At 59.5% G+C, this 57,671-nt stretch carries 41 protein-coding genes (2 of these 41 cut by a window edge); 29 read left to right on the top strand and 12 right to left on the bottom strand.

The window, feature by feature from the left end:
• The 5 genes from CKW38_RS16640 to CKW38_RS16620 form a co-directional block, all read right to left on the bottom strand.
• Positions 1 to 1,647 carry the 5' portion of a dipeptidase gene (locus tag CKW38_RS16640; protein ID WP_095113294.1) on the bottom strand. Its footprint begins 93 nt before the window's first position, so 1,647 of the gene's 1,740 nt are visible here — the first part of the coding sequence; the start codon lies at positions 1,645 to 1,647; its stop codon lies beyond the left edge, outside the window.
• Positions 1,648 to 1,889: 242 nt separating this feature from the next.
• Entirely contained in the window at positions 1,890 to 2,405 is a 516-nt protein-coding gene (locus tag CKW38_RS16635) for a hypothetical protein (RefSeq protein WP_007914927.1), read from the bottom strand.
• On the bottom strand, positions 2,402 to 3,136 hold the full coding sequence (locus tag CKW38_RS16630; RefSeq protein WP_007914925.1) for a hypothetical protein: 735 nt from the start codon (positions 3,134 to 3,136) through the stop codon (positions 2,402 to 2,404). The genes CKW38_RS16635 and CKW38_RS16630 overlap by 4 nt, the downstream gene beginning before the upstream one ends.
• Before the next feature lie 4 nt (positions 3,137 to 3,140).
• Positions 3,141 to 3,638 (bottom strand): PAAR domain-containing protein, encoded by a 498-nt coding sequence (locus CKW38_RS16625; RefSeq protein ID WP_007914923.1) that lies wholly within the window; start codon positions 3,636 to 3,638, stop codon positions 3,141 to 3,143.
• A 338-nt stretch (positions 3,639 to 3,976) separates the two neighbouring features.
• The gene (locus CKW38_RS16620; RefSeq protein ID WP_007914920.1) at positions 3,977 to 4,891 is read right to left on the bottom strand and encodes a LysR family transcriptional regulator; all 915 of its coding nucleotides are present in this window, start codon (positions 4,889 to 4,891) and stop codon (positions 3,977 to 3,979) included.
• Positions 4,892 to 5,160: 269 nt separating this feature from the next.
• Here CKW38_RS16620 and CKW38_RS16615 point away from each other — a divergent pair, with 269 nt between their 5' ends.
• The 4 genes from CKW38_RS16615 (at position 5,161) to pgm (ending at position 11,378) form a co-directional block, all read left to right on the top strand.
• A complete protein-coding gene (locus CKW38_RS16615) occupies positions 5,161 to 6,183 on the top strand; it encodes a zinc-dependent alcohol dehydrogenase family protein (RefSeq protein WP_007914918.1) in 1,023 nt (340 codons plus the stop codon).
• Positions 6,184 to 6,730: 547 nt separating this feature from the next.
• Positions 6,731 to 8,182, top strand: a complete 1,452-nt coding sequence (locus CKW38_RS16610; protein ID WP_007914915.1) for a hypothetical protein — start codon at positions 6,731 to 6,733, stop codon at positions 8,180 to 8,182.
• A gap of 49 nt (positions 8,183 to 8,231) precedes the next feature.
• On the top strand, positions 8,232 to 9,629 hold the full coding sequence (locus CKW38_RS16605) for a PLP-dependent aminotransferase family protein (protein WP_042704921.1): 1,398 nt from the start codon (positions 8,232 to 8,234) through the stop codon (positions 9,627 to 9,629).
• A gap of 105 nt (positions 9,630 to 9,734) precedes the next feature.
• Entirely contained in the window at positions 9,735 to 11,378 is a 1,644-nt protein-coding gene (gene pgm, locus CKW38_RS16600) for a phosphoglucomutase (alpha-D-glucose-1,6-bisphosphate-dependent) (RefSeq protein ID WP_007914911.1), read from the top strand.
• 72 nt (positions 11,379 to 11,450) lie between these two features.
• On the opposite strand, the gene CKW38_RS16595 is transcribed toward pgm, so the two are convergent.
• A complete protein-coding gene (locus CKW38_RS16595; protein ID WP_007914909.1) occupies positions 11,451 to 12,146 on the bottom strand; it encodes a pirin family protein in 696 nt (231 codons plus the stop codon).
• A gap of 279 nt (positions 12,147 to 12,425) precedes the next feature.
• Between CKW38_RS16595 and CKW38_RS16590 the strand changes: the two genes are divergently transcribed.
• A complete protein-coding gene (locus tag CKW38_RS16590; RefSeq protein ID WP_095113293.1) occupies positions 12,426 to 14,900 on the top strand; it encodes a UvrD-helicase domain-containing protein in 2,475 nt (824 codons plus the stop codon).
• A gap of 49 nt (positions 14,901 to 14,949) precedes the next feature.
• On the opposite strand, the gene CKW38_RS16585 is transcribed toward CKW38_RS16590, so the two are convergent.
• The gene (locus CKW38_RS16585; protein WP_038367758.1) at positions 14,950 to 15,222 is read right to left on the bottom strand and encodes a DUF1652 domain-containing protein; all 273 of its coding nucleotides are present in this window, start codon (positions 15,220 to 15,222) and stop codon (positions 14,950 to 14,952) included.
• A 263-nt stretch (positions 15,223 to 15,485) separates the two neighbouring features.
• Here CKW38_RS16585 and CKW38_RS16580 point away from each other — a divergent pair, with 263 nt between their 5' ends.
• From CKW38_RS16580 to CKW38_RS16515, 14 genes are all read left to right on the top strand, one after another.
• Entirely contained in the window at positions 15,486 to 16,301 is an 816-nt protein-coding gene (locus CKW38_RS16580) for an AraC family transcriptional regulator (protein ID WP_095113292.1), read from the top strand.
• A 52-nt stretch (positions 16,302 to 16,353) separates the two neighbouring features.
• Positions 16,354 to 17,760, top strand: coding sequence for an FAD-binding oxidoreductase (locus tag CKW38_RS16575; RefSeq protein WP_095113291.1), 1,407 nt, complete (start codon positions 16,354 to 16,356; stop codon positions 17,758 to 17,760).
• Between the two features lie 41 nt (positions 17,761 to 17,801).
• Entirely contained in the window at positions 17,802 to 18,146 is a 345-nt protein-coding gene (locus tag CKW38_RS16570) for a cupin domain-containing protein (RefSeq protein ID WP_038367864.1), read from the top strand.
• 58 nt (positions 18,147 to 18,204) lie between these two features.
• Positions 18,205 to 19,290, top strand: coding sequence for a polyamine ABC transporter substrate-binding protein (locus tag CKW38_RS16565; protein ID WP_095113290.1), 1,086 nt, complete (start codon positions 18,205 to 18,207; stop codon positions 19,288 to 19,290).
• Between the two features lie 456 nt (positions 19,291 to 19,746).
• Positions 19,747 to 21,192 carry a serralysin family metalloprotease gene (locus CKW38_RS16560; protein ID WP_095113289.1) on the top strand — a complete coding sequence of 482 codons (1,446 nt, stop codon included), beginning with the start codon at positions 19,747 to 19,749 and terminating at the stop codon, positions 21,190 to 21,192.
• Positions 21,193 to 21,285: 93 nt separating this feature from the next.
• Positions 21,286 to 21,708, top strand: coding sequence for an AprI/Inh family metalloprotease inhibitor (locus CKW38_RS16555; protein ID WP_176472339.1), 423 nt, complete (start codon positions 21,286 to 21,288; stop codon positions 21,706 to 21,708).
• Positions 21,709 to 21,917: 209 nt separating this feature from the next.
• A complete protein-coding gene (locus CKW38_RS16550) occupies positions 21,918 to 23,693 on the top strand; it encodes a type I secretion system permease/ATPase (protein ID WP_007914893.1) in 1,776 nt (591 codons plus the stop codon).
• The gene (locus tag CKW38_RS16545) at positions 23,690 to 25,039 is read left to right on the top strand and encodes an HlyD family type I secretion periplasmic adaptor subunit (RefSeq protein ID WP_007914892.1); all 1,350 of its coding nucleotides are present in this window, start codon (positions 23,690 to 23,692) and stop codon (positions 25,037 to 25,039) included. Before CKW38_RS16550 ends, CKW38_RS16545 begins: the two co-directional genes overlap by 4 nt.
• A 2-nt stretch (positions 25,040 to 25,041) precedes the next feature.
• On the top strand, positions 25,042 to 26,412 hold the full coding sequence (locus tag CKW38_RS16540) for a TolC family outer membrane protein (protein WP_007914891.1): 1,371 nt from the start codon (positions 25,042 to 25,044) through the stop codon (positions 26,410 to 26,412).
• A 318-nt stretch (positions 26,413 to 26,730) separates the two neighbouring features.
• The gene (locus tag CKW38_RS16535) at positions 26,731 to 29,691 is read left to right on the top strand and encodes an autotransporter domain-containing protein (RefSeq protein ID WP_371857967.1); all 2,961 of its coding nucleotides are present in this window, start codon (positions 26,731 to 26,733) and stop codon (positions 29,689 to 29,691) included.
• Between the two features lie 88 nt (positions 29,692 to 29,779).
• The gene (locus tag CKW38_RS16530) at positions 29,780 to 32,857 is read left to right on the top strand and encodes an autotransporter serine protease (protein WP_095113288.1); all 3,078 of its coding nucleotides are present in this window, start codon (positions 29,780 to 29,782) and stop codon (positions 32,855 to 32,857) included.
• 57 nt (positions 32,858 to 32,914) lie between these two features.
• Positions 32,915 to 34,603, top strand: coding sequence for a polyurethanase (locus tag CKW38_RS16525; protein ID WP_095113287.1), 1,689 nt, complete (start codon positions 32,915 to 32,917; stop codon positions 34,601 to 34,603).
• A 208-nt stretch (positions 34,604 to 34,811) separates the two neighbouring features.
• Complete coding sequence (locus CKW38_RS16520; protein WP_095113286.1) at positions 34,812 to 36,665, top strand: polyurethanase; 1,854 nt, start codon at positions 34,812 to 34,814, stop codon at positions 36,663 to 36,665.
• A 241-nt stretch (positions 36,666 to 36,906) separates the two neighbouring features.
• Complete coding sequence (locus tag CKW38_RS16515) at positions 36,907 to 37,281, top strand: hypothetical protein (protein ID WP_095113285.1); 375 nt, start codon at positions 36,907 to 36,909, stop codon at positions 37,279 to 37,281.
• Between the two features lie 133 nt (positions 37,282 to 37,414).
• Here CKW38_RS16515 and CKW38_RS16510 read toward each other — a convergent pair whose 3' ends face one another.
• A complete protein-coding gene (locus CKW38_RS16510) occupies positions 37,415 to 37,639 on the bottom strand; it encodes a YgdI/YgdR family lipoprotein (protein WP_042705060.1) in 225 nt (74 codons plus the stop codon).
• Between the two features lie 194 nt (positions 37,640 to 37,833).
• On the opposite strand from CKW38_RS16510, the gene CKW38_RS16505 reads away from it, so the two are divergent.
• The 4 genes from CKW38_RS16505 to CKW38_RS16490 are packed head-to-tail and all read left to right on the top strand — an operon-like array spanning position 37,834 to position 44,340.
• A complete protein-coding gene (locus tag CKW38_RS16505) occupies positions 37,834 to 39,486 on the top strand; it encodes a VRR-NUC domain-containing protein (RefSeq protein ID WP_095113284.1) in 1,653 nt (550 codons plus the stop codon).
• Positions 39,483 to 41,801: an ATP-dependent DNA helicase gene (locus CKW38_RS16500; RefSeq protein ID WP_095113283.1), complete on the top strand. Its 2,319-nt coding sequence runs from the start codon at positions 39,483 to 39,485 to the stop codon at positions 41,799 to 41,801. The genes CKW38_RS16505 and CKW38_RS16500 overlap by 4 nt, the downstream gene beginning before the upstream one ends.
• Positions 41,802 to 41,806: 5 nt before the next feature.
• A complete protein-coding gene (locus CKW38_RS16495) occupies positions 41,807 to 43,747 on the top strand; it encodes a PAS domain-containing sensor histidine kinase (RefSeq protein WP_095113282.1) in 1,941 nt (646 codons plus the stop codon).
• A 56-nt stretch (positions 43,748 to 43,803) separates the two neighbouring features.
• The gene (locus CKW38_RS16490) at positions 43,804 to 44,340 is read left to right on the top strand and encodes a hypothetical protein (RefSeq protein ID WP_007914867.1); all 537 of its coding nucleotides are present in this window, start codon (positions 43,804 to 43,806) and stop codon (positions 44,338 to 44,340) included.
• A gap of 421 nt (positions 44,341 to 44,761) precedes the next feature.
• Here the strand turns inward: CKW38_RS16490 and CKW38_RS16485 are convergent, their stop codons facing one another.
• The 4 genes from CKW38_RS16485 to CKW38_RS16470 all read right to left on the bottom strand — a co-directional run bounded on the left by CKW38_RS16485 (position 44,762) and on the right by CKW38_RS16470 (position 48,969).
• On the bottom strand, positions 44,762 to 45,058 hold the full coding sequence (locus tag CKW38_RS16485; RefSeq protein WP_095113281.1) for a hypothetical protein: 297 nt from the start codon (positions 45,056 to 45,058) through the stop codon (positions 44,762 to 44,764).
• Positions 45,059 to 45,245: 187 nt separating this feature from the next.
• Positions 45,246 to 46,589, bottom strand: coding sequence for a sodium:proton antiporter (locus CKW38_RS16480; protein WP_095113280.1), 1,344 nt, complete (start codon positions 46,587 to 46,589; stop codon positions 45,246 to 45,248).
• A gap of 160 nt (positions 46,590 to 46,749) precedes the next feature.
• Positions 46,750 to 47,607, bottom strand: coding sequence for a glucose 1-dehydrogenase (locus CKW38_RS16475; RefSeq protein ID WP_095113279.1), 858 nt, complete (start codon positions 47,605 to 47,607; stop codon positions 46,750 to 46,752).
• Between the two features lie 207 nt (positions 47,608 to 47,814).
• On the bottom strand, positions 47,815 to 48,969 hold the full coding sequence (locus CKW38_RS16470) for a MalY/PatB family protein (protein WP_095113278.1): 1,155 nt from the start codon (positions 48,967 to 48,969) through the stop codon (positions 47,815 to 47,817).
• Between the two features lie 334 nt (positions 48,970 to 49,303).
• Here CKW38_RS16470 and fdnG point away from each other — a divergent pair, with 334 nt between their 5' ends.
• The 6 genes in view from fdnG to selB are tightly spaced (at most 45 nt apart) and all read left to right on the top strand, a layout consistent with a single transcriptional unit that may run on beyond the window.
• Positions 49,304 to 52,369: a formate dehydrogenase-N subunit alpha gene (fdnG, locus tag CKW38_RS16460; RefSeq protein ID WP_141232669.1), complete on the top strand. Its 3,066-nt coding sequence runs from the start codon at positions 49,304 to 49,306 to the stop codon at positions 52,367 to 52,369.
• Between the two features lie 14 nt (positions 52,370 to 52,383).
• Positions 52,384 to 53,319 carry a formate dehydrogenase subunit beta gene (fdxH, locus tag CKW38_RS16455; RefSeq protein ID WP_008082738.1) on the top strand — a complete coding sequence of 312 codons (936 nt, stop codon included), beginning with the start codon at positions 52,384 to 52,386 and terminating at the stop codon, positions 53,317 to 53,319.
• Entirely contained in the window at positions 53,316 to 53,981 is a 666-nt protein-coding gene (locus CKW38_RS16450; protein ID WP_007914853.1) for a formate dehydrogenase subunit gamma, read from the top strand. Before fdxH ends, CKW38_RS16450 begins: the two co-directional genes overlap by 4 nt.
• A 3-nt stretch (positions 53,982 to 53,984) precedes the next feature.
• Complete coding sequence (gene fdhE, locus CKW38_RS16445) at positions 53,985 to 54,911, top strand: formate dehydrogenase accessory protein FdhE (protein ID WP_095113276.1); 927 nt, start codon at positions 53,985 to 53,987, stop codon at positions 54,909 to 54,911.
• A gap of 45 nt (positions 54,912 to 54,956) precedes the next feature.
• Positions 54,957 to 56,360, top strand: a complete 1,404-nt coding sequence (gene selA / locus CKW38_RS16440; RefSeq protein WP_176472344.1) for an L-seryl-tRNA(Sec) selenium transferase — start codon at positions 54,957 to 54,959, stop codon at positions 56,358 to 56,360.
• Positions 56,357 to 57,671: the 5' portion of a selenocysteine-specific translation elongation factor gene (gene selB / locus CKW38_RS16435; protein WP_095113274.1), read on the top strand. Its footprint extends 602 nt past the window's final position; 1,315 of the gene's 1,917 nt are visible here — the first part of the coding sequence; the start codon lies at positions 56,357 to 56,359; its stop codon lies beyond the right edge, outside the window. The genes selA and selB overlap by 4 nt, the downstream gene beginning before the upstream one ends.

Below are 57,671 nucleotides of genomic sequence, written 5' to 3'. Positions count from 1 at the left end.
AGTGTGACCGGTGTACTTCACATTTGGCATGGCCAAACCGAATTGCACGCCATTCGGCAGTTCATGCACCGAAGTGGCGCCGGCGGAAGTGCCGAACTCGTGTTTCATGCCGAGGTTTTCTGTCGAAACCGCCAACAGTGCCTTGACCCATTCGCCCTCAGGATTGCGGTACATCGGCTCGGCAATCGAGTAGTCGAACGCAACCGCTACGTGGGATTTCTTGCTCCACGCCGCCAGTTTCTCAGCGATTTCAGCCTTGAGCTTCTCCGGCGACTTGCCCTTCGGAACGCGCAGGTTGACCGCGAGTTTGAAGGCTTTGTCATCCATTCCGACGTAGGTCAACGACGTTGTCAGCGGCCCCATGAAAGCATCGGAGAAACCGACCCCCAGCTTGTTACCGAGGTAATCCAGACCCCAGTTGTCGGCGGCGTAACGCGCGGCATCGGTGATGTGGTTGTGCTTGAACGCGACTTTGCCATCAAGGCTATTGATAAAGACCAGCATCCGTGCGACCGGGTTGACCCCGGACTCTGGCTCGGAGGAGTGCGCAGATACGCCAGTCACGGTCAGCTTGACGTCTTTGCCATCAACCTTGGCATTCACCTGGAAATCGCCGCCATTACGCTTGGCAAACTCGTCACCGGCCTTCTGCAGACTGGCGGCCAGCTCCGCAGGCTTATCGGTGACCAGGGTGACGACAGACGCTGATGGAATCTGGTTGGTCGCCAGGCCACCGGTCATCGAGATGATTTCCGCACCTTTGCCTTCACCTTTGCGCTTGGCAAAGTTGGCCATGACGGTGCCGTAGCCTTTCTCGGCAATCACCACCGGGTAACCGCCGTCCAGCGCCAAGTTGTAGTTCGGTGTCGGATTGCGTTCGAAGTAGTAGGGAATCGCGTCACCCGTGGTTTCTTCAGTGGTGTCGACCAACAGCTTGAAGTTGCGCACCAGCGGCAGCTTTTCTTCCTTGATGACTTTCATGGCATAGAGCGTGACCACGATGCCGTTCTTGTCATCCTCGGTGCCACGACCGTACATGCGATCGCCGATCAGGGTGATCTTGAACGGGTCGAGGCGGGTGCCATCCTTGAGCACCCAGTTTTCCGGCGTCACCGGCACCACATCGGCGTGCGCATGAATGCCGACGACTTCATCGCCCGTACCGTCGAGGGAGATCTCGTAGACACGATTGTCGATGTTGCGGAATTTCAGATTGAACGACTCGGCAAGGCTCTGAATCTTCGCCGCGATCTTAGTGAATTCCGGGTTGTCGTGCTGTTCGACGCCGTCCTTGCGATAAGTCGGGATCTCGACCAGTTCGCGCAGGGTTTCGGTGGCGGCGGCGCTGTATTTCGCGCGCGTGTAGATACCCAGCAGACGATAGATTTCGTTCTGCTGCTCGGCGGTCAGGGTCTTGTTATCAAGGTACGCGCCAATCGCCGAGCCAATGTCGGCGGTTTTCGCCAGATCGCTCTTGCCCAGGCTGCCGAGGAACTGACGGAAGTCTGTGGCTTTGTCTGCACTGTAGGTCTTGAGGATTTCAGCGCTCTGTTGCGGGGTGATATTGGCTTGCGCGGGCGCAGTGAACACGGCAAGGCCGGCCAACATCAACGTGGTGGCAGCCAGTTTTTTGAAAGGGACATTCATTACGAAGGGCATTCCTTTGCAGGGCAGTGAGTTAGGCGTGTCTCAAGGTTGAGACACATACGCTTACAACCTAACACCGTGTCAGAGCCTTGCGGGAGTCCTGAAAGGGGATGTGTCGCACAAAAATGCAAAAGAGACGCACAAATGAAAAAGCCCGGGGAAGGTTTCCGGGCTTTTTTATGGGTGCTCGCCTGACAACCAGTGCTTCTCCAAATCCTTGCGCCAGGTTCAGCAAAGCGCGGCTATCTGAAGATCTGTTCAATCATGATCCTGGAGGGGATGAATAACGTATTAGTGTAATAGGCCTCATACCCATAGGCGGTTATGCGAACTTTGCACGGGATGGAAGTTTGCGACGTCAGCAACGGTTTGATGGCGTCGTAGTCATTCAAGTCGCGTTGCGTACCATCCGGATTGGTGTAGTAGAAGATCAGGTCGGAGGAAAACTTGTAATTGGGCCTGGCTTGACCGCTTGCGTTCACTCGCCCTTCGGCTTTTACCGCGATTGAATGCTCGGATGAGAACTCCATGTCGCGATTGAGAGAGCAGATCAGGGTAGGGTTGAGCTGGTTGGAGTTTTCGTAATCATTGAAAGCGTTCTGCAAATCCACAGTGGAGTTGAAGTGGGCCGTGAACAGATTGGCGGGGCCGAGCTCAAACGACGATAGCGTGAGGTCGGCGGGGGGAATGCTCGCCGTTTTTACGCAGCCGGTGAAGAGTAGAACGCCCAGGTATATGACCGCGCGGAAGCTGTTCATTGGCCGAAAATACCGTTGATTGAGTCAAAAATCAGATCGCAGGCGGACTTCGTCCCTTGCACAGGTTCTATAAACATCCAGTCAGCAGATGCATGGTGCCTATCAATGGTCTTGTTGATGGTCGGACCAGACTCGATCATCCAACGCTCCCCGAATTCTGCGACACCGTCAGATTGGTCAGGTGTACTGGCGTTGGCCCGGATGTTGATCCATGTTTCAGCGACAGGCGTTGGCTCCGAAAAATAGATATCGGAACCCAGCCATACCAGGAATCCTTCACCCACTGGATCGAGTGTCACCAGATATTTGATGGTGTAACCGGCTTCGGAAAGGATCTGTGACAGATGTGCGCCGTTCCATCCGCCGAGGCTGTGGCCGACGATGTAAACCGGGCAGGATTTGCTGGGAATGTTGTCGATGAAGTGAGTCTGGATATCGCCGGAACCCCTTGCATCCTTATAACTTTTAGGGAACCCCGTGTATTTCGCCGGCAGCTTGGCGCTGCCGGCAATTTTGCCGTCGAGCTGTTTTTTTGCGTCGTCGATATTGTGGAACGCGCCTTGAAAATAATATTTCTCTTGGTCGGCAGCCCCACCAATGAAAAAAACGATCGCCTTCTTTACGGGAACGGGAGCCGTCTTTACCGACTGATCCTTCACGAGTGTTAACGTCGGCGTGACGGCCAGACTCGCGGTATTTCCATTGGGAAGCTGGATTTGCTCTGCCGGCATGTTTTCAATCTTCCAGAAATAGTTTGAAGGTTTCTGCCACGTGTGAACTCACGACATGCGTGAACCCCAGCGAATCACTGGTGCCGTACTCGAAACTGCCGTCCGCGCGCTGAATCGCGTAGGCATGATTAGGCATGGGCTCACCCGTGCTTTCGTCGATCAATTTGATCTTGTCGCTGAAGTGCACCGGCATCGGCAGCAGACCGCTGAAAGGTGCCGAGACGAAGGTGTCGCCGATGATGACTGTTCCGGAACCGCCCACAACGATGTTGCCGTGTCCGCCCGTGCTGTCGATCGTCGCAGCATTCAAACCATTGATGAAAACGGTCGAGCTGACGCCTCCCGTGATCGGACTGCCACAAGCGGATTTGTCGGTCATCCGGGCGGCAGCAAGCCCGTCAAAGTTCACATTGGGCGAGCCACTGGCAATGGGATTCGTGCCATGTCCCGGAAGAGGGCAGCTAGTGGGGTCCGTGAGGCGTGCAGCAGGTTTTCCGCTCATGCGAAGTTCCGTTTCAAGAGGTCAGATCGGGCAGCCGTGATGAATAGCCGTATCGTAGAACAGCCAGGGCTGTTCGCTGGATCGACAGCCTTGGTGGTCGTAGTAATCGGGAATGGTGAGGATGTGGTGTCAGCTCTGCGAGACATTGACCCCATGTGCATCCGGACGGATGCGAGTGTTCGCCTTCAATCACACCGGTGGTGTTTGAAGAGGCGAGGGGCACAAGCGCTTGCATACGTGAAGTACGCATCAAATTTTACCGTCCCTGGAAATTTCGTTGCGAAGAATGCCGCAAGCTACGCTTGCGTTCAATAATATTCAGAACTGCCAGCGCTGATTCAGAGACTATCCGGATCCCCAAAAAACATCTGAATCCGCGACCGCAACCAACGCTCACCCGGATCATTATCCTGCGATCCACGCCAAGCCATATGCAGCTCAAACGTACGCGTCGGCAACGGCGGGTCCTCCGCGCGAACACCGCCGGCAGCCGTCAATGCTTCCGCGGTGTAATCGGGCACGGTCGCGACGATGTCAGTGCCCGCCAACAACGTACTCAACCCATTGAACTGCGGAACAGCCAGCACCACATGGCGCTTGCGTCCGAGCTTCTCCAGCTCTTCATCAATAAAGCCACTGAGGTCACCGGCAAACGACACCAGCGCATGCGGACGCGCGCAATAGTCGTCCAGGCTCAACGGCCCCGGCACAGTATCGGCACGCAGCAATTTTGGCGCGCTGCGACGCAGGACCTTGCGCTTGGCGTTGGCCGGCAGGTCCGTGGTGTAGCTGACGCCAATGGATATCTCGCCGGAAGCCAGCAGGCCCGGCATCAATATGTAATTGACGCGACGAATCACCAACACGATTCCCGGGGATTCGGCGCGCAGGCGTTTGAGCAGCATTGGCAGCAGGGCGAATTCGACGTCGTCGGACAAACCGATCCGAAATACCGACGTGCTGGTCGCCGGGTCGAATTCGGCCGCACGGCTGACGGCGGTCGAAATCGAATCGAGGGCCGGTGAGAGCAGGGCGAAGATTTCCACCGCACGGGCGGACGGTTCCATGCTGCGCCCGGTGCGTACAAACAGCGGGTCATCGAACAGGCTGCGCAGGCGCGAGAGCGCCGCACTGATCGCCGGTTGACCGAGAAAGAGCTTTTCTGCCGCCCGGGTCACACTGCGTTCGTGCATCAATGTTTCGAATACGATCAACAGGTTCAGGTCGACACGACGCAGGTCATTACGATTCATCTGGAGTCCTGGCAGAGTCATCAAGCTTGACGAGAGCGGCCATATGAGAACAATGGCCGGCATGAATCTTACGGGGAAAGGCTGGTACTCTGCACCGGAAAATTCAGCTTGAATGAGACGGTGGCAGCAGTTTTTCATGGATTTTGCCACTGCCGCCCCTGTTGCGGAATCAATGACAGGCATGTCGACTATTAATAGCCACTGATAGTCTTGGGTCAAAAGCCCAGATAGAGTTCATGGCATTAGAGGTTACTTTGACGAGGTTTGCGATGTCCCGCACGATCCGTTTTCACAAGTTTGGTCCGGCCGAGGTGCTCAAATGCGAAGAGCATGCGGCCGCTCAGCCAGGTCCTGGCGAAGTGCAGGTGCGTGTCGAGGCAATCGGCATCAGTTGGTACGACACCCTGTGGCGTCAGAACCTGGCATCGTCCCAGGCACGTTTGCCATCGGGTCTTGGCCATGAAATGGCCGGCGTGGTCACTGCAGTCGGTGCCGATGTCGAGGACCTGTCCGTCGGTGACAAGGTCGCGAGTTTTCCGGCTGAAAGCCCGAACGACTATCCGGTCTACGGCGAGTCGATCGTACTGCCGCGTACTGCGCTGACCCGTTATCCGGATGTGCTCAGTCCGATCGAAGCCAGCGTGCATTACACGCCACTGCTGATCGCCTACTTTGCCTACGCCGATCTGGCGCGGGTCAAGCCGGGGCAATTCGCTCTGGTCACGGACGCCAGCCATTGTGCCGGTCCCTCGTTTGTCCAGTTGGGCAAGGCGATGGGCGTGCGGGTGATCGCTGCGACCAAAGAAGCCGAAGAGCGCGAGTACCTGCTGTCCCTCGGTGCAGAAAAGGTCATCGTCACGGAAGAGGAAGACCTGTTGATGCGAATCAACAAGATCACCGACAACCGTGGTGTCGATGTGGTGTTCGATGGTCTCGGCGGCCCACAGATGTCGCTGCTTGGCGATGTGCTGGCGCCGCGTGGCAGCCTGGTGCTGTACGGTTTGCAGGGCGGCAACCAGACGCCGTTCCCGGCCTGTGCAGCGTTCCAGAAGAACATCCAGTTTTTCGTGCACTGCATCGGCAACTTCACCGGCAAGCCGGAACTGGGCATCACTCAGGACCACGTCGCTCTGCAACGTGCCTTGCGTGACATCAACCAGTTGACCGCTGATCGTGTGTTGCTGCCGCTGAAAACGCGGGTTTTCCCGTTCAACGAATTCGTCGAAGCGCATCGCTACATGGACGAATGCCCATGCCGCGAACGGGTTGCCCTGCAAGTCGAACCGGCGTAAGCCTTGTCATCAGAGTCCGTGGCCCCACGGACTCTTGTGCGTTTACCTCCCTCCTGAAAAACACAGCGCTCTGGTGCAGCCCCCGGGACCGTTCAGCAACTGAACTGGTTTTTGCTCCCTATCTGTATCTTCTAATCACAATGTAAGCCCTGATAATTGAATGATTACTTTCATCTCAAGGAATGAGCCATGGCTGTGCATTCAATTTGTCCTGCGCGATATCAAACGAATAAATCGATTGATCAAGCCAACTTTTGTTTAATTGTTGTAGGGCTATTCGGAAACTGCTTCTCTTTTTCTTGTACTCACTTGTCGTGGGACATTGTGGGAAGTTTCCTAGGACTGCGTCCGGAAAAAAATATCCCTGCAATTACAGCGGCTTGAGGCTATTGGTCGGTCGCTGAAGGGGTTTTTGCAGCTCAAGTGTTTCAAATAACTACAAACTTGTAAGTGTTAGCATTCGAACGTCTATTACTTATTGATGAATTGTCGCCAGACTGATTTTCAGTCCGCGCGGCATGAAACTTTCGATACCGGGTAAATACCGATGAGCACGATCCATGATCAGGCAATGAACTATGTCTACCAGCAAGTATTGCAACGTTTGCTGAGTTTCTTCTCTCGCGCGGAACGCACGGCGTTGCAGTTGCTGATCCAGCGACTGGCAGTGGCCGCCGGCGGTATGGAGAACATCGGTCATTTCAAGGTTCTGGTGAACCAGTCAGGGTCGCGCGACAGTTGTTATACGCTGGCCCTTTTACGGGCCGCACAACTGACCATTGCTGGCCGATCGCCCGCGACCTTTCAGCTGCGGGTCGCCAACCTGCGTTGGAACGGCAGCAGCCCGGCGTCCCTGCAAAACATGCACCGCAGCTACAGCGCGCTGTTTCTGTATGACGATCCACGAGTCGAACTGGTGATGGTGGATCACCGCGAGGTCCTGCCGTTTGATCATCAGGCACCCATTGGCGAGGCGGGGCGTGAAGCCAACCGCATCAATCTGTTGCTGATCGGCCATCGTCGAACCTGGAACGAAACGCTTGAACTGTGGGATGACGCTTATCTGGCCACTGCCGAGTTCTACGGGCAGGTTGCCCGCTGGAACAATGGCGTCGATGCGATGATCGGCAGTGAATCCGTGCGCCGTCAGGGGCACTTCCTTGAGGGATTGGGGCGCGCCGCGCAGAAAGCCGCGATTGCCGGGCCGCAGGTGAGTTCTCTCGGCTTTGACATGCTGTTCCCGCTTCTCGATGGACTGGGTGGCGATTATTACCGCGAGTTTTATCCCGAAGAAGAGCGGGTAGCGTGGCGTCCCGAGGGTCAATTCGAGGCCTGTCGGCGCACCAGTTTCATCAGTATCAACGACATGATTGTCGGCAAGCTCGAAGAACGCTGGCCCTTGCTGAGTGATTTTCTGGGTTTCCAGGCTGATGACCTGACGCTGTATCAAGGTGATAACGAACATGTGGAACCTCTGGTAGCTGCGCATCTGCAGGGCTTGCAGGCGCACTTCATCGAGGGACGGACCTACGAGGCTGGCGTCAGCGATTACCTGAAAAACAGCCTGATATCCATGCGACAAAAACAGGTTCCCGAACCTGTTTGCGAACAGTTGCTGGCGAGTTTCGGCAATCTGCAGGCACTCGAGTCTCTGCGTAAGCAGGCAGAAAGCGCTCTGCAGGCCAATTTCGAACTGAATGAAATCCAGCTGACGTGCTTGCTGTTTTCACCGTTCATCAATGCTGGCGCCGGGCTCGAGCGGTTCTTGCGCAATTGTCACCCCGGCATGTTGGTGGCGTTGCCGGATCTGCACCGGGCGATGCAGGGCCTGCATGCGCCGGAACAGGTCATGAAATGGATGACGGATGTCAGTGGGCTGCCGGTCAGGCTGATTGTGCGCCTGTATGCAATGGGGCCTGTTCATATGCCTGCTGCCGGTGAAAAAGCCTCGCAGGACCCGGTCGTTGAACCGGCAGCTGATCGATCAGCGGAGGGGTGAGCGTGAGCCTCGTGCAGGGAGATGGAGCCATGCCAACGGACGCGAGCTTGTGAAAGCGGCGAGGCAGAATGACTTTGTTTATCAGGCGGTATATCGATACCTCACGCTGCTGATAGACGAGGCGGGTAGTGGCTCGGCGGTGCGCTTGCCTTCACTGCGACAACTGGCGGATCGGCTCAATGTGTCGATCTCGACGGTCCAGTACGCCTATTCGCTGCTGGAAAAGGAAGGCAGGGTCTATTCAATCGCCAAATCCGGATACTACGCGCAAGCGCTACACGTATCGGACTCGCCCGATAGCGGCAGTGATTTGCTGGAAACCGTTTACGTCAATGCCAGGCGCCCGGGCATGTGTGTGCTGAGCGCCGATGAGCCGGCCTCTCTGCAACCGCTCGACAGTCCGTTACTGATGCTGGAGCGCGAACTGCTGCGTCAATATCCGCGCCAGCCGCAAGCGCTCGTGCAACCTTGCGGAGAGCTTGAACTACGCACGGTAATGGCCGCGCGTTATACCTCGTCTACCGCCAATTACTGGCGTGCGGATGACGTCTACATTGGTGCTGATCTGCGCGGTGTCCTGGACATTCTGATTTCCGTGCTTGAGTTGCGTCGCGCCACCGTGGTCGTCGAGTCGCCCTGTGACTGGGTGATCTTGCGTCTGCTGGAAGCCGCCGAGGTGCGTGTTATCGAACTGCCATTTGCCGGTGGCGTGATTGATCTGCAGCGCCTGGAGTCGGTGCTCAAGAGTGAGTCGGTGCGTTTGATCCTGTTGTCTTCGGCGTTGAGCATGCCGCGGGGCAGCCTGATACCGCTGAGCAACCAACAGGCAGTCGCGCATTTGCTCGGGCGCCATGGCACTTGGGTGCTGGAAAACGATTGTTACAGCGAACTCCACGAAGGAGGGGGCACCCAACGATTGCGTGATTGGCTGGACCCTGATCGTCTGCTGGTGTTTTCCACGTTCGAAAAATTCATTGGTGCCGAGGCACCTTTCGGCATATTGCTCTCACGGCAGTGGCGCAACGAGTTGCAGAGGCATTTTCTGTTGCGCGCGTTTCGCTTGTCGCCGATCCGTCAGAAGGCCGTTGCCAGGCTGTTGGCGGGTGGTCGGCTGGATCAGCATTTGTTGATACTGCGACGAATGCTCAAGGAGCGTCGCACGCAATTGATTGAGCTGTTGCGTGAGCGTCTGGGCGATGCGTTGCAGGTTGTCGAACCCCAAGGTGGCGCGACCGTGTGGGTGCGTTCTCTGCGGCCGGTCAACATGGCACAGGTGTTCCAGCGCCTGCTGAGGCAGCAGATCATTATTGCGCCGGGCGAGCTGTTCAGCCTGCAAGGCCTGCATGCGCAGCATGTGCGGTTGAGTCCGCTGAGCCACGGTGAGCATGACTTGGCCCGCGTGGTCGGCCTGCTCGGTGACGCCTTGCGCCTGGCACCCGGTGAATAACGTTAAAAAACATCGGGAGCGTCCCGGATAGATCCCATCGCACTGCGGTCAAACTGCCAGTAAACTGCGCTCTATTCCTGAATCACTCTATTTCAGAGGTTTTGCATGACACTCAGTCCTTTTGCGGGCAAACCGGCACCGGCAGAATTGTTGGTCGATATCCCGCGACTGGTAACGGCTTACTACACCGGACAGCCTGACGCCTCGATTTCCACTCAGCGTGTGGCGTTCGGAACATCCGGGCACCGGGGCAGCTCGTTCGATTTGAGTTTCAACGAGTGGCACGTTCTGGCCATCAGCCAGGCGATCTGTCTGTATCGCGAAGCCCAAGGGATCACCGGGCCGTTGTTTGTCGGCATCGACACCCACGCCCTGTCGACTCCGGCCGGAGCCAGCGCGCTGGAAGTACTGGCCGCCAACGGTGTCACCGTGATGATCGCCGAAGGTGATGAATACACGCCGACGCCGGCCATTTCCCACGCCATTCTCTGCTACAACCGTGGCCGCACCTCGGGCCTGGCGGACGGAATCGTCATCACGCCGTCGCACAATCCGCCACAAAGTGGTGGTTACAAATACAACCCAACCAACGGCGGGCCGGCCGACACCCACATCACCAAATGGATCGAAGCCAAGGCCAATGAACTGTTGGCCGCCAAACTGGCCGGTGTGAAGCGCATCAGTTACGAGCAGGCGCTCAAGGCCAGCACGACGCATCGTCACGACTACGTGAACACTTATGTGGCCGACCTGATAAACGTGATCGACTTCGACGCCATTCGTGACGCCAAACTGCGCCTGGGTGTTGATCCGCTGGGCGGAGCAGGGGTGCGCTACTGGTCGGCGATTGCCGAGCATTACCGCCTCGATCTGCAAGTGGTCAACAAGGAAGTCGACGCGACGTTCCGTTTCATGACCGTTGACTGGGATGGCCAGATTCGTATGGACCCGTCGTCCAGCCACGCGATGCAAGGCCTGATCGGTCTGAAAGAGCGTTTCGACGTCGCTTTTGCCTGCGACCCCGATCACGACCGTCACGGCATCGTGACGCCGTCCGGTGGTTTGCTCGCGCCGAACAACTATCTCGCTGTTTCGATCGATTACCTGTTCCAGAACCGCCCGCAGTGGCGTGCGGATGCTGGCGTCGGTAAAACCGTGGTCAGCAGCGGTCTGATCGATCGCGTGGCCAAGCGCTTGGGGCGTCGTCTGTACGAAGTTCCGGTCGGTTTCAAATGGTTCGCCGACGGCCTGTTCGATGGCTCGCTCGGCTTCGGTGGCGAAGAGAGCGCGGGCGCATCGTTCCTGCGCAAGGACGGTGGCGTGTGGAGCACCGATAAGGATGGCCTGATCCCGGCATTGCTCGCCGCTGAAATGACCGCGCGCACCGGTCGCGATCCGAGCCAGGCCTACAAGGCATTAACCGATGAGCTGGGCGAACCGTTCTCGGTGCGCGTCGATGCCAAGGCCAATCCGGAGCAGAAAGCGTTGCTGAGCAAGCTGTCGCCTGCGCAGGTCACCTCGACAGAACTGGCCGGCGAGAAAATCCAGAGCATTCTCAGCCATGCACCGGGCAACGATCAGGCGATTGGCGGTCTGAAAGTGATGACTGAAAACGGCTGGTTCGCCGCGCGTCCGTCGGGCACCGAAGACATCTACAAGATCTACGCCGAAAGCTTCATCAGTGACGACCACCTCAAGCAATTGGTCGTTGAAGCGCAGACGCTGGTAGATGGCGCCATTTCCGGCTGATGAAGGCGGCAAGCGCATGAAAAAAGGGGCAACCGTCTGGTTGCCCCTTTTTTTTGCCTGCCATTCGAGCGATCAGGCCAGATCCACCAGGACAATTTCACTGTCCTCAATGGCCGTGACGCTGAGCACTCGTTCCTGCGCCACCGCCACACCGTCTCGAGCTTGTGCACGCAAGCCGTTGACCTCAATCACGCCAGTGGCCGGCACCAGATACGCACGACGACCTTCATCCAGCTGATATTCGGCAGTTTCCCCGGCTTTGAGATTGGCCGCGACCAATCTTGCATCAGCGCGAATCCGCAAGCTCTGGTCATCACCTTCCTTGCCGCTGGCCAGCGTGACAAAGCCTTCGCGCTGGCCTTTCGGGAATGGTTTGGCGCCCCACGAGGGCGGCGCGCCGGTTTCCGTTGGCAGGATCCAGATCTGGAAGATCTTGGTGTCCTTGGCTTCCAGGTTGTATTCGCTATGCGCGATGCCGGTGCCGGCGCTCATCACCTGAACGTCGCCAGCCTCGGTGCGACCCTTGTTGCCGAGATTGTCCTGGTGAGTAATCGCACCTTCACGGACATACGTGATGATTTCCATGTCGCGATGCGGATGTTGTGGGAAGCCAGTACCTGCGGCGATCACGTCATCGTTCCACACCCGCAGGTTGCCCCAGCTCATGCGCTGCGGATCGTAGTACTCGGCGAACGAAAAGTGGTGATGGGCATCCAACCAGCCGTGGTGGGCGCCGCCCAGCGAGCTGAAGGGTCTGAGTTCAAGCATGATCGTCTCCTCAAAAGGTTCGTCATGGGGTGTGAATGGTTGACACCCGACGCGACACCGGTGGTTTATGACGGCCATCATCTATCAGTCAATGATCGATAAAAAGCGTAAAAAGTGCGGCGTTATTATCGAATTGATCGATTGGAAACAAGCTCGAAAGGGTCTCATCTCACCTTCAGTTCATCGCCTAAACCAATGACCTGTAAGCATTTCGCTAGAACTGAACGGCAAATACAGACACCATAGCCGCAACAGCCTCACACACTGGAGTCCGTCAGCGTGGCGCAACACACCCCCGATCTTCCTCCCGAACTTCGCCCCCTGGCCGAGATGCCATGGTTCAAACGTCTGGCTGCGCGCTTTTTCGGCCATGGTTTGACCCGGCTGCGCGCTCAACACCGAGCATCGTGGTTGCACGGTCAGGCCGATGGCTTTCGCAGCGGGCATACCGCCGGCGTCGAATATGGCTTTAAGGAAGGCAAGCTTGAGGGGCTGGAAGAAGGCCGTCAGGTGCTGCTGATCCGTGACAGTCGCAATACTGAGCATCGACCGCCCAGCGTCGATAACCATCTGTTTGACGATTGGCGCCTGCCGCTGACGGCCGAGTTGAAAAAGCGCATGAAGGCCGATGTCGCCCGTTTGCTGCCTGAGCACGCTCAACCGAGCGTCGCGCAGTGGAAGATGATTTTCAGCGAAACCCCGTCAACCTCAGTGGTAGCTGGCGCTGGCGCGGGCAAGTCCACCACGCTGGTGCTGCGCATTCTGTTGCTTAACCACTATCTGGGTTTTGAGCTGGACTCGATGACCGTGGTGACCTTCACCCGCGAGTCGCGCAAGGATTTCATCAATAAACTGATTGAGTTGTTCGCGCTCTGGGGGCAGGCGCTGAACCTGCGCCAGGCACGCGATCTGGTGCGTACTTTCCACTCGCGAATTCTGCCGATGGTGCGCAGCTTGCCGGGTTTCGAACGTCTGCAGGCCTTTGAAAACCTCAGCCACCGCGCACAAGGTGATGAGCAGGAGGTCGACAGTAACCCCTTCGACCTGCGCATTAACGATGCACAACGCCAGCAACTCAACGCCTGTTATCAGCGCTTGTTTAATGAAGACGAGCGTTTCCGCCAGTTGATTCAGCCGCTGTCCCGAGCTGGTTTGCAGCTCAAGGAGCTGGAACGCGATCATCCGGACGTGCAAAAACGCGTAGCGGTGACGCAGTTAGCCTCCCAGCGCGATGAAGAACTGTGCGATGCCATTGAAGATCTGTGGTTCCGCGCTGGCGCCTGGCCGATCAAGGGCATTGAGCCGAACCGGCAGAGTTTCGATATCAACGGCGCGAAATTTCACTGTCATGGCTACATTCCGAGCCTGGATGCCTGGGTGGTGCTCGGCTTCGATCCGCGGGAAAACCCGCAGGTCAGTCGGCCAAACGCCAAGCTCAGCGTGCGCGCCGAGTGGGCAGTCAAGCGCACCCTGTTTCAAGCTTTCTGTCGTAAGCCTCTGATTTGGCTAGATAGTTACGAATCGTCAAGGCGTGTTCTGGCCACGTTGGCGGGTGATGCCAGCGCCGGGCCGGGCTTTGAGTACAAGGTCAAGGGCGAGCTGGCCTCCGCGCCATTGCTCGACTGTTTTGTCGCGGCGGCCGGTTTCATCGAAAACCTCGGCCTGGACGTGCCAGACGCGGTCGGTCGCATGAGCTTTGCCAAGGACGACCCAGACCGGTTTTTCTTTGAGGCACTCAGCCTGTTCTGGCGGGCCTTTGAAGATCATCTGCTCGACCAGAAGCCGCCGATCATGACCTACAACCGGATGTTCGCGCTGTTCAGCGAGCACTCACCGGAAAACCTCAAGCTGTTGAGCGATGAGTTACTCAGACCGTTGTCGCACTTAATGATCGACGAGTTTCAGGACGTTTCGCCGCAGATCGTTTCGTGGATTCGCGCCAGCCTCACGGAAATCCGCAGCCGTGGCCCGGCCATGCATGTCGGGCGGGGCGCGCAGCGTTCATCGCTGCTGTGCGTCGGCGATGACTGGCAGTCGATTTACGGCTGGCGTGGCAGTTCGCCGAGTTACTTCATGGCGTTCGACAAGGAATTCCCGTCGCCAGGCACCACGCGGGTGATGCTCAGTGACAACTACCGCAGTCACCAGCACATCATCGATGCCGCTGAGCATATCGTCCGCGCTGCGCCAGCGATCCCCGGCAAAAAAGCCAAGGCCAGCGGTGCGCCCAAGCCGTTGCAGCCGGTCAATGTGCTAGAGCGCGATGATCAGGCATTGGGGCAGCGCCTCGCCGAGCACTACCGCCAAGGTCATTCGATCTTGATGCTTTATCGAAAAAGCAGCGATAAGTTATTGATTGAAGAGCATATTCAGTCAGTGGTTAATGTTGATTCGAGCTTGCCGTACGAAGCGCGACGTCTCAAGCAGCTGACCTACCACAGCGCCAAAGGCTTGCAGGCCGACGCGGTGTTTCTGCTCGGCGATTGCCAGCACCTGACCAGTTCGCCCTACAAGAACCAGGTCTATCGCATGGCAGGTTTGGGGAAGTCGGGCGACAGCGAACCGTACGACACTGCGCAAAAAGACGAAATCCTGCGCCTGGCCTATGTCGGTATTACACGGGCGGTCAGCCATTGCTACTGGTACGTCGAACCGCAGGAAGCGCAAGCGGTGAACATGCCGCGGGCGTCTGACCGGGTGGCCAAGGGCAAGCCGTTTTTCGTTGATCACCGTGTCACCAAACAAACCGCATAGGCACAAAAAAGCCCACAGAGATGTGGGCTTTTTGTTTAAAATCAAAAGCTTATGCGTAGCTTCTGAGAGACTCTGGAGGTACGAAGGCTTCCAGTTCATCCTCCACAGCCTCGATAATTCGTTCGACATCCGCTGCATTCATCACCGTCGCACACGGGATGCCAGCGATGGCGATCATGGTTTCGCCGCTGGCACGATCAAACAGACGGGCGATCATGCTGCCCGGCGCGTCCATCGTCGCCTCAAAACCCATGGGATGAAAATGCCAGCGCATCAGCTGGCATGCATTGGGAAACGTGACTTTGCTTGACCCTTTATTCATGTGTTGCCCGCCTTCTTCATCGAGCGCTTCCGTTTGCTCATGTTAGGTGGGAAGAGCCTTCATTGGCTCAACCGGTGACTGACATTAAAAGTAGCATCTGCATGTGAAATTCCTGTGAGATTTTTCAGTTCATTTTGCGATTGCTTCGCATTTTTTGATGTAAGTCACGGCCTACGCAATCGTCGCCAAATGGCCACTACGGATTAGTCATTGAAGCTCGCGCCGAACTTCGGCAAGCTCGATTCTTTTGCGCCGAGCCCTTTATGCACGCCGACGACGACGGCCCAGAACAGACCCAGGCCACGGCGGCCACGGTCATGCGCTATCACCTGAGCTGGAAGCACCGTGACCTCGACAGCGTCATGGCGCTGTATCACCCGGACATCCAGTACAACGATTTCTTCCAGAATCGCGTGCTCGGCCTGGATGAGTTGCGCGAGTACGTACGCGTCAGCATGCCGCGTGAATCCGACGAACTACTCGAGCATTGCGACCGCATTCGCGTCGACGGCAACACCGCATTCATCCAATACGAGGTGACCTTGCGCGGCGGCGACGGACTGGTGTCGTTTCGCTCCAGCGAGGCGATCACGGTCAAGGACGGGCTGATCTGGCGCGTCAACGAATACGCTTCGCTGGTGCGCACGCAAGCTCACGGCACAAACTCGGCAAGTCAGCGCCCGGCGGTCAGTCGCCTGGGCTTGTCGCCGCGTCAATTGAGTTTCATGGCTGAAGACCTGCAACAGTACTTTGAAAAGCAGCAGCCGTATCTCGATCCTGAACTCGACTTGCAGCGGGTGGCGAAGGAGTGCGGCTACAGTCGCAATCAGATTTCCTATCTGCTCAATCAGGTGCTTGGGCAAAGCTTCTATCGCTACGTCAATCAGGCGCGCCTGCAGCATTTGCTGCGTGCGCTGGATAACGCCACACCGCCGGTGCGTATCGATGAACTGGCTTTCGCTGCCGGTTTCAATTCGTTGTCGGCGTTTTACAGCTGTTTCCGCCAGCACACCGGCCAGTCTCCGAAGGCTTACGTTAAACAAATTTCTTTGCGGACACGCGCGCAAGACAGCAACTGAGCACAGCCACTAGGATCGACGCCATCGAAGGTTTTCAGTGGCGGAGTCTTGCATGCCGGCGTGGCGCACTATCAGTTTGTGGATGGATCAACTCGATGAGCCGCTGACCGCGCGGCCCGAGCTTGAGCGAGATCTGGACGTCGACGTGGCGATCATCGGCGCCGGCTACACCGGCCTGTGGACGGCGTACTACCTGAAGAAACTCGCGCCGGGCCTCGACATTGCGATTGTCGAAGCACAAACCGCCGGTTTCGGTGCCTCCGGTCGCAATGGTGGCTGGCTGATGGGCAACCTGCTCGGCGAGGATCGCTTGCTGGCCGGGCTGTCGCCAGAGCAACGCCGCGCGTCCTTCGATCTGCTGCACAGCATTCCCGATGAAGTGGAAATTGTTCTCGAGCGCGAAGGCATCGACTGCGATTACCGCAAGGGCGGCGTGCTGTATTGCGCGGCGCGCTATCCGGAGCAGGAAGCCACGCTGCGTGAGTATCTGGCCAAACTACATGCCCAGGGCCTGACCGACGACGATTACCGCTGGCTCAGCCCCGAACAACTGGCCCAGCAGATCCGTGTGGCCAAACCCTATGGCGGGATTTACGCGCCACACGTGGCGACCATCCACCCGGCGAAACTGGTTCGCGGCCTGGCGCGCACCGTGCAAAACATGGGCGTGAAGATCTACGAAAACAGCCCGGTCACCCATTGGCAGTCGGGCAGTTTGCGCACGGCGAAAGCCAGCGTGCGCAGTCGCTGGATCGTGCCGGCCGTCGAAGGTTATTCGGTGACGTTGCCGCCGCTGGGCCGTTATCAGTTGCCGGTGCAAAGTCTGATTGTCGCCACCGAACCCTTGTCGGCGGCAACCTGGGAGGAAATTGGCCTCAATCGCGGCCAAGCCTTCAGCGAATTCAGCCGCCAAGTCACTTACGGCCAGCGCAGCGCGGATAACCGCCTGATCTTTGGCGCCCGTGGTGGTTATCAGTTTGCCGGCAAGTTGCGGCATAACTTCGATCTGACCCGCGATGAGGTCGAGCTGCGCCGCTATCTGTTCGGCGAACTGTTCCCGCAACTGAAAAACGTGCAGATCACCCACGCCTGGGGCGGCAACCTCGGCATGTCCCGGCACTTCAAGCCGCACATGCTTTGCGATCGCGCCAATGGCATCGCGCTGTCCGGCGGTTATGGCGGGGAGGGCGTCGGCGCGAGCAATCTCGGCGGGCGCACCCTCGCGGAGCTGATTCTTGAGCGCGACACCGAACTCACCCATCAGCCGTGGGTGCTGCCGGACGGCGGGATTCACGCACTGCGGGCCTGGGAGCCAGAGCCGTGCCGCTGGCTCGGCTACAACGCGATCATCAAAAGTTTCGTCCACGAAGACCAGACCCTGGCCAACCCGGCGACCGCGCCATGGCGGCGCAAACTCGCCAGCCAGGTCGCGGGCTTCATGGAAGGTTTCATGCATTGAGCGTCGAATTAATTCAAGAAAGCCCAAAGACAGGTCAGACCATGAGCATTACCCAGTTCAAAAACACTGCAACCCTGCCACTCGATGAATCCAGCCCGGTGGCCGTCCCCCTCGGCGAACCGGTGGCGATTGCTTCGACCACCAGCGTCGAGCGCGACGACGGCGTCGAAACCGGCGTTTGGGAATGCACTCCGGGCCGCTGGCGCCGGCAGATCACCGCGCAAGAGTTCTGCCATTTCATTTCCGGGCGTTGCACGTTCACCCCCGACGGTGGCGGCGAAACCCTGCACATACAAGGTGGCGACGCACTGATGTTGCCGGCCAACACGCTCGGTATCTGGGATATCCAGGAAACCGTGCGCAAGAGCTACGTGCTGATTTTCTGATTGTTTGATCCTTTGATTGCCTGCCAACAAAAAAGAAAACCCACACAGGAATCGATCCATGATCCGCAAGACCCTCGCTCTGGCACCGCTGATGCTCGCCGTTTCCCTTGCTCAGGCAGCGGAAACGGTCAAGGTTTACAACTGGTCCGACTACATCGCACCGGACACCACCAAGAACTTCGAAAAAGAGACCGGCGTGGGTGTCACTTATGACGTCTACGACAGCAACGAAACGCTCGACGGCAAGTTGATGACCGGCAAATCCGGTTACGACGTGGTGTTTCCGTCCAACCACTTCATGGCTCGGCAGATTCAGGGTGGGGCGCTGAAGAAACTCGACAAGAGCCAGTTGCCGAACTGGAAGAATCTCAATCCGGTGCTGCTCAAAGCCCTGCAAACCAATGACCCGAACAACGAACACGGCTTTCCCTACCTGTGGGGCAGCACCGGCATCGGCTACAACATCGCCAAAGTCAAAGCGGTGCTGGGCGACAACGCACCGGTGGACTCCTGGGATCTGATCTTCAAGCCCGAGTACATGGAAAAGCTGCAGAAGTGCGGCGTGGCGATCCTCGACAACGGCCCGGAACTGCTCCCGGCAGCGCTTAACTACTTGGGCCTGCCGCACCACAGCAAAAATCCCGAGGACTATAAAAAGGCCGAGGCGCTGCTGATGAAAGTGCGGCCGTATGTCAGCTACTTCCATTCCTCGAAATACACCAGCGATCTGGCCAACGGCGATATTTGCGTGGCGGTCGGTTTCTCCGGTGACATCCTGCAAGCCGAGAACCGCGCCAAAGAAGCGAAGAATGGCGTCAACATCGGCTACGCGATTCCCAAGGAGGGCGCAGCGATCTGGTTCGACATGGTCGCCATGCCCGCCGACGCGCCGGACGAGAAGGCTGGTTATGCGTTCATGAACTACCTGCTCCGCCCGGACGTGATGGCCGGCATCAGCAACTACGTGCATTACGCCAATGGCAATGAGCAGGCGGACAGCCTGATCGACCCGGCCATCAAGAACGACACCAAGGTGTATCCGAGCCCGGAGATGATGGGCAAATTGTTTGCGCTGGAGGCGATGCCGTTGAATATCGACCGGATCCGCACTCGCGTGTGGAACAAGATACGCACCGGTAGCTGATCCGCTTTTCCCCTGTAGGCGCTGCCGCAGGCTGCGATCTTTTGATCTTGCTTTTGAAAGGCAAAGTCAAAAGATCGCAGCCTCGTTTCACTCGTCAGCTCTTACAGTTTGGATGAGCCATTTGGTTGATATCAATACACTGGCATCGCACTAATAAAGTGCAGGAAAGTGAGACGCGCCTAACAAAAAACAACTTACCCATATTTAATATTTAAATAGAAAATCGTCAGACAATTAGGCAAAAGCTCCGCAACTAAAACATTCTTTCACCTCCGCACGCTTTGTTTACGGCAGTTTCCCGAAACAGTCCGATTTGATCCCAAAAAAATCCTTTACGGCAGATTTCAAATTGTGTCAGGTTTCTTACGCCTTCATTGGGCGAGTGATAGGACGACCTCGCCAGAGATCGTCCTGTCGGACAAAAACTGTTCCATTGCTAAACAAGGAAGTGTGTTTATGTCGAAAGTTAAAGCGAATGCTATTGATACTGCCGAACAGGCTTTCCAGCTGTCAGCCTTCAGCTCGGCGTATAACCAGATCAATAGCTTCAGCCATCAGTACGACCGTGGCGGCAACCTCACGGTCAATGGCAAACCCTCCTACTCCGTCGACCAGGCCGCCACCCAGTTGCTGCGCGACGGTGCTGCCTACCAGGACAAGGACGGCAGCGGCAAGATCGAACTCACCTATACGTTCCTGACTTCGGCATCGTCCAGCACGATGTACAAGCACGGGATCACCGGGTTCAGTCAGTTCAGTGCACAACAACAAGCCCAGGCCAAGCTCGCCATGCAATCCTGGGCTGACGTGGCCAATGTGACCTTCACCGAGAAAGCCTCGGGCGGTGACGGCCACATGACCTTCGGTAACTACAGCGGTGGCCAGGATGGCGCTGCAGCGTTCGCTTATCTGCCAGGCACTGGCGCCGGTTATGACGGCACCTCGTGGTACCTGATCAACAGTGGCTACACGCAGAACAAGAATCCGGATCTGAACAACTACGGTCGTCAGACCCTGACTCACGAAATTGGTCACAGCCTGGGTCTCGCTCACCCTGGCGACTACAACGCCGGTAATGGCAACCCGACCTACAACGACGCGTCCTACGGGCAGGACACCCGCGGCTACAGCGTCATGAGCTACTGGAGCGAAAGCAACACCAATCAGAACTTCAGCAAGGGCGGGGTCGAAGCGTATTCGTCCGGCCCGCTAATGGACGATATCGCTGCCATCCAGAAGCTCTACGGTGCCAACCTGACCACCCGTACCGGTGACACCACCTACGGCTTCAACTCCAACACTGGCCGCGATTTCCTCAGCGCTTCGTCGTCGAGTGACAAAGTGGTGTTCTCGGTGTGGGACGCGGGCGGCAAAGATACTCTGGACTTCTCGGGTTTCACTCAGAACCAGAAGATCAACCTCAATGACGCCTCGTTCTCCGACGTTGGCGGCATGGTAGGTAACGTGTCCATCGCCAAGGGCGCGATCATCGAGAACGCCATTGGCGGCTCGGGTAGCGATCTGCTGATCGGCAACAGCGTGGCCAACGAGCTCAAGGGTGGTGCCGGCAACGACATCCTCTACGGCGCTGGCGGTGCTGACAAGTTGTGGGGCGGTGCTGGTTCGGACACCTTTGTGTTCGCGGCCAGTTCCGATTCCAAGCCAGGTACGATCGATCAGATCCTCGATTTCGTCAGCGGTCTGGACAAAATCGACCTGACTGGCATCACCAACGGTGCCGGCCTGCACTTCGTCAGCAGCTTCACCGGTGCTGCCGGTGACGCGGTCCTGACGTCGTCGGGCGGCAACAGCCTGCTCTCGGTGGACTTCTCCGGGCACGGCGTGGCCGACTTCCAGGTCAGCACCGTTGGCCAGGCAGCGACCAGCGACATCGTGGCGTGATGTAGAAATGGAAAGCGGCGCGTGATGCGCCGCTTTCTTTGCTTGCATCGTATTAACAGGTAAGCAAGGCTACACGCCGGAGCGAATATTCCCATGATCAGTAAAGCTTTTACCTACAAGGTAGCGGCGTGGCTTTCGGCGGCGCTCATCATGATTTCAGGAGAAACCAGCATGGCAAGCAGCCTCAGACTCGAAGAACCCTCGGTGTTTGCCGGACAGTGGCAAGCGACATTGTCTACCCGGGATGATGATCGAGAAGCGCTAAAACAACAGGACAAGCCTTCGAATACGTGCCTCGTGGAATTGGCAGCCAACAAAACCTTGGGCAAAGGCGCCGACTGCCTGGGTGCATGGCTTGAAGAAACCCCGATCGGCTGGTTTCCTGAGCCGGACGGTATCGCGATCACCGGTAAAGAAGGCTCAAGAATCCAGTTTTTCAGCCGACAACGTGACGGGCTTTATCTGGCGACTTTGAAATCGGGTCTGGTGATTACGCTTGAGCGCGCAGCGCAATAGCCTTGATTATTCAAACGGCGACAAGGTTTTAATATAAAGCGCCACGCAATGGTTATAAGAAACGCTGAATGGCAACTGCACCGCAGTTAATCGCGCAAGTTGTTATGAAAGTGTAAGCGGTAGACGAAAAAAGCAAGTTCCGACGTTGCACGGATCATTAATTCGAATCTTGCCAATGAATGGCGGGAAATATTTTCCAGGAATAATCAATGAAGATGGCGAAGGCCCCAGCCACCGCTCCCTTAATCAAGGCATTGGGTGACTATAAAAGTATCCTGATCAGCGTCGGTTGCTTTACCGCGCTGATTAACGTGCTGATGCTGGTGCCCTCCATCTATATGCTCCAGGTCTATGACCGGGTGCTGTCGTCGCAGAACGAAACGACCCTGGCGATGCTGTCGTTGATGGTCGTCGGCTTCTTTGCCTTCATCGGCATGCTGGAAGTGATCCGCAGCTTTATCGTGATTCGCATCGGCAGCCAGTTGGAGCGCCGCTTCAACCTGCGTGTTTATCAAGCGGCGTTCGAACGCAACCTGTTCAAGGGCGAGGGCAACGCCGGGCAGTCGCTGGGCGACCTCACGCACATTCGTCAATTCGTTACCGGGCCGGCGCTGTTCGCGTTTTTCGATGCGCCGTGGTTCCCGGTCTATCTGTTCGTGATTTACCTGTTCAACGTCTGGCTCGGCGTGCTCGCCACCGCAGGCGCACTGTTGCTGATCGGGCTGGCCTGCCTCAACGAATACATGACCAAAAAGCCACTGGGCGAAGCCGCCGGTTATTCGCAGAAGTCCAGCCAGTTGGCCACCAGCCATTTGCACAACGCCGAAACCATTCAGGCGATGGGCATGCTCGGTTCCCTGCGCAAGCGCTGGTTCCAGGTGCACTCGCGCTTCCTCGGTCTGCAGAATCAGGCCAGCGACACCGGTGCGGTGATCAGCTCTGTGAGTAAAACCCTGCGCCTGTGCCTGCAATCGCTGGTCTTGGGCCTGGGCGCATTGCTGGTGATCAAGGGTGACATGACCGCCGGGATGATGATCGCCGGTTCGATCTTGATGGGTCGTGTACTGAGCCCGATCGATCAGTTGATTGCCGTGTGGAAGCAGTGGAGCGGGGCGAAGCTGGCTTACCGTCGTCTCGATGCGCTGCTGCAAGCGTTCCCGCCGAGTGACGACGCCATGGCGCTGCCGGCGCCAAAAGGCCAGATTACTTTCGAACAGGTCAGCGCCGGCCCACCGGGGCAACGCACGGCTACGTTGCAAATGGTCAATTTCAATCTGAATGCCGGCGAAGTACTGGGCGTGCTCGGTGCATCCGGGTCCGGCAAATCGACGCTGGCCCGTGTGCTGGTCGGTGTCTGGCCAACCCTCGGCGGCACCGTGCGCCTCGATGGCGCGGATATTCATCGCTGGAACCGCGACCAGCTCGGCCCCTACATCGGTTATCTGCCGCAAGACATCGAACTGTTCAGCGGCAGCATCGCCGAAAACATCGCCCGTTTCAGCGAGGCTGATCCACAGAAAGTCGTCGCCGCCGCGCAACAGGCTGGCGTGCACGAAATGATCCTGCGTCTGCCGCAAGGTTACGACACGCAACTGGGCGAGGACGGCAGTGGCTTGTCCGGCGGCCAGAAGCAGCGTGTGGCACTGGCGCGTTCGATGTACGGCACGCCGAGCCTGGTGGTGCTGGATGAACCGAATTCCAACCTCGACACCGTCGGTGAAGCGGCACTGGCCAGCGCCATTGCCGCGCTTAAAGCGCAAGGCACCACGGTGGTGCTGGTGACGCATCGCTCTTCAGTGCTGGCCCAGGCGGACAAATTGCTGGTCCTCAATGACGGGCGTCTGCAAGCCTTCGGCCCGAGTCAGGACGTGCTCAAGGCACTTTCCGGCCAGCAAGAACAACAACGGGAAAAAGCTGCACAGGCACCGGGCGGGCTCAGCATGAGTCGCCAGTATCAGCCCTCGACAAGGAATTCGGGTGTATGAGCAGCGCAAGCATGAACACTGAAAACGAAGCGAGCATGGAACACGCCTACATTACCGAGCGCCCGGAACGCGATGCAAAGTTCTTCGCGCGCATGGGCTGGATTCTGGCGATCGTCGGCGCTGGCAGTTTCTTCACTTGGGCGGCGTTGGCGCCGCTGGATCAAGGCATTCCGGTGCAAGGCACGGTTGTGGTCTCGGGCAAGCGCAAAGCCGTGCAGTCGATGAGCAGCGGCGTGGTCAGCCGGATTCTGGTGCGCGAAGGCGAAATCGTGAAGCAGGGTCAGCCGTTGTTCCGCCTCGATCAGACGCAAGTCGCCGCTGACGTGCAGTCGCTGCAGGCGCAGTACCGCATGGCCTGGGCCAGTCTCGCGCGTTGGCAGGCCGAGCGCGACAACCTCAAGCAAGTGACCTTTCCCGCCGAGCTGAGCAATGATCCGGATCCGCGTCTGGCACTGGTGCTGGAAGGTCAGCGGCAACTGTTCAGCAGCCGTCGCGAGGCCTACTACCGCGAGCAGGCCGGACTGCGTGCGAGCATCGAAGGCGCCACCGCGCAACTGGCCGGCATGCGCCGCGCCCGTACCGATCTGAATGCCCAGGCCGACTCGCTGCAACAACAGCTGAGCAACCTGCAACCGCTGGCGGACAACGGCTACATCCCGCGCAACCGCTTGATGGAGTACCAGCGTCAACTGTCGCAAGTGCAGCAGCAACTGGCGGAAAACACCGGTGAAAGCGGCCGCGTGGAACAGGGCATCCTCGAGTCGCGGCTGAAGCTGCAACAGCACGCCGAGGAATACCAGAAGGAAGTCCGCACGCAACTGGCCGACGCGCAGCTGAAAAGCGTGACCCTGTCGGAACAACTGACTTCCGCCGGTTTCGACCTGCAGCACAGCGAAATCATCGCCACCGCCGACGGCGTCGCGGTCAACCTCGGCGTGCACACCGAAGGTGCCGTGGTGCGTCAGGGTGAAACCTTGCTGGAGATCGTTCCGCAAGGCACCACGCTGGAAGTGGAAGGGCACTTGCCGATCAATCTGATCGACAAGGTCGGCACGCATTTGCCGGTGGACATTCTGTTTACCGCGTTCAATCAGAGCAAAACCCCGCGTGTACCGGGTGAAGTCAGTCTGATTTCCGCCGACCAGATGGTCGACGAGAAAACCGGCGTGCCGTACTACGTCCTGCGCAGCAGCGTCAGCGATCAGGCCATGGAAAAACTCAACGGTCTGGTGATCAAGCCCGGCATGCCGGCAGAAATGTTCGTGCGCACCGGCGAACGTTCACTCCTCAACTATCTGTTCAAACCGCTGCTCGACCGGGCCGGCTCCGCGTTGACCGAGGAATAAGGATGTTCGGCTGTATGAATAAGCTTTCCATGCTCGCGGCGGCAATGATGCTGCTCGCGAGTCACTCAGCAGTGGCGGCCATGGGGCCGTTCGAGATCTACGAACAGGCGTTGCGCAATGACCCGGTGTTCCTCGGGGCGATCAAGGAGCGTGATGCCGGCCTTGAAAACCGCGCCATTGGCCGTGCCGGCCTGCTGCCGCGCATCGGTTACACCTACAACAAGGGCCGTAACTCCTCGAAAGCCACCTCGCTGGATGAGCGCGCGCGTAATCGTACCGATGACCGCAACTACAGCAGTTACGGCTCGGCACTGACCCTGCAGCAACCGCTGCTCGATTACGAGGCGTATGCCGCGTATCGCAAAGGTGTCGCGCAGTCGTTGTTCGCCGACGAAAACTTTCGCGGCAAGAGCCAGGAACTGTTGGTCCGCGTGCTGGATAACTACACCAAGGCACTGTTCGCGCAGGATCAGATCGATATCGCCCAGGCGAAGAAGAAGGCCTACGAGCAGCAGTTCCAGCAGAACGAGCACATGTTCAAGCAAGGCGAGGGCACGCGCACCGACATTCTCGAGGCTGAGTCGCGCTATGAACTGGCGACCGCTGAAGAGATCGAAGCGCGCAATGAACAAGACGCGGCGCTGCGTGAACTGGGCGCACTGGTGGGCGTGCCGGCGGTGGATATCGGCGATCTGGCGCCGCTGGGGCAAAACTTCCAGACCTTCGCGCTGATGCCAGCCAATTACGACACCTGGCACGAAATGGCGGTGAGCAATAACCCGAATCTGGCCTCGCAGCGCCAGGCCGTGGAAGTTGCGCGTTATGAAGTGGAACGCAATCGCGCCGGGCATCTGCCGAAAATCAATGCCTATGCCTCGATGCGCCAGAACGAATCAGAAAGCGGCAATACCTACAACCAGCGCTACGAAACCAACACCATTGGTTTCGAAGTCAGCGTGCCGTTGTATGCCGGGGGCGGGGTGTCGGCGTCGACGCGTCAGGCCAGCCGCACCATGGAACAGGCGGAGTACGAGCTTGATGGCAAGACACGCGAGACGCTGATCGAACTGCGTCGTCAGTTCAGTGCGTGTTTGTCCGGGGTAAGCAAACTGCGCGCTTATCAGAAAGCGTTGAGCTCGGCGGAAGCGCTGGTGGTGTCGACCAAGCAGAGCATTCTCGGTGGCGAACGCACCAACCTCGACGCGTTGAACGCCGAGCAGCAACTGTTCACCACGCGCCGTGATCTGGCGCAGGCTCGGTATGACTATTTGATGGCGTGGACCAAGTTGCATTACTACGCCGGGACCTTGAACGAGCAGGATCTGGCGCGGGTGGATGAGGCTTTTGTGGTCGCTCACCAGCCCTCACCCTAACCCTCTCCCAGAGGGAGAGGGGACCGATCGGGGGATATTTTAGAAGTACGCCGACCTGATCGAGCGGCACCGAATCCCGACCGGGGTTTTCAGGTCGATGTATGACGCGAGACACCTCGGTCAGCTCCCTCGCCCTCTCCCTCGGGGAGAGGGCTGGGGTGAGGGGATGTGCTTTACCTAATCCACAATCGACCCAGGTTTTTCAGGTCGATGAATGACGCAAGACACCTCGGTCGGCTCCCTCTCCCTCGGGGAGAGGGCTGGGGTGAGGGGAACAGGCAACACCGCAAAAGAACCTGCATAAAACAATAAAAGTGAATGGTGAACATGGACGGACGTATCAAACCTATTTCGCTCGGCACCTTGCTGCTTGCGATTTCCGCAAACCCCGCTCAGGCGCAATACCTGGAACCTGGAAAATCCGGCGATCCGGCCAGTTGGCGCACTGCCGAATTCCTCCGTGACTGGGGCCTTGAGCGGATGCAGGCCGACAAAGCCTACGCGGCAGGATTTAGTGGCAAGGGGGTAAAAATCGGCGCCCTCGATTCTGGCTTTGACACAACTCACCCAGAGTTCGCCAGTGACCGCTATCACCCGGTGACGGCCACTGGCAGCTACGTCGATGGCTCGCCGTTCAACGTCGACGGCACCCTCAATCCCAACAACGACTCCCACGGCACCCACGTCGTCGGCACCATGGGCGCCTCGCGCGATGGCAGCGGCATGCATGGCGTGGCGTACAACGCGCAGATCTACGTCGGCAACACCAACAAGAACGACAGCTTCCTGTTCGGCCCCAATCCCGATCCGCGGTATTTCAAAGCGGTGTACGACGCGCTGGCCGATGCCGGCGTGCGCGCGATCAACAACAGTTGGGGTAGCCAGCCGCCAGATGTCAGTTACCGCACCCTCGCGGATGTGCAGAAGGCCTACGCCCAGCACTACAACCAGGGCACCTGGCTTGACGCGGCGGCCGATGTCTCGCGGCGCGGGGTGATCAACGTGTTCAGCGCCGGCAACAGCGGCTACCCGAATGCCAGCGTGCGTGCGGCACTGCCGTATTTTCAGCCGGATCTCGAAGGCCACTGGCTGGCGGTCTCCGGGCTCGATCAGAACAATCAGCAGAAGTACAACCAGTGCGGCATCGCCAAATACTGGTGCATCACCACGCCGGGCGCGAAGATCGACAGCACCGTTCCCGGCGGCGGCTACGGGATCAAGTCCGGTACCTCGATGGCGGCACCCCATGCGACCGGCGCATTGGCGCTGGTCATGGAGCGTTTCCCGTACATGACCAATCAGCAAGCCCTGCAAGTGCTGCTGACCACCGCCACGCAACTGGATGGTTCGGTGACGCAAGTGCCGAATGAACAAGTCGGCTGGGGTGTCATCAACCTGGACCGGGCGATGCGGGGGCCGGGGCAGTTGATGGGGGTGTTCAATGCCAATCTGGCGGCCGGACAGAGTGACGTCTGGAGCAATGACATTTCCGACAAGGCAGGCAAAGCCCGCGAAGATGAAGCACTCGCCGAGCACTATGCGTGGGAGAAAACATTCTTCAACAAGGCTTGGTACAACGGGCTTCCGGAGAATGCCAGCCAGCAGGACAAGACGGATTATGCGGTGGGCATGGCCCGCGACGCCGCATGGGAGAACAAGATACTTCAGGGTCGCCTGATCAAGTCCGGGGCAGGGAGTCTGTATCTCACCGGGAACAATACGTTCAGTGGCGAGACCATGGTCAACGGCGGTTTGCTGAGCGTCGACGGTACATTGACTTCGACGGTGACAGTCAATGACGGCGGTACTCTTAGTGGTACTGGTGTGGTCGGCGGATTGATCCTCAACCGCACCGGCCGCGTTGCGCCCGGCCACTCCATCGGCACGCTCAGCGTGATGCGTGACGTCCTTATGGGGGATCTTTCGACTTACGAGGTTGAGGTGTCGCCAACGAGCAGCGACCGAATCGTTGCCGAAGGCATGGCTGCCCCCGGTCTGGGTGCGGTCAGCGTGTCGCTGGAAAACAGTCCAACCCTGCTCAGTGCCGTCGAAGCGAGAAGCCTGCTCGGTAATCGTTACGTCATCCTGGAGGCGAAGAGCGGAATATGGGGCCAGTTTGGCAGTGTTCAACCGAACTATCTGTTCATCGGCGGCGTCCTCGATTACGGCGTCACCACCATTGAACTGAGTATCGAGCGCAACGCGACCTCTTTTGCCAGTGTTGGCCTGACCCCGAATCAGCGCGCGGTGGCGACGGCTGCGGAAAGTCTGGGCGCAGGCAACTCGGTGTATGAAAGCCTGCTGCTCTCGGAAAATGCCGCGTCTGCGCAACAGGCGTTCCAGCAACTGAGCGGCGAAATCCATCCAGCGCTGGGCACGATGCTGATCAACGACAGCCGCCAGTTGCGTGATGCAGTGGGCGAGCGTTTGCGCGATAACAATGCTGCGCAAAGCAATGGCTGGATCAAAGCCCTCGGCGCTTGGGGCTCGACCGATTCGAGCCACGACACAGCGGGCTATAGCACGTCGATTGGCGGTCTGCTGGCCGGTGTCGATGGCGCGCTGGATGAGCAGACGCGCATCGGTCTGGTCACCGGTTATAGCGACAGTTCGCTGAGCATGGGCTCGGGCACGCATTCGTCGGCCAAGGTCGACAGCTATCACTTAGGCGCGTACGCCGGCCGTGAAATCGGCGCGTGGCGCTTGAGCACCGGCGCGGCATACAGCTGGCATCGCGCCGATGTGAAACGCGATCTGCAATACAGCGACCTCAGTGCCAAACAGAAAACCAAGGTCGATGCCACCACCACGCAAGTATTCGGCGAAGCGGCTTATCGCCTGCACCTGCAACCACTGGCGCTGGAGCCGTTCGCCAACCTGGCTTACGTGCATCTGGACACTGAAGGTTTCACCGAGAAGGGCGACGCCGCGGCGCTGAAAAGTTCGGGTGATCAACGTGACGCGGTGCTGAGCACCCTCGGCGTGCGGGCGGTGAAGACGTTCAATCTGTCGACCCGGCAGGCACTGGATGTCAGCGGCCACCTCGGCTGGCAGCACAGCCTCAGCGACATCGATTCCGAGCAGCATTTGCGCTTTGCCAGCGGCGGCACGCCGTACGCGGTGGAGAGTTCGGCGCTGGTGCGCGATGCCGCGCTCGTTGGCGTGCAGGCCAGCCTGGCGTTGAGCAAGGACGTGCGCGTCAACCTTGATTACAACGGACAACTGGCCAATCGCGAGAAAAGCCATGGCGTCGGCCTGAGCCTGAACTGGCAGTTCTAACCCACGCTGATCGTTCCCACGCGGAGCGTGGGAACGATCAGAGCTGAAGAGACGGATTTTTCGCAACAACACTAAGGAAGGTCGCTGGATGAATAACAATAAAACCCCCGCGCAAACGGGTGGCCGCTTTGCCCTGAAATCCCTCACGCTCGCCGTACTCTGTGCAATCGGCACGGCACAAGCTGCGCCGTACGTGGAGAGCGGTCGCACGGGCGATCCGTCGAGTTGGCGCAGTGCCGAGTTTCAGGCCGATTGGGGTCTGGGCGCGATCGGTGCCGATCATGCTTACGCCGCCGGCTATACCGGTAAAGGCGTGAAACTGGGGATCTTCGACCAGCCGGTGTACGCCGCGCACCCGGAGTTTTCCGGCAGCAATAAAGTCGTCACCCTGGTCACCAGCGGAATTCGCGAATATACCGACCCGTACATCCCGGTCAAAGCCGGCGATGCGTTCCGCTATGACGGTTCGCCCTCGGTCGGCTCCGACGGCAAACTCGGCGCCCACGGCACCCACGTCGGCGGTATCGCCGCCGGCAGTCGCGACGGCGGACCGATGCACGGTGTGGCGTTCGGTGCGCAGATCATCAGCGCCGACAACGGTGACCCGGGTCCGGAAGACGGCATCGTTCGCGGCAACGACGGCGCGGTGTACAAGGCCGGTTGGGATGCGCTGATCGCCAGCGGCGCGCGGATCATCAACAACAGTTGGGGCATCGGCATCACTGACCGTTTCGACCTCGGCGGCCGCGATCCGGCGTACCCGCATTTCACCGTCAATGACGCGCAGTTGCAGTTCAACGAGATCCGCACACTGCTCGGCACCAAACCCGGCGGTGCCTACGATGGCGCGATTGCCGCCGCACGCAGCGGCATCGTGACGATTTTCGCTGCCGGCAATGACTACAACCTCAACAACCCGGACGCCATCGCCGGCCTCGGTTATTTCGTTCCGGACATCGCGCCGAACTGGATCACCGTCGCCGCGTTGCAGAAGAACCCGGACCTGGCCAGCGCCAACCCGTACATCATGAGCACGTTCTCCTCGCGCTGCGGTTACACCGCGAGTTTCTGCGTCTCGGCGCCAGGCACGAAGATCTTCAGCTCGATCATCGAAGGCACCAACGCCGACAACCTCACCACCGGCTACAAAAACTACAACGGCACCTCGATGGCCGCGCCGCACGTCGCCGGTTCCATGGCGGTGCTGATGGAGCGCTTCCCGTACATGACCGGCGATCAAGTCGCCACGGTCTTGCGCACCACCGCCACCGACCTCGGCGCGCCGGGCATCGACGCCTTGTACGGCTGGGGCATGATCAACCTGCGCAAGGGCATCGATGGCCCGTCGATGTTCGTCACTGAGCAAGACATACCGGCGGAATTCCGCATCGACGGCGCGTACGGTTCCGGCCAGTTTGTCGCCGATCTACCGGGCATCGGCGCGATCATCGATCAGGGCAAACCGACCGAACGCGTGTGCACCGACATCACCTGCGGCCTCGACACCTGGCGCAACGACATTTCCGGCCACGGCGGTTTGACCAAGCAAGGTATCGGCACGCTGGTGCTGACCGGCAACAACACTTACAGCGGCCCGACCCTGGTCAATCAGGGGCGTCTGGCCATTAACGGTTCGCTGCAATCGGCGGTGACGGTGAATGACGGCGGTATCCTCGGCGGCAACGGCCACATAGGCGCGCTGTCGGTGAACAGCGGCGGTACGGTGGCGCCGGGTAACTCCATCGGCACAATGAATGTGGCCGGTGACGTGACCTTTGCACCGGGTTCGACCTACGCCGTAGAGCTGTCGCCGACCAGCAGCGATCAGATCATCGCCACGGGTAAAGCGGTCATCGAAGGCGCCACGGTGAGCATGTCGCTGGAAAACAGCCCGACACTGCTGACCACCAACGAGGTGCAAAGCCTGCTCGGCACGCGCTACAACATCCTGCAAGCGGCCGGCGGCATTGAAGGGCGCTTCGGTCAGGTGTTGCCGGATTACGCCTTCCTCGGTGGCACGCTGGCGTACTCGGCCGATGGCATCCAGTTGGCCGTCGGGCGTAACGAGGCTTCGTTCGCCAGCGTCGGTCTGACGCCAAACCAGCGCGCGGTGGGCGCTGCGGCGGAGCGGCTGGGCGCTGGCAATGCGCTGTTCGAAACCCTGTTGCTGTCGCCGAATGCGGCGTCGGCGCAGCAAGCGTTCCAGCAACTGTCCGGTGAAATCCATCCGGCCATTGGCACGATGCTGATCAACGACAGCCGTTACCTGCGTGAAGCCGTCGGCGAGCGTCTGCGTGAGCGTGATCTGTTCAATGCCAGCGCACCGACTGACGATCGCAGCAACGCCTGGGTCAAAGTGTTGGGGTCGTGGGGCAAGAGCGATGGCGGGCATGACAATGCCGACTCCAACAGCTCCATTGGCGGCCTGCTGGCCGGTGTTGATGGCTTGATCGCTGAAGATACCCGTCTGGGTTTCGTTACCGGTTATAGCGACAGCTCGTTGAGCATGGGCAGCGGCACGCATTCGTCGGCGTCGGTCGACAGCTACCACTTGGGTGCGTACCTGGGGCATCAGATCGATGCGCTGCGGCTGACCGTCGGCGGCGCCTACAGCTGGCACCGTGTCGACGTCAAACGTGACCTGCAGTTCGGGGACGTCAGCAGTAAACAAAAGACCAAGCACGATGCCGCCACCACTCAAGTGTTCACCGAGGCCGCTTATGATCTGGGCCTGCAACCGATGAATCTGGAACCGTTCGCCAACCTGTCCTACGTGCACCTCAATACCGAAAGCTTCACCGAGAAGGGTGACGCCGCCGCGCTGAAGGGCGGTGAGGACAATCGCGATGTGGTGCTGTCGACCCTCGGCGTGCGCGCCAAGCGTTCGTTCGCCTTGTCGGATCAGCATCAGCTGGAACTGGGCGCGAGCCTCGGCTGGCAGCACAACCTGAACAACGTCGATGCTGACAGCCATCTGGCCTTTGCCAACGGCAACAGCGCGTTCACCGTGCAGGGCGTGTCGATGGATCGCGACGCCGCGGTGGTCGGCGTGCGGGCAGGTCTGGCGCTCAACCGCGATGTGCGGGTGAACCTGGATTACAACGGCCTGATCGGCTCGAACGAGAAGGACCACGGTGTGGGTCTGACCCTCGACTGGCAGTTCTAAAGCGTACCGGCAGCTCTGCACAGAGCTGCCGGTTTCTGAAGGAAGAGAGAGCACAACATGGGACTGTTCGATTATAAAAATGCCGATGGCAAAGCGTTGTACAGCGACGCCATCGCGCTGACGCTATATGCCTACACGCCGACCGGCAAGCCGCTGCCGGCCACCGCCTGGACGCCGCTCACGGCGACGGCGCTGGGCTATCAGGGCAAAGTCGGGCCGCAGGGCACGTTCTTCGGCGAGAAGGACGGCTTCACCAGCGCCGAGGCGGAAGTGCTCGGCAAATACGACGCCGCCGGCAAACTGATCGGCATCGGCGTGGCCTTTCGTGGCACCGGCGGGCTCGGTTACAGCGATACCTTCGGCGATCTGAAAAACAACCTGCTGGCCGCCATCGGGCCTTCGGATTACGCGAGCAATTACGCGAAAAACGCCTTCGACAATTTGCTCAAGGCCGTCGCGGCATTCGCCATTGCCAACGGCATCGCCGCCAAGGACGTCCTGCTCAGTGGCCACAGCCTCGGCGGGCTCGGCGTCAACAGCGTTGCCGAATTGAGCGCGAGCAACTGGGGCGGCTTCTACAAGGACGCCAACTACATCACCTTCGCCTCGCCCACCCAGAGCAGCACCGGCAATAACGTGCTGAATATCGGTTTCGAGAACGACCCGGTGTTCCGCGTGCTCGATGGCACCACGTTCAGCACAGCCTCGATGGGCAAGCACGACAAACCCCACGATTCGACCACCGACAACATCGTCAACTTCAACGACAACTACGCGTCCACCGCGCAGAACCTGGTGCCGTTCAGCATCGTCAATCCGCTGAACTGGTCGGCCCACAGCTCGCTGGGGTATGCCGATGGCTTGAATCGGGTCATCGATTCGAAGTTTTACAACCTGACGCATAAAGACTCGACGATCATCGTCTCCAATCTGGAAGAAGCGTCCCGGGGCAAAACCTGGGTCGAGGATCTGGGGCGCAGCGGTGAGCCGCACACCGGCAGCACCTTCATTATCGGCACTCAGAGCAACGACTGGCTCAAGGGCGGCGCGGGCAACGACTTCCTCGAAGGCCTGGGCGGCGATGACCGTTTCCGTGATGACGGCGGCTATAACATCCTGCTCGGTGGCCAGGGTCACAACACCTTCGAACTGCAGAAACCGTTGCAGAACTTCAGCTTCGCCAACGATGGTGACGGCACGCTTTACGTGCGCGATGCCTACGGCGGTATCAGCATGACCCGCGACATCGGCGCGCTGGTGAGCAAGGAATCGGGTTCGTGGTGGGGCAGCAAGGAAATCACTTGGGGCGTCACAGCCAAAGGTTTGACCAATGGCAGCGAGCTGACCCAGTACAACCACTCGCTCAGCGGCGATGGCTACGGCAATGCGCTGCACGCCACGGCTGACGGTGACTGGCTGTTCGGCCTCGGTGGCGATGACAAGCTGATCAGCGATAAAGGCCATGTGACCTTCGTCGGTGGCGCCGGTAACGACGTGATGACTGCCGTGGGTGGCAACAACACCTTCCTGTTCAGCGGCGCGTTCGGTTTCGATGCCATCAACGGTTATCAGGGCAGCGACAAACTGGTGTTCATGGGCGTTGAAGGCGCGGGGCAGGGCTACGACTACAAGCAACACGCGGCGCAGACCGGCAACGATACCGTGCTGAAGATTGGCGACTATGCCGTGACCCTGATCGGGGTGGGAGTGGCTAACCTGTCGGACTCGGCGTTCGTTTTCGCCTAAACAGTAATCCTGTAGGAGCTGTCGAGTGAAACGAGGCTGCGATCTTTCGATCTTGCTTTTAGGAGCAAGTCAAAAGATCGCAGCCTTCGGCAGCTCCTACAAAGGTCGCGTTAAAGAAGTGTTGTATCGAAATGCTCCGGGGCGTCCCCGTGGGGCGCCCTGGCTGTGAGCTATCTCTAACAATTCCAACAAGAGAGAGGCAATAGCAATGGGTGTGTATGACTACAAGAACTTCGGCACAGCCGATTCCAAGGCGTTGTTCAGTGATGCCATGGCAATCACGCTGTATTCCTACCACAACCTCGATAACGGCTTTGCCGCCGGTTATCAGCACAACGGTTTCGGCCTTGGCCTGCCCGCCACGCTGGTCACGGCGCTGCTCGGCGGTACCGATTCGCAAGGGGTGATTCCCGGCATTCCGTGGAACCCCGACTCGGAAAAACTCGCCCTCGACGCCGTGAAAAAGGCCGGCTGGACGCCCATCACCGCTTCGCAACTCGGCTACGACGGCAAGACCGACGCGCGGGGAACCTTCTTCGGCGAGAAAGCCGGTTACACCACCGCGCAAGTGGAAATCCTCGGCAAGTACGACGCTCAGGGCCATCTCACCGAGCTTGGCATTGCCTTTCGTGGCACCAGCGGCCCACGTGAAAACCTGATCCTCGACTCCATCGGCGACGTGATCAACGACCTGCTCGCCGCCTTCGGTCCCAAGGATTACGCCAAGAATTATGTCGGCGAAGCGTTCGGCAATCTGCTCAATGATGTGGTGGCGTTTGCCAAGGCCAACGGCCTCAGCGGCAAGGACGTGCTGGTCAGTGGTCACAGCCTCGGCGGCCTGGCGGTCAACAGCATGGCCGACTTGAGCGGCGGCAAGTGGGGCGGTTTCTTTGCCGATTCCAACTACATCGCCTACGCCTCGCCAACGCAAAGCAGTACCGACAAAGTGCTCAACGTCGGCTACGAAAACGACCCGGTGTTCCGCGCCCTCGACGGTTCGACCTTCACCGGCGCCTCCGTCGGCGTGCACGATGCGCCCAAAGTATCGGCCACCGACAACATCGTCAGCTTCAACGATCACTACGCCTCAACCGCGTGGAATCTGCTGCCGTACTCGATCCTCAACATCCCCACCTGGATCTCGCACTTGCCGACCGCGTATGGCGACGGCATGAACCGGGTGATCGACTCAAAATTCTACGACCTGACCAGTCGCGACTCGACGATCATCGTCGCCAACCTCTCGGACCCGGCGCGGGCCAACACCTGGGTGCAGGACCTCAACCGTAACGCCGAAACCCACAAGGGCAGCACGTTCATCATCGGCAGCGACGCCAACGACTTGATCCAGGGCGGCAGCGGCAACGATTACCTGGAAGGCCGCGCCGGCAATGACACCTTCCGCGATGGCGGTGGCTACAACGTCATCCTTGGCGGGCAGGGCAGCAACACCCTCGATCTGCAAAGCGCGGTGAAGAACTTCGACTTCGCCAACGACGGCGCCGGCAATCTGTACGTGCGCGATGCCAACGGCGGGATCAGCATTACCCGCGACATCGGTAGCATCATTACCAAAGAGCCGGGGTTTCTTTGGGGCCTGTTCAAGGACGATGTGACCCACAGCGTCACGGCCAGCGGCTTGAAGGTCGGCAGTAACGTCACCGCGTACGAGTCCAGCGTCAAAGGCACCGCTGGCGCCGACACGCTGAAGGCACATGCCGGTGGCGACTGGTTGTTCGGCCTGGAGGGCAACGATCACCTGATTGGTGGTACCGGCAATGACGTGTTTGTCGGCGGCGCTGGCAATGACCTGATGGAGTCGGGGGGCGGGGCGGATACGTTCCTGTTCAACGGCGCGTTCGGGCAGGACCGGGTGGTCGGTTACACGTCGAATGACAAACTGGTGTTTCTCGGTGTGCAGGGTGTGTTGCCGGCGGAGGACTTCCGTGCCCATGCCGCCACTGTTGGGCAGGACACGGTGCTGACGTTTGGCAACGATTCGGTGACGCTGGTCGGGGTGTCGCTTAATAGCCTGAGTGCTGACGGTGTTGTGATCGCCTGAGGTTGATGGGGTGCTGGTAAGGGCCCTTTCGCGAGCAGGCTCGCTCCCACACTGGATCTGTGTCGTTTGCAAATCCCCTGTGGGAGCGAGGCTGCTCGCGAAGAACGATAACTCGGTTTCAAAAGTGACTCGATGGCCACGACCTGACTCAAATCCCTGCGAAAACAGCAAGTGCGGCCTAAAGCCAGCACGTGCGCACACGTTCTACAGCTAGCCGCCATTGAGTACAGGAGATTCAAACGTGAAAGGTTTCAAGGGGTATGTCGGGTTCGTTGCACTGGCGCTGGGTTCGGCCAATGCCTGCGCCGATCTGCCTCAAAGCTCGATTCTGAGCCGTTACGGCGTTACCACCGACCAACTGCCGAGCCCGCCGAAAACCGAGGCGGTCGAACCGGTCGAAGAGAAGAGCCGCTTTCAGATCCAGCCCGAACAACCGTTCGTGACCCTGCGCCTGGGTGACGGTAAACAGCCGCAGACCACCGGCAATCTGAGCATCGATCGTATGGCGCAGCAGGATCTGGAACGCTGCCGGCGCTTGCAGGGGGAAGTGGTCAAGCGGGGTGGCACGTACATGCCTTGCGACGGAAGCCTGCCGGGTATGCCGACTTTCGAATAACACGCGATGATTGTTCCCACGCTCTGCGTGGGAATGCCTCAACGGACGCTCCGCGTTCGGCTCTGGATGGGACGCGGAGCGTCCCGGGCTGCATTCCCACGCAGAGCGTGGGAACAATCGACACGAGCGAAACCTAGTCTTCTTCGCGCACGGTCGCGACCTCATCAGCACGGACCTTCACCTTGGCTCCGGAAATATCCTCGAACTCATAGAAGCCATCCTTGGTTTTGGTCTTCGGCATGTCCTTGGTCAGATACTGGGTGCCGTTCTGCAGAGTGACCACCGTCGGGGTCGAGCAACCGGCCAGTGTCAGCGCCGCAGCGATGGCGAAAGGGATGCCCAGTGATTTGATTTTCATACCCACCTCTAAATCCTCATTCGATGTGATGCCGAGCATTGTCGGCCCTCTAACGCGGTTGGTGCCATCCCCGAGGGAAAAGTTCGATGGCCCGGCGAAAAAATGCCATTGATCATTTTCCGTTTGCGCCGGGCAGGACACAGCTGGTATCTGTACGCATAACCAGTACTCGTTCGCCATGGCCCAGAATTCCCGTGACTGCCAATCCCCTCGACGATCCGTTCTATTACCTTAACAACTTCCGGCAAGTACTTGATTGGCTTGAGCTTCGCTATGCCGATGTGATGAGCGAAGCGGAACATGGGTTCATTCGCGACTTCAAGGCCTTGCCTCGCGCCTCGCAGGGTTTGCTGGTACGGATGGTCATGCGCAAGGGCGTGCATTTTCGTGCCGGCAAACTCAATTACGTTGAAATCGGTGACATCGCCGAGGCCGCGCAGCCGTTGCTGGGGCACGGCTGGATCGACGAACACGCGCCGCTGGCCCTCGCCGAATTGTTCGACGTGTTGCTCAAGGCCGAGATCCTGCAAGCCTTTGCAGCCTTCATCGAGCAGCCCAAGGGTCGCAAGGACGATTGGCTGCCGGTACTGGCCGAGCAGTTTGCTGACACTCGCAGCCTGCGCGACTGGGCGCCGCTGCTTGATGATCGTTTGTTCAGCCTGACCATCATGGACTTGTGCGACCGCTTGCGGCTGATGTTCTTCGGCAACCTGTATCAAGACTGGTCGGAATTCGTTCTCGCCGACCTTGGCATCTTCACCTATGAAAAAGTCGAATTCTGCGCCGACTCGCGGGGCCTGCGCAGTCGCGCAGACGTCGACGCCTGCCTGTTCCTGCACAACTGCCAATTGCGTTTCGAGGCCGGTGAGCCGCTGGACACCATCGTCGCGCAGGTCAGTGCCTTGCACTTCGACAACCCGTGGCTGCAACGCCGGCGTGGCAAGGTGTTGTTCCAGATCGGTCAGTATTGCGAGCGCATCAGCGAATTTGCCCTGGCCCTGAGCATTTACCGCGACTGCGCCTATCCTGGCGCCCGTTTGCGCATGATCCGCGTGCTCGAGCGCAGCGGCGAATACCCGTTGGCGCTGGAACTCGCCACACTGGCAGAACAGGCACCGGAAAGTGCCGCCGAGCAGCAGGGCCTGCAACGGATTCTGCCAAGGCTGCGGCGCAAACTTGGTGGCCCGCCACTCAAGCGCACAGCGGCCAGACCGGTCGAGCGGCTGGACCTGCAATTGCCGCGCAGCGATCCCGCGTTGTCCGTGGAGTATTACGTGCAGGCGCACTTGCACGATGATGACGGCCCGGTGCATTACGTGGAAAACAGCCTGATCAATTCGCTGTTCGGCCTGCTGTGCTGGCCGGCGATCTTTGCGCCGTTGCCCGGGGCGTTTTTTCACCCGTTCCAGCGTGGCCCGGTGGACCTGCTCAACGAAGACTTCCAGCAACGCCGCGCCGAGCTGTTTCAGGCGTGCCTGAGCGAACTCGACGACGGCCGCTATGTCGCGACCATTCACCAGCGCTTTGTCGACAAATGGGGCATCCAGTCGCCGTTCGTGTTCTGGGGCGCGGTGAATGAACAACTGTTGGAACAGGCGTTGGCCTGTCTGCCCGCCGAACATCTCAAGCACTGGTTCAACCGTTTGCTGCTCGACATCAAGGCCAACCGCGCCGGCATGCCCGACCTGATCCAGTTCTGGCCGCAGCACAAAACCTACCGGATGATTGAAGTGAAAGGCCCCGGCGATCGCCTGCAGGACAACCAATTGCGCTGGCTCGAATTCTGTCATCAACACCAGATGCCGGTGGCCGTGTGTTACGTGCAATGGGCGGATCAGAGCGCTTGAGCTACAGCATTGCCGTGCGCGCACTGTGTGAGTTCACCGCCAAGACCGGCGACCTCGACCTGCGCTTCACTCCATCCCCCACGGCGCTGGAAGGCATCGCCGGCCACCGCACCGTGGCCTCGCGGCGCAGCGAAAAATATCAAAGTGAAGTGGCGCTGGAAGGCGAGTTCCGGCAATTGAAGGTCAAGGGCAGGGCGGACGGTTACGACCCGGCGCAAAACTGCCTGGAAGAAGTCAAAACCTACCGTGGCGACCTGAGCAAGCAACCGGCCAACCACCGCCAGTTGCATTGGGCGCAGGCGAAGATCTATGGCTGGTTGATGTGCCGCAAGCTCGAACTCGAACAGATCAATCTGGCGCTGGTGTATTTCGACATCGTCAGCGAGAAGGAAACCTGTCTGGTCGAGGCGTTCAGTGCAGATGCGTTGAAAGCTTTTTTCGAGCAGCAATGCACGCTGTTCCTGCAATGGGCCGAACAGGAAATGGCTCATCGCGAGGCGCGCAATCTCGCCGCACAACAATTGGCGTTTCCCCATGCCGATTTTCGTCCCGGTCAGCGGCATCTGGCCGAGTCGGTGTTCAAGGCCGTCAGCACCGGACGCTGCCTGATGGCCCAAGCCCCGACCGGTATCGGCAAAACCCTCGGCACGCTGTTCCCGATGATCAAGGCTCTGGCGCCGCAGCAACTGGACAAGGTGTTTTTCCTCACTGCCAAAACACCGGGGCGCAAATTGGCGCTGGATGCCAGTCAGGTGTTGTTCGATCAGTCACCAGCCTTGCCTTTGCGGGTGCTGGAAATGGTCGCCCGGGACAAGGCTTGCGAACACCCGGACAAAGCCTGTCACGGCGAATCCTGCCCGTTGGCCCAAGGTTTTTATGATCGCCTGCCAGCCGCGCGTGAGGCAGCAAGTCGAATCCGCCTGCTCGATCAAGCGGCCATGCGCGAGGTCGCCGCGCAGCACGCGGTGTGCCCGTATTATCTGAGTCAGGAGATGGCCCGTTGGGTGGACGTGGTGATCGCCGACTACAACTATTACTTCGACTTCAGCGCGATGCTGTTCGGTCTGGCCCAGCTCAATCAGTGGAAAGTCGCGGTGCTGGCGGACGAGGCGCATAACCTCGTCGAACGTGGCCGGCAGATGTACAGCTCCAGTCTTGATCAGTTCACCCTCGGCAGCGTGCGCAAAACCGCGCCGGCGGCGCTGAAGAACGCGTTGCAACGGGTCAACCGTGAATGGAACGCGCTGCATGCGCCGCAATTGGCGGCGTATCAGGCGTACGACAAGGCGCCGGAAAAACTCCTGCAAGCGATCTCGCTGTGTTGCGCGGCCATTGGCGATTACCTCAATGACCACCCGCAGGGTCTCGATAGCGCCTTGCAGAACTTCTACTTCGACCTGCTGCAATTCGCCCGGGTGGCCGAGCTGTACGACGAGCATTACCTGTTCGATATCAGCAAGCGCGACCTCGAGCGCAAAAAGCCGCTGTCGCAATTGTGCCTGCGCAATGTTGTGCCGGCCGCGTTCATTGGCCCGCGCCTGAAAGCGGCGCGCAGCAGCGTGCTGTTTTCCGCGACCCTCAGTCCGCGCCATTATTACGCCGATTTGCTCGGCACGCCCGCCGACACCGTGTGGATCGACGTTGAGTCGCCGTTTTGCGCCGAGCAGTTACAGGTGCAAATCGTCAGCCGCATCTCGACGCGTTTCAACCATCGTCAGGCCTCGCTGGAACCGATTGTCGAGCTGATCGCGCGGCAGTTCAGCGAGCGCCCCGGCAACTATCTGGCGTTTTTCAGCAGCTTCGATTATCTGCAACAAGTGGCGTCGTTGCTGGCGGAGCGTTATCCGCACATCACCCTCTGGCAGCAATCGCGGGGGATGCTCGAAGGCGCGCGGCAGGCCTTTCTCGACCAGTTCACCGCACACAGCCAGGGCATCGGCTTTGCTGTGTTGGGCGGTGCGTTTGGCGAAGGCATCGATTTGCCCGGTGCGCGGCTGATCGGCGCGTTTATTGCCACGCTGGGGTTGGCGCAGTTCAATCCGGTCAATGAACAACTCAAGTACCGCATGGCCGCCATCTTCGGTGCTGGTTACGACTACACCTACCTGTACCCCGGCGTGCAGAAAGTGGTGCAGGCCGCCGGACGAGTCATCCGTACCCGCGAGGATCGCGGCGTGGTGATGCTGATTGACGACCGCTTTGCCGAGAGCCGGATCAAACAACTGCTGCCGCGCTGGTGGGCGATCAATCATGAGACGGCCGCTTCCCAATTCGCTGGATTGCCGCATACTTCCGATCATGACAATGGCTGGTGAGTGTGATGAGCGAGAAAAACAAGACCGCGGCGATCGAAGAGATGCGTTTTCGTCTATTGATCGATGCGGTGGTCGACTATGCGATCTACATGATCGATCCCGACGGCATCATCACCAGTTGGAATTCCGGCGCCAAACGCTTCAAGGGTTATGAAGAGGCGGAAATCCTCGGCGAACATTTCTCCCGCTTTTATACCGCTGAGGATCGCGCCGCCGGTCTGCCGCAACGGGCGCTCGATACCGCGATTCGTGAAGGGCGCTTCGAAGGCGAGGGCTGGCGGGTGCGCAAGGATGGCACCAACTTCTGGTCGCACGTGGTGATCGATCCGATCATTGATCCCGACGGCAAGCTGCTCGGCTTCGCCAAGATCACCCGCGACCTGACCGACCGCAAGATGGCCGAGGAAACCCTCAAGCAAAGCGAACAGCAGTTCCGTTTGCTGGTGCAGGGCGTCACTGATTATGCGATCTACATGCTCAGTCCCGAAGGCCGGGTCAGCAACTGGAACCAGGGCGCGCAGCGAATCAAGGGCTATCTGCCGGAAGAAATCATCGGCCAGCATTTTTCGATCTTTTATACCCCTGAAGATCGCGAACTCGGCGAGCCGCAGCGGGCGCTGGAAATCGCCACCCGCGAAGGCCGCTTTGAAAACAAGAGCTGGCGCATGCGCAAGGACGGCACGCGGTTTCTCGCTCATGTGGTGGTCGATGCGATTCGTGGTGACACCGGCACGTTGCTCGGTTTCGCCAAAATCACCCGCGACATCACCGAGGCCCACCTGGCGCAGCAAGCGCTGGAGAAAACCCGTGAAGCGCTGTTCCAGGCGCAGAAGATGCAGGCCATCGGCCAACTCAGCGGCGGCGTTGCCCATGACTTTAATAATCTGCTGACGGTGATTCTCGGTAACCTCGAGATCGTGCACAAACGCGTGGGCGATGATCCGAAAATCAGCCGCCTGCTGGAAAACGCCACTCAGGGCGCATTGCGCGGTGTGTCGCTGACCCAGCGCATGCTGGCGTTCGCTCGCCGTCAGGAACTGAAGACCGAGTCGGTGGATATTGCGCAATTGGTTCAGGGCATCACCGGGTTGCTGCGTAGCTCCCTCGGGCCGGGCATTCGTATCGATACGCGGTTTCCCGAAGATATCGAGCCGGTGCTGGCCGACACCAATCAGTTGGAGTTGGCGTTGCTTAACCTGGCAACCAACGCCCGCGACGCCATGCGAGATGGAGGTACGGTGAGCATCACTGCCGAACCGCAAGTGGTGCTTGAGCTGGGGCATTCGGACCTGCCAGCGGGGCGTTATGTCTGCCTCAGCGTAATCGACAGCGGGGAGGGCATGGATGAGCACACGCTGGCGTCGGCCAGAGATCCGTTCTTCACCACCAAAGGGCTGGGCAAGGGCACCGGACTGGGCCTGTCGATGGTCCACGGCTTCATGGAGCAACTCGGTGGCCGTTTCATCCTCAAGAGTGCAAAGGCCCAAGGCACTACGGCGGAACTGTGGATTCCGGTGGCCGTTGCGGGCATGGCCAACAAGCCGCCGCTGCCTCACGCCGAGCCGGTGGTGGTGCCGAGACTGAGCGTGCTGGTCGTGGATGACGATTCGCTGGTGTTGACCAGCACCAGTCTGCTGCTCGAAGACCTTGGCCATCGGGTGGTCAGTGCGACGTCCGGTGCGCAGGCGCTGGCGTTGTTCGATCAGGGCGAAGTTATCGACCTGATGATCACCGACATGGCCATGCCGCAGATGAGCGGCGCACAACTGGCACATGCCGTGCGCGTGCTCAAACCGGACCTGCCGATCATCCTGGCCACCGGTTACGCCGAGCGTCTGGAAGGTTTTGCCGCGCAACTGCCACGGCTGCCCAAGCCGTTCACGCAAATGAATCTGGTGGCAATCATTGCTCAGTCGATGAAAAAAAACGTCGGTCAATCCGTCTGAACTTGCGCGCCAACGGGGACTTCTAAAGGTTTTCCCCACCCCGGAGCATGCACTTTTTGTCTCGCATACTGACCGAGCCCACTGCTGAAGAAACTCTGACCGAACATAACGCCAAAATGTTCGGCTCACCCAAGGAACGGCTGGATTTCTATCGGCGGGAGATCCAGTACGAAACCAGCATCCTCGCCAACCGCACCGACGCCTATCTGGCGGCGCAATCGTTTCTGGTGATCGCCTTTGCGTCCTGCATGGCCAACCTCAACCCGGAGTGGGGCAAGTTGTTCACGCTGGTGGTGCCACCGTTTCTGGCACTCCTCGGGTTGCTTAGCTCGCTGAACGCCTGGCCGGGGATTCGCGCGGCGTACGACATCATCGATCACTGGCATTTCAAGCAGAGCCACTTGCTCCACAGCGAACCGCTGATGGGCCTGGCGTATGACGAGTCGCCGCTGTTCAGCGAGATGGAGTCGAGCCACAAGGGTTATCGCAAGTCGCTGCTGTTTTCGGTACGCACGCCGTGGATTTTTGCGACGTTTTGGGTGTTGCTGGGGAGTTATGCGGTGTTTATTCAGGTGACCAATCCTGGGGGGTGATGGGCAGCTCTAGAAGAGCCCGGCCTATGTGGCCGGGCTTTTTCATTCGCTTGGATTTTGTGTTGCCATTCAGATCGATCCCCCTCACCCCAGCCCTCTCCCCCAAGGGGGCGAGGGGGAAGGGAGCAGATTTTTGTGCTGTTCAAAATCTGCGTTCGGCTCGGTACCTCAGGCCAAAGTCCGCGTTCAACTCGGAATCTCAGGTCGGCGTACCTCAACCATCCACCTCGGTCAGTTCCCTCTCCCTCTGGGAGAGGGCTAGGGTGAGGGGATGTCAAGGTTTGCACCGTAGTGAGCCGGTCCTCGTCGTATTCAATAATCCGCGTTCGACTCGGTACTTCAAGTCGGCGTTTCCCGACCATTCACCTCGGTCAGTTCCCTCTCCCTCTGGGAGAGGGCTAGGGTGAGGGGCTTTTCTGCCTCACTCCACAGTTTCAAGCTCTCGACGCAGCGCCATCGAGTTTTGCGAAGACATCGGAATCGGCGGGAAGTCCTCGTTCAAGACACACAAATGGTCGATGGCATCTTCAAACATCAAATCGGCTTTCTTGCGCAGCGCTCGGTAGTGCTCGAATTGTTCGATGTCCAGATGTTCAACCTCAAGCAGCGCATTGGCCGCTCGATTGAGGGTGTGGGCGTTATCGAACAATTGACGATTACGTTCCAGAGCCAGTGCTCTGCAAGCCTTGATTTGCGCAGGAGTCGAGCATTCTTTCATGACCGTGACCTTTTTCTTCAAGGATTCCGTTTCATAGGCGTAGCGCCGCAGGGGAACCGAACCTGCCGGGCCTCGCCGGACGTATCCGGCGAGGGGTTATGCTTGTGACTGCCGGTGATTAAGCAGGGATCCATTTTTTTACAGAAAAATGTTCGATCAATTAGTCGATAAAACTCGGGATTAAAAATCAGGATTTTTGTTTCTTGTGCTGCTCATAGCGAGCGAGGATCGGTTGTGTGCTGATGCCATGCAACAAAATGCTCAGCGCCACCACCGACAAGGTCAGGTCGGTACACAAGGTGGCGACGCTATCGGTCAGCCCGTGATTCAAGCCGTAAAACAGATAGAACAGGCTACCGATCCCGCGAATGCCGAACCAACCAATCAACAGCCGTTGGCGTCCCTCCAGCAATGCGCCCCAAGGCATCAACGCAACGCAGGCCGGGCGGATCAGGCAGAACAGCACGCCGCCCACCAGTAACGCCCGCCAATCCCAATGCGCCACTAGCACCACGCCGAGCAGGGTTACCAGAAACACTTCCATGGCGCGCTCGACCAGACCGCCGAATGACAGCATGTCGCCCATCATGATGCCGGCGGCGACCTGGTCACTCTCCAGCCGTTCAGTGTCGCCGTGCACCGCGTGCTGCGGCTCGACGTTCTGGTGGCCGACCACTGGTTGCACCAGATGCTCGGCGGGTGGCTGCCCTGCGCCGGTGGATTTCACTTCGACCTGACGCAGGCCCAGCCCGGCAGCAAACACCGACAGAAAGCCATAGCCGCCAATCGCCTCGGCGACGACATAGGCCAAGGCGATCAGTGACAACGCCAGATAGTCATTCGGACTGAGCGTGCTGTCGTCATTGCGGATACGTAGCGAAAGCGTCACCCGACCGATACCGCGCCCCATCCAGTAACCGGTGAGCAATCCTGCGGGCACCGCCCACAACAAGCTGCGCAAGACCCAACCCTGCCACTCGGCGGCAGAGCCATCGCCGTGGATCAACAACAAGCCGAGAATCACAAACGGAAAGGCCACACCGTCATTGAGCCCGGCCTCACCCGACAGGCCGAAACGCACGCTGTCGACATCCCGCGCATCGTTGACCTGCACCAGCGCCGCCAGCACCGGATCGGTCGGCGCCAGAATCGCGCCGATCAACAGCGACGGCCCCCACGGCAAACGCAATGCAAAATGCAGCAGCAGACAAACTCCGGCGATGGTCAGCACCATCACTGGCCCGGCGAGGCCAAAGGCGATTCGCCAACGTTTGTCACGCAGCGGCAGGCGCAGCTTCAGGCCGCAGACGAACAGGGAGAAGAGCACCGCGACTTCCGTCAGGTGTTCCATCCACAGCGAGGCATTTTCCAAGGACAGTTTCAACAGATCGAGGCCACTGGGGCCGATGCCGATCCCCAGCAGCAGACAAACCGCCGAGGTGGTGACCGGCATCCAGCGCAGGTACGACGACGTCAGTGCCAGGGTCAACAGCACGGCGCCAAGCACCGCCACCCACACGATAAAACTCATGATCTGCCGCCCTCAGTGATTAATGACGGCCGCCCGCAGAGACCCTTTAGCTTCTGACGCCGCCCCTGTAGGAGCTGCCGCAGGCTGCGATCCTTTGACCTTGTTTTTAACATCCTAATCAAAAGATCGCAGCCTTCGGCAGCTCCTACAGTGCGTTTACTCACAGCATCGGTTTACCACCGGTCACGCCATAGCGCTGGCCGGTGATGTAACTGGCTTCGTCCGAGGCCAGCAGCACGTAGATCGGCGCCACTTCAACCGGTTGCCCGGGGCGGCCGAGCGGGGTGTTGCCGCCGAAGTTCTGCACTTCTTCATCGGGCATGGTCGAGACAATCAACGGCGTCCAGATCGGCCCCGGTGCCACGCAGTTCACGCGAATCTCTTTCGGCCCGAGCATCTGCGCCAGACCGCCGGTGAAGTTGGCAATCGCGCCTTTGGTGGTGGCGTAGGCGAGCAGGGTGGGTTTGGGCATGTCCGAGTTGATCGAACTGGTGTTGATGATCGACGCGCCGGCACGCATATGTTTGATCGCGGCCTGACACAAGCGGAAGATTGCGGTGATGTTGACGTCGAAGGTCATCACCCATTCCTCGTCGGGGATTTCTTCGAAGGTTTCGTGGGTCATCTGGAACGCGGCGTTGTTGACCAGCACATCGATGCGGCCGAAGCGTTCAACGGTCTTTTCGACCAAGGCCTGGCAATGGGCTTTTTGCGCGATGTCGCCCGGCAACAGCAGGCATTGGCGCCCGGCTTGTTCGACCCAGCGCGCGGTTTCTTTGGCGTCTTCATGTTCATTCAAGTAGGCGACGGCAACATCGGCGCCTTCACGGGCGAAGGCAATTGCCACGGCGCGGCCGATGCCGCTGTCGGCGCCGGTGATCAGGGCGATCTTGCCGGCCAGCCGCCCGGAGCCGACGTAGCTTTGCTCGCCGCAGTCGGGGTAGGGCTGCATTTTGCCTTGCGCGCCGGGCACGGCTTGGGCTTGTGCGGGGAAGGGTGGTTTTGGATAGTCGGTCATCGCGGGTCTCCGAGGTCTCAGGGCAGGTATGGGCGGTTGACCCGGTGTGTTTGCCGTGAGTTCGATCGGATTTACGCAGGTCTTCAGACTGAATAAAGAACCTGGGGAGCTGGCTTGCCAGCGATAGCAATGTATCAGTCGACATTAATGTTGAATGTCAGACCGCTATCGCTGGCAAGCCAGCTCCCACAGGGTTTAGTGGTGTTTTCAGGTGTTGCGCTGAGTCAGGGCACGCTCCATGCGGGCGATGCCTTTTTCAAGCAACGAGCGCGGGCAGCCAAAGTTCAGGCGTACGAACTGCTGGTGTTGATCGCCGAAGTCCAGACCCGGGCTCAGCCCGACTTTGCCCTGCTCGAGGAAGAACTGCTGCGGGTTGTCCAGGTCCAGCGCCGAGCAATCCAGCCAGGCCAGATAGGTGCCCTGCGGCACGTTGATGGTCACGCCAGGCAAGCGGCTGCGCACCGCTTCAACCAGCCAGTCGCGATTGGCTTGCAGGTAGGTTTTCAGCTCGGCCAGCCACGGTCCACCTTCGCTGTAAGCCACGCGCGTGGCTTCCATGCCCAGCGGATTGACGCTGTCGACCATGCCGCAACGGGCGTGGTTGACGCGTTCGCGCAGGGCGGTGTTCTGGATGATCATGAACGAGGTCTTCAGGCCGGCAATGTTGTACGCCTTGCTCGCCGACATCAGGGTGATGGTGCGCTCGGCGATCTCCGTGCTCAGCGACGCGGTCGGAATGTGCACGCGACCGTCGAAGCACAGTTCGGCGTGGATTTCGTCGGAGATGATCCAGGCGTCCTGCGCCGCGCAGATATCCGCCACCGCTTGCAGTTCCTCACGGCCAAACACCTTGCCGATCGGGTTGTGCGGGTTGCTCAGCAGCAGCGCGCCGCCACCGTTCAGCGATTCACGCAACACGTCCAGCGGCGTCAGGTAAGTGCCGTCAGCCTGCGCGACGAATTCCAGCTCGACCTTGTTCAACCTCCAATGCCCCGGCGCGTGGCGCAGCGGCGGGTAGTTTGGCACTTGCACCACAACGTTCTGCTGCGGCTGCACCAGCGCCTTCAAAGCCATGTTGAAGCCCGACTCGACTCCCGGCAGGAAGATCAGCTCTTGCGGTTTGACCTTCCAGGCGAACTTTGCCCAGAGGTCGGCGACGATGGCTTCACGCAAGTTGTCCTGCGCCACGCTGTAACCCACCAGCGGATGCAGCAAACGTTGCTGCAATGCCTCGATCACCACCGGTGGCGCGGCGAAATCCATATCAGCGACCCACATCGGCAACACATCGGCCGAATAGCGGCTCCACTTGGTGCTGCCGGTGTTGTGGCGGTCGAATACCTGATCAAAATCGAAAGTCATGCGCGGTCTCGTGAAGGCGGGATTGGTCCTGCGGGCATGATAAACCCATGTCCCTTTGGAAACACACTCAAACCCTGTGGGAGCTGGCTTGCCAGCGATAGCGGTGGGTCAGTCACCATCATTGTTGGAGGAGCCGACGTCATCGCTGGCAAGCCAGCTCCCACAGGGTTTGCGGTTGTTAGCAGGAGTGCCGACAAACGGCCGACGGTCGGTTTTCACACAGATCGTGTGGTCATTGTCTACAGTGAAAAGGTCGGCAGACGTTTGCCGCAACCGTGATTGTCCAGATAAAACCCGGCAGCAGTACCGGGTTCCACCTGATCAGGAGTGCACGATGGATCTCAGCCGTCGTCAGTTCTTCAAGGTCGCCGGTATCGGCCTTGCAGGCTCGAGCCTGGGCGCGTTGGGCATGGCCCCGACGCCAGCCTTCGCCGAGCAGGTGCGCCACTTCAAGCTTGCCCACACCCATGAAACCCGCAACACCTGCCCGTATTGCTCGGTCGGCTGCGGTTTGATCATGTACAGCCAGGGCGACACCGCGAAGAACGTAGCGCAAAGCATCATTCACATCGAGGGCGACGCCGACCACCCGGTCAACCGCGGCACCCTCTGCCCGAAAGGCGCAGGCCTGCTCGACTTCATTCACAGCCCCGGCCGTTTGCTCTACCCGCAAACGCGCAAACCGGGCAGCAGTGAATGGACGCGGATCAGTTGGGACGAAGCGCTCGACCGCATCGCCGACCTGATGAAGACCGATCGCGACGCCAACTTCATCGAAAAAAATGCCAACGGGCAAACGGTGAATCGCTGGCTGAGCACCGGGTTCCTCGCCGCGTCGGCGGCGTCCAACGAAGCCGGTTACATCACCCAGAAGGTGATTCGCAGTCTCGGCATGCTGGGGTTCGATAACCAGGCGCGTGTCTGACACGGCCCGACGGTGGCAAGTCTTGCCCCGACGTACGGCCGTGGTGCCATGACCAATACCTGGACCGATATCGCCAACGCGAATCTGATCCTGGTGATGGGTGGCAACGCCGCAGAAGCGCATCCGTGCGGCTTCAAATGGGTGACCGAGGCCAAGGCGCACAACGCTGCGCGGCTGATCGTGGTTGATCCGCGTTTTACCCGGACCGCTTCGGTGGCCGACTATTACGCGCCGATCCGCACTGGCACCGACATCGCCTTCATGGGCGGTTTGATCAATTACCTGCTGACCGAGGACAAGATTCAGCACGAATACGTGCGCAACTACACCGACGTGTCGTTCATCGTCAAAGCAGGCTATGGCTTCGAAGACGGCATCTTCAGCGGTTACGACGTCGCCAAGCGCAGCTACACCGACAAGTCTGGCTGGGGTTACGAACTGGGCGAGGACGGTTTCGTCAGAGTCGACCCGACCCTGCAGGATCCGCGTTGCGTCTATCAATTGATGAAGCAGCATTACAGCCGCTACAACATCGACCTCGCCAGCCAGATCTGCGGCATGCCGGTCGACGCCATGCAGAAAATCTGGGAAGAGATCGCCACCTGCTCGATCCCGGGCAAGACCATGACGATTCTCTACGCCCTCGGCTGGACGCAGCACTCGATCGGCGCGCAGATCATCCGCAGCGCGGCAATGGTGCAACTGCTGTTGGGCAACGTCGGCATGCCAGGCGGTGGCGTCAATGCCTTGCGCGGCCACTCGAACATTCAGGGACTGACCGACCTTGGCTTACTCTCCAACGCACTGCCGGGCTACCTGACCCTGGGCAGCGACACGGAGCAGGATTACGCCCAGTTCATCCACAAACGCACGCAGGTTCCGCTTAGACCCGGACAGCTTTCCTACTGGCAGAACTACAGCAAGTTCCACGTCAGCCTGATGAAGTCGTGGTACGGCGCCAACGCCACCGTCGAGAACAATTGGTGCTACGACCATTTGCCGAAACTCGACATCCCCAACTACGACGTCCTGAAGATGTTCGACCTGATGAGCCAGGGCAAGGTCAACGGCTACTTCTGCCAAGGCTTCAATCCGATCGCGGCACTACCGGACAAGAACCGCGTGATGGGCGCACTGGCCAAGCTGAAATGGCTGGTGGTGATGGACCCGCTGGCTACCGAAACTTCGGAGTTCTGGCACAACGTCGGGCCTTACAACGACGTGAAAAGCGCCGAGATCCAGACCGAAGTCATTCGCCTGCCGACCACTTGTTTTGCCGAAGAGGACGGCTCGCTGGTCAACAGCAGTCGCTGGCTGCAATGGCACTGGAAAGGTGCCGATGGCCCGGGCGAGGCGCAGACCGACATCCGCATCATGAGCGAATTGTTCCTGCGCCTGCGCAAGCGTTATCAGGCCGAGGGCGGCAAATTCCCCGATCCGCTGTTGAAACTGACGTGGCCGTACAAGATCCCCGACGAACCTTCGCCGGAAGAGCTGGCCAAGGAAATCAACGGCAGCGCTGTCGCCGATTTCACCGATGCCACCGGCGTTGCGGTGAAGGCTGGCTCGCAACTGGCCGGATTCGGCTTGCTCAAAGATGACGGCAGCACCGCGTCTGGCTGCTGGATCTTCGCCGGCAGCTGGACCGAGGCCGGCAACCAGATGGCCCGCCGCGACAACGCCGATCCGTTCGGCATGCATCAGCATTTGGGCTGGGCATGGGCCTGGCCGGCCAACCGGCGGATTCTCTATAACCGCGCTTCGGCAGATGTCGCCGGCAAACCGTGGGACCCGAAAAAACGCCTGGTGTGGTGGAACGGCAAAGCCTGGGGCGGCACCGACGTGCCGGACTATAAGGCCGACGTACCACCGGAAGCCGGGATGAACCCGTTCATCATGAACCCCGAAGGCGTCGCGCGATTCTTCGCCGTCGACAAGATGAACGAGGGGCCATTCCCCGAGCACTACGAGCCGTTCGAAACGCCGATCGGCATCAACCCGCTGCACCCGCAAAACAAGAAAGCCACCAGCAACCCGGCGGCGCGGATCTTCGATTCGGTCTGGGAAACCCTCGGCGAGGCCAAGGACTTCCCGTACGCCGGCACCAGTTACCGGTTGACCGAGCATTTCCACTTCTGGAGCAAGCACTGCAAGTTGAACGCGATTGCTCAACCGGAGCAGTTCGTCGAAATCGGCGAAGTGCTGGCGAAAGAGAAGGGCATTGCTGCCGGTGATCGCGTACGCGTCAGTTGCAAGCGCGGCTTTATCGAAGCGGTGGCGGTGGTGACGAAAAGGATCCGGCCGTTGCAGGTCAACGGCCAGGTCGTGCATCAGATCGGCATCCCGCTGCACTGGGGGTTCACCGGTTTGACGCGTCACGGTTATCTGACCAACACCTTGGTGCCGTTCCTCGGCGATGGCAACACACAGACCCCGGAATCCAAGTCATTCCTGGTCAACGTGGAGAAGCTCTAATGGAGAATCTTTAAATGGCCAGCCAAGACATCATTGCCCGCTCGGCCACTACCACGGTGCCGCCATCGGTGAGGAATCAGGAGGCGGTGGCCAAGCTGATCGACACCACCAAATGCATCGGCTGCAAGGCCTGTCAGGTCGCCTGCTCGGAATGGAACGAGCTGCGCGACGAGGTCGGCCACAACCACGGCACCTACGACAACCCGCAGGATCTGAGCGCCGAAACCTGGACGTTGATGCGCTTCACCGAGCATGAAACCGACGCCGGCAACCTCGAGTGGCTGATCCGCAAGGATGGCTGCATGCACTGCGCCGAGCCCGGTTGCCTGGCGGCGTGCCCGAGCCCCGGCGCGATCATCAAACACGCTAACGGCATCGTCGATTTCGATCAGGATCACTGCATCGGTTGCGGTTATTGCATCACCGGTTGCCCGTTCAACATTCCGCGCATTTCGCAGAAGGATCACAAAGCCTACAAGTGCACCTTGTGTTCCGATCGCGTGGCGGTAGGGCTGGAACCGGCCTGCGTGAAAACCTGCCCGACCGGGGCCATTGTGTTCGGCACCAAGGAAGACATGAAGGAACACGCTGCCGAACGCATCGTCGACCTGAAAAGCCGTGGCTTCGAGAATGCCGGTCTGTATGACCCGGCAGGCGTTGGCGGCACGCATGTGATGTACGTGCTGCACCACGCCGACACGCCGACGATCTACGCCAATCTGCCGCAGGATCCGGCGATCAGCCCGTTGGTGGGCCTGTGGAAAGGCATCAGCAAACCCTTGGGCCTGTTGGCCATGGGCGCCGCGGTGCTGGCCGGGTTCTTCCATTACGTGCGCATCGGCCCGAATCGGGTGGAAGAGGATGAACACCCGACACCACCCGACACCTCGGTGCACGTCGTCGATCCGGCAGTGCACACCTTCGATCCACGCGGGGAGGACCGGCCATGAGCAACAAGACGATCCTGCGTTACACCGCCAACCAGCGCACCAATCACTGGCTGGTGGCAATCCTGTTTTTCATGGCCGGGCTGTCCGGGCTGGCGTTGTTTCATCCGTCGTTGTTCTGGCTCAGCAACCTGTTCGGCGGCGGGCCGTGGACGCGGATTCTGCATCCGTACATGGGCATCGCCATGTTCGTGTTTTTCCTCGGTCTGGTGCTGAGTTTCTGGCGCGCCAACTTTTTCATCAGCAACGACGGCAAGTGGATGCGCCGCATTGACCGGGTGCTGGTCAACGATGAAGAAAGCGTGCCGCCGGTGGGCAAATACAACGCCGGGCAGAAGCTGCTGTTCTGGACTTTACTGCTGTGCATGCTCGGTTTGCTGTTTACCGGGCTGGTGATCTGGCGCGCCTGGTTCAGTGCGTATTTCGGCATCACCGTGATTCGCTGGGCGATGCTCCTGCATGCGCTGGCCGGGTTTATTCTGGTGCTGAGCATCATCATTCACATCTACGCCGGGCTGTGGATCAAGGGTTCGGTGGACGCAATGATGCACGGCTGGGTCAGCCGCGCCTGGGCCAGGAAACACCATGAACTCTGGTATCGCGACATCACCCGCGACGAACGCCAACCGGATGTGCCGGAACGACCGATCACCAAAAAGGGCTGACTCTTGCCAACCATTCTGGAACCTGGGGAAATTGAAGCGGCGGCGAGTTCGCCGCCGTTTCTGCATCTGCCGCCTTCGAACCTGTTTGCGCTGCGGGCTGATCGACTGGAGCAACTGGCCGAGGGGCATGCGCTGGCTGAATACCTGCGACTGATTGCCGGATTGTGCCGGGTGCAGCAGCAGGTCTTCGACGATCCGCCGTTGACGGCGCCGTTCGATCAACAACGGATTGAAGCCTGTCAGCAGCATGGTTTGCCGCCGTTTGCCGCCGATACGTTGGTGCGCGAAGAGGGCTGGCAGGCTTACCTTGAAGCTTTGCTACAGCGTTATGAACCTGCTGAGCAACCTGCCGTCATTGATGCGGTGACGACGTTGCGGGTCGCCAGTTCGGGCCAGTTACGCGCGTGGGCGGTAGCGCTGGTCAGTGGCCAATACACAATGGTGCCCGCGCAACTGGTGCCGTTTCTCGGTGCGGCGCTGCAAGTGGCCTGGAGTCACTGGCTGCTAAGCGCGCCGAATCTGCAACTCAAACCCGGTGACAGCCTCAGTCAATGCCCGGCGTGCGGTTCACCGGCGATGGCCGGGGGCATTCGCCATCGCGGCAAGCACAATGGTTTGCGTTATCTGGTGTGTTCGCTGTGTGCCTGCGAATGGCATGTGGTGCGGGTCAAGTGCGTGTATTGCGAGTCGAGCAAAGGGCTTGATTATCTGAGCCTCGAGGACGATCGCCACGCTGCAAATCAGGCACCGCTGCGGGCGGAGGTCTGTCCGGGTTGTAACAGCTATTTGAAACTGGTGTATCTGGAAAACGATGCAGATGCCGAGGCGTTGTCGGCGGATCTCACCAGTTTGTTGCTGGACATGCGCCTGGCGCAGGACGGTTATCAGCGGCTGGCACCGAATCTGTTGCTGGCACCGGGAGACGAATGAACTGAGCGTCTACACTCTGGCGCAGTGATCTGTCTCCAGGAGTGGCTGATGTCCCTGCGGTTACCTTCCATTGATGGTCTGTTGCGTCATCCTGCGTGTGGGCCTTTACTTGAGCGTCACGGCCGTGAGTCGCTGCTGGCGAGTTTGCGTCAGTTGCTCGATGAACTGCGTTCCAGCGTGTTGAACGGGCAATTGTCAGCCGTCGAAATCAGCCCCGAAGTACTTGCCGGCCGCGTCGGTGAACGCCTGACCCAGCAACAGCGCAGCAACGTACGCCGCGTTTTCAACCTTACCGGCACCGTCCTGCACACCAATCTGGGCCGCGCCTTGTTGCCGGACGAAGCCATCGACGCCGTGCAAATGGCCGCACGTTATCCGCTCAATCTGGAGTTCGATCTGGCCAGCGGCAAACGCGGTGATCGTGATGATCTGATTGAAAGCCTGATCCGCGAACTGACCGGCGCCGAAGCCGTTACCGTGGTCAACAACAATGCCGCCGCCGTGCTGCTGACGCTCAACAGTCTGGGCGCGCGCAAGGAAGGCATCATTTCCCGTGGCGAGCTGATCGAAATCGGCGGCGCCTTCCGCATTCCCGACATCATGGCCCGTGCCGGTGTGCGTCTGCACGAAGTCGGCACGACCAATCGCACCCATGCCCGCGACTACGAAGCGGCGATCAGCCCACGCAGCGGTTTGATCATGCGTGTGCATGCGAGCAACTACAGCATCGAAGGTTTTACCGCGCGGGTGCCGACTGCTGAACTGGCCGAGCTGGCCCATCGACACGGCTTGCCGTTGCTGGAAGACCTGGGCAGCGGCAGCCTGCTGGATCTGACCCGTTGGGGGTTACCGGCCGAACCGACAGTGCGTCAGGCGCTGCTGGATGGCGCGGATATCGTCACTTTCAGCGGCGACAAATTGCTCGGTGGCCCGCAGGCCGGGTTGATCGTCGGGCGTAAAGAGCTGATCGCGAAGATCAAGAAGAACCCGTTGAAACGCGCGCTGCGGGTGGACAAGTTGACTTTGGCGGCGCTGGAAGCGGTGCTCGGGTTGTATCGTGATCCCGATCGCCTCGCTGAACGTCTGCCGAGTTTGCGTCTGTTGACTCGCCCGCAGGCTGAGATCTTCGCCCAGGCTGCACGGTTGCAACCGGCGCTGGCTGAAGTGTTGGGGGAAACCTGGCATATCAGCGCCGTGCACGCCTTGGGCATGATCGGCAGCGGCAGCCAACCGGTGGCGCGTCTGCCGAGTGCAGCGTTGTGTTGTCGCCCGCAAGTCTCCAAGCGTTTGCGCGGGCGTTGCCTGTTGAATCTGGAAGCGGCGTTGCGTGCATTGCCGATCCCGGTGCTCGGGCGTATCGACGACGATGCACTGTGGCTGGATCTGCGCCAACTCGACGATGAGCCGGCGTGGCTCGCGCAGTTGCCACAGTTGCAGGTCGATTCGTGATTGTCGGCACGGCGGGGCACATCGACCACGGCAAGACCTCGCTGCTGCAAGTCCTGACCGGACAAACCGGCGATCGCCGCCCGCAGGAGCGCGAGCGGGGGATGACCATCGACCTTGGCTATCTCTATGCCGAACTCGCACCCGGCGCCGGCCTGACCGGGTTTATCGACGTCCCCGGCCACGAGAAATTCACCCACAACATGCTCGCCGGCGCGCAAGGCATCGACTTGGTGTTGCTGGTAGTTGCCGCCGATGACGGCGTGATGCCGCAGACCCGCGAGCATCTGGCGATTGTCGAATTGCTCGGCATCCCGCGCGCTTTGGTGGCGATCACCAAATGCGACCGGGCCGAGGCGGGCAGGGTGGAAGAGGTGCAGCGGCAGGTGCTGGACCTGCTCGCTCCGGGGCCGTTTGCCGAGGCGCCGATCCTGACAGTGTCGAGCCTGAGCGGGCAGGGCGTTGAGGCCTTGCGCGAGCTGCTGGTGCAGACGCAAAACGAAGTGCACGAACGCAGTCGTGAAGGCGCTTTTCGCTTGGCCATCGACCGCGCGTTCAGCGTTACCGGTGCCGGCATTGTGGTGACCGGGACGGCGTTGTCGGGCACGGTTGCCGTCGGCGACAAGCTCATCCTCGGGCCTTCGGGGAAATCGGTGCGGGTGCGAGGTTTGCACGCCCAAAATCAACCCGCCGAACAGGCCTTTGCCGGCCAGCGAGTGGCGTTGAACCTCAGCGGCGAACGCCTTGAACTGGCGCAGATCCATCGCGGCCAGTGGCTGCTGAGCGACTGGCTGCACGCGCCGACACAACGGGTCGACATCGACTTTCAACTGCTGCCCGGCGAACGCACCTTCGAACACTTCCACCCGGTGCACGTGCACCTCGGCACGCAGGATGTGATTGCACGGGTGGCGTTGCTCGAAGGCCCGCGCTTGAGTCCCGGCGAGCGCATGTTCGCGCAACTGCTGATCAATGCGCCGGTGCACGCGGTGAAAGGTGATCGGCTGATCCTGCGCGACCAGAGCGCACAACGCACCTTGGGCGGCGGCCAGGTCCTCGACCCGTTCGCCCCGGCGCGACAGCGTCGTAGCCCGGAACGTCTAGCGCAATTGCGCTCCTTGGTCTCGGGCGACGAGTTCGAACAGGTCCTGCCCGTGTTGCTCAACTACAGTGCGGGCGGTCTCGACCCGCTGAGGCTCGAACGTCAGTTCAATCGTCCGCGCTCAACGTGGGCGTTAGCGGAAAACGTACGCCTGATCGACACGCGCCAAGGCCAGCTGCTGTTTAACGTGCAGCGCTGGGCGCAGCTGAAAT

The sequence above is a fragment of the Pseudomonas sp. Irchel 3H7 genome (genome assembly GCF_900187605.1).
Lineage (GTDB): Bacteria > Pseudomonadota > Gammaproteobacteria > Pseudomonadales > Pseudomonadaceae > Aquipseudomonas.
The sequence above is the reverse complement of the archived record's forward strand: the minus strand, read 5'-3'. Positions and strand labels throughout refer to the sequence as shown.

Excerpts from the sequence above, each read along its gene's own strand:
- CKW38_RS16635 (WP_007914927.1), bottom strand. The coding sequence starts at position 2,405 with ATGAACAGCTTCCGCGCGGTCATATACCTGGGCGTTCTACTCTTCACC.
- CKW38_RS16630 (WP_007914925.1), bottom strand. The coding sequence starts at position 3,136 with ATGCCGGCAGAGCAAATCCAGCTTCCCAATGGAAATACCGCGAGTCTG.
- CKW38_RS16625 (WP_007914923.1), bottom strand. The coding sequence starts at position 3,638 with ATGAGCGGAAAACCTGCTGCACGCCTCACGGACCCCACTAGCTGCCCT.
- CKW38_RS16620 (WP_007914920.1), bottom strand. The coding sequence starts at position 4,891 with ATGAATCGTAATGACCTGCGTCGTGTCGACCTGAACCTGTTGATCGTA.
- CKW38_RS16615 (WP_007914918.1), top strand. The coding sequence starts at position 5,161 with ATGTCCCGCACGATCCGTTTTCACAAGTTTGGTCCGGCCGAGGTGCTC.
- CKW38_RS16610 (WP_007914915.1), top strand. The coding sequence starts at position 6,731 with ATGAGCACGATCCATGATCAGGCAATGAACTATGTCTACCAGCAAGTA.
- pgm (WP_007914911.1), top strand. The coding sequence starts at position 9,735 with ATGACACTCAGTCCTTTTGCGGGCAAACCGGCACCGGCAGAATTGTTG.
- CKW38_RS16595 (WP_007914909.1), bottom strand. The coding sequence starts at position 12,146 with ATGCTTGAACTCAGACCCTTCAGCTCGCTGGGCGGCGCCCACCACGGC.
- CKW38_RS16585 (WP_038367758.1), bottom strand. The coding sequence starts at position 15,222 with ATGAATAAAGGGTCAAGCAAAGTCACGTTTCCCAATGCATGCCAGCTG.
- CKW38_RS16580 (WP_095113292.1), top strand. The coding sequence starts at position 15,486 with ATGCACGCCGACGACGACGGCCCAGAACAGACCCAGGCCACGGCGGCC.
- CKW38_RS16575 (WP_095113291.1), top strand. The coding sequence starts at position 16,354 with ATGCCGGCGTGGCGCACTATCAGTTTGTGGATGGATCAACTCGATGAG.
- CKW38_RS16570 (WP_038367864.1), top strand. The coding sequence starts at position 17,802 with ATGAGCATTACCCAGTTCAAAAACACTGCAACCCTGCCACTCGATGAA.
- CKW38_RS16565 (WP_095113290.1), top strand. The coding sequence starts at position 18,205 with ATGATCCGCAAGACCCTCGCTCTGGCACCGCTGATGCTCGCCGTTTCC.
- CKW38_RS16560 (WP_095113289.1), top strand. The coding sequence starts at position 19,747 with ATGTCGAAAGTTAAAGCGAATGCTATTGATACTGCCGAACAGGCTTTC.
- CKW38_RS16555 (WP_176472339.1), top strand. The coding sequence starts at position 21,286 with ATGATCAGTAAAGCTTTTACCTACAAGGTAGCGGCGTGGCTTTCGGCG.
- CKW38_RS16550 (WP_007914893.1), top strand. The coding sequence starts at position 21,918 with ATGAAGATGGCGAAGGCCCCAGCCACCGCTCCCTTAATCAAGGCATTG.
- CKW38_RS16545 (WP_007914892.1), top strand. The coding sequence starts at position 23,690 with ATGAGCAGCGCAAGCATGAACACTGAAAACGAAGCGAGCATGGAACAC.
- CKW38_RS16540 (WP_007914891.1), top strand. The coding sequence starts at position 25,042 with ATGTTCGGCTGTATGAATAAGCTTTCCATGCTCGCGGCGGCAATGATG.
- CKW38_RS16535 (WP_371857967.1), top strand. The coding sequence starts at position 26,731 with ATGGTGAACATGGACGGACGTATCAAACCTATTTCGCTCGGCACCTTG.
- CKW38_RS16530 (WP_095113288.1), top strand. The coding sequence starts at position 29,780 with ATGAATAACAATAAAACCCCCGCGCAAACGGGTGGCCGCTTTGCCCTG.
- CKW38_RS16525 (WP_095113287.1), top strand. The coding sequence starts at position 32,915 with ATGGGACTGTTCGATTATAAAAATGCCGATGGCAAAGCGTTGTACAGC.
- CKW38_RS16520 (WP_095113286.1), top strand. The coding sequence starts at position 34,812 with ATGGGTGTGTATGACTACAAGAACTTCGGCACAGCCGATTCCAAGGCG.
- CKW38_RS16510 (WP_042705060.1), bottom strand. The coding sequence starts at position 37,639 with ATGAAAATCAAATCACTGGGCATCCCTTTCGCCATCGCTGCGGCGCTG.
- CKW38_RS16495 (WP_095113282.1), top strand. The coding sequence starts at position 41,807 with ATGAGCGAGAAAAACAAGACCGCGGCGATCGAAGAGATGCGTTTTCGT.
- CKW38_RS16485 (WP_095113281.1), bottom strand. The coding sequence starts at position 45,058 with ATGAAAGAATGCTCGACTCCTGCGCAAATCAAGGCTTGCAGAGCACTG.
- CKW38_RS16480 (WP_095113280.1), bottom strand. The coding sequence starts at position 46,589 with ATGAGTTTTATCGTGTGGGTGGCGGTGCTTGGCGCCGTGCTGTTGACC.
- CKW38_RS16475 (WP_095113279.1), bottom strand. The coding sequence starts at position 47,607 with ATGACCGACTATCCAAAACCACCCTTCCCCGCACAAGCCCAAGCCGTG.
- CKW38_RS16470 (WP_095113278.1), bottom strand. The coding sequence starts at position 48,969 with ATGACTTTCGATTTTGATCAGGTATTCGACCGCCACAACACCGGCAGC.
- fdxH (WP_008082738.1), top strand. The coding sequence starts at position 52,384 with ATGGCCAGCCAAGACATCATTGCCCGCTCGGCCACTACCACGGTGCCG.
- CKW38_RS16450 (WP_007914853.1), top strand. The coding sequence starts at position 53,316 with ATGAGCAACAAGACGATCCTGCGTTACACCGCCAACCAGCGCACCAAT.